General features: G+C 59.0%; 56 protein-coding genes (2 of these 56 only partly in view). 21 read left to right on the top strand and 35 right to left on the bottom strand.

All coding sequences use genetic code 11. The features are described from left to right. The 3 genes in view from grxC to Q1A20_RS04665 are tightly spaced (each overlapping or abutting the next) and all read left to right on the top strand, a layout consistent with a single transcriptional unit that may run on beyond the window. On the top strand, positions 1–170 hold the 3' portion of the coding sequence (gene grxC, locus Q1A20_RS04675) for a glutaredoxin 3 (protein ID WP_298968881.1). It extends 88 nt beyond the left edge of the window; the window shows 170 of its 258 coding nt (coding positions 89–258); the start codon falls outside the window, past its left edge; the stop codon is at positions 168–170. After that, the gene (locus Q1A20_RS04670) at positions 170–1,003 is read left to right on the top strand and encodes a carbon-nitrogen hydrolase family protein (protein WP_298968883.1); all 834 of its coding nucleotides are present in this window, start codon (positions 170–172) and stop codon (positions 1,001–1,003) included. The genes grxC and Q1A20_RS04670 overlap by 1 nt, the downstream gene beginning before the upstream one ends. Continuing rightward, complete coding sequence (locus Q1A20_RS04665; RefSeq protein ID WP_298968885.1) at positions 1,000–1,443, top strand: MarR family winged helix-turn-helix transcriptional regulator; 444 nt, start codon at positions 1,000–1,002, stop codon at positions 1,441–1,443. The genes Q1A20_RS04670 and Q1A20_RS04665 overlap by 4 nt, the downstream gene beginning before the upstream one ends. Here Q1A20_RS04665 and ubiG read toward each other — a convergent pair. After that, the gene (gene ubiG, locus Q1A20_RS04660) at positions 1,440–2,186 is read right to left on the bottom strand and encodes a bifunctional 2-polyprenyl-6-hydroxyphenol methylase/3-demethylubiquinol 3-O-methyltransferase UbiG (protein ID WP_299401556.1); all 747 of its coding nucleotides are present in this window, start codon (positions 2,184–2,186) and stop codon (positions 1,440–1,442) included. The two genes, Q1A20_RS04665 and ubiG, sit on opposite strands and share 4 nt — an antisense overlap. A gap of 48 nt (positions 2,187–2,234) precedes the next feature. Between ubiG and pip the strand changes: the two genes are divergently transcribed. The 6 genes from pip to infB all read left to right on the top strand — a co-directional run bounded on the left by pip (position 2,235) and on the right by infB (position 9,574). Next, the gene (pip, locus tag Q1A20_RS04655; protein ID WP_299401559.1) at positions 2,235–3,206 is read left to right on the top strand and encodes a prolyl aminopeptidase; all 972 of its coding nucleotides are present in this window, start codon (positions 2,235–2,237) and stop codon (positions 3,204–3,206) included. Next, positions 3,203–4,099 (top strand): ABC transporter substrate-binding protein, encoded by an 897-nt coding sequence (locus Q1A20_RS04650; protein ID WP_299401561.1) that lies wholly within the window; start codon positions 3,203–3,205, stop codon positions 4,097–4,099. The genes pip and Q1A20_RS04650 overlap by 4 nt, the downstream gene beginning before the upstream one ends. Before the next feature lie 134 nt (positions 4,100–4,233). Continuing rightward, positions 4,234–4,824 (top strand): ribosome maturation factor RimP, encoded by a 591-nt coding sequence (rimP, locus tag Q1A20_RS04645; RefSeq protein ID WP_298968892.1) that lies wholly within the window; start codon positions 4,234–4,236, stop codon positions 4,822–4,824. After that, complete coding sequence (gene nusA / locus Q1A20_RS04640) at positions 4,825–6,444, top strand: transcription termination factor NusA (protein ID WP_298968894.1); 1,620 nt, start codon at positions 4,825–4,827, stop codon at positions 6,442–6,444. A 22-nt stretch (positions 6,445–6,466) separates the two neighbouring features. Beyond that, the gene (locus tag Q1A20_RS04635; RefSeq protein ID WP_299403167.1) at positions 6,467–7,087 is read left to right on the top strand and encodes an RNA-binding protein; all 621 of its coding nucleotides are present in this window, start codon (positions 6,467–6,469) and stop codon (positions 7,085–7,087) included. A 9-nt stretch (positions 7,088–7,096) separates the two neighbouring features. Further along, positions 7,097–9,574: a translation initiation factor IF-2 gene (infB, locus tag Q1A20_RS04630; RefSeq protein WP_298968896.1), complete on the top strand. Its 2,478-nt coding sequence runs from the start codon at positions 7,097–7,099 to the stop codon at positions 9,572–9,574. A gap of 332 nt (positions 9,575–9,906) precedes the next feature. Here infB and Q1A20_RS04625 read toward each other — a convergent pair whose 3' ends face one another. Genes Q1A20_RS04625 through Q1A20_RS04615 form a run of 3 tightly spaced genes read right to left on the bottom strand, consistent with a single transcriptional unit; the run spans position 9,907 to position 12,406 of the window. Next, positions 9,907–10,305 (bottom strand): (deoxy)nucleoside triphosphate pyrophosphohydrolase, encoded by a 399-nt coding sequence (locus Q1A20_RS04625; protein ID WP_298968897.1) that lies wholly within the window; start codon positions 10,303–10,305, stop codon positions 9,907–9,909. A 5-nt stretch (positions 10,306–10,310) separates the two neighbouring features. Then, positions 10,311–11,537, bottom strand: coding sequence for a bifunctional glutamate N-acetyltransferase/amino-acid acetyltransferase ArgJ (gene argJ / locus Q1A20_RS04620; RefSeq protein ID WP_299401567.1), 1,227 nt, complete (start codon positions 11,535–11,537; stop codon positions 10,311–10,313). Positions 11,538–11,542: 5 nt separating this feature from the next. Beyond that, the gene (locus Q1A20_RS04615) at positions 11,543–12,406 is read right to left on the bottom strand and encodes a peptidylprolyl isomerase (protein ID WP_299401570.1); all 864 of its coding nucleotides are present in this window, start codon (positions 12,404–12,406) and stop codon (positions 11,543–11,545) included. A 173-nt stretch (positions 12,407–12,579) separates the two neighbouring features. Here Q1A20_RS04615 and secA point away from each other — a divergent pair, with 173 nt between their 5' ends. The 3 genes from secA (at position 12,580) to Q1A20_RS04600 (ending at position 18,004) form a co-directional block, all read left to right on the top strand. After that, positions 12,580–15,285 (top strand): preprotein translocase subunit SecA, encoded by a 2,706-nt coding sequence (gene secA / locus Q1A20_RS04610; RefSeq protein WP_299401573.1) that lies wholly within the window; start codon positions 12,580–12,582, stop codon positions 15,283–15,285. A gap of 108 nt (positions 15,286–15,393) precedes the next feature. Continuing rightward, complete coding sequence (locus Q1A20_RS04605) at positions 15,394–16,422, top strand: hypothetical protein (protein ID WP_299501583.1); 1,029 nt, start codon at positions 15,394–15,396, stop codon at positions 16,420–16,422. Positions 16,423–16,444: 22 nt separating this feature from the next. Then, a complete protein-coding gene (locus Q1A20_RS04600) occupies positions 16,445–18,004 on the top strand; it encodes a phosphate ABC transporter substrate-binding/OmpA family protein (RefSeq protein ID WP_299401577.1) in 1,560 nt (519 codons plus the stop codon). 89 nt (positions 18,005–18,093) lie between these two features. On the opposite strand, the gene radC is transcribed toward Q1A20_RS04600, so the two are convergent. From radC to dnaK, 3 genes are all read right to left on the bottom strand, one after another. Continuing rightward, complete coding sequence (gene radC, locus Q1A20_RS04595) at positions 18,094–18,855, bottom strand: DNA repair protein RadC (RefSeq protein WP_299916144.1); 762 nt, start codon at positions 18,853–18,855, stop codon at positions 18,094–18,096. A gap of 180 nt (positions 18,856–19,035) precedes the next feature. Next, positions 19,036–20,190, bottom strand: a complete 1,155-nt coding sequence (dnaJ, locus tag Q1A20_RS04590; RefSeq protein WP_298968912.1) for a molecular chaperone DnaJ — start codon at positions 20,188–20,190, stop codon at positions 19,036–19,038. Between the two features lie 77 nt (positions 20,191–20,267). Then, positions 20,268–22,178 (bottom strand): molecular chaperone DnaK, encoded by a 1,911-nt coding sequence (gene dnaK / locus Q1A20_RS04585; protein ID WP_299916141.1) that lies wholly within the window; start codon positions 22,176–22,178, stop codon positions 20,268–20,270. 211 nt (positions 22,179–22,389) lie between these two features. On the opposite strand from dnaK, the gene Q1A20_RS04580 reads away from it, so the two are divergent. Both Q1A20_RS04580 and Q1A20_RS04575 read left to right on the top strand, forming a co-directional pair. Further along, on the top strand, positions 22,390–22,992 hold the full coding sequence (locus Q1A20_RS04580; RefSeq protein WP_299401581.1) for an alpha-ketoglutarate-dependent dioxygenase AlkB: 603 nt from the start codon (positions 22,390–22,392) through the stop codon (positions 22,990–22,992). A 366-nt stretch (positions 22,993–23,358) separates the two neighbouring features. Then, positions 23,359–24,189, top strand: coding sequence for a VPLPA-CTERM sorting domain-containing protein (locus Q1A20_RS04575; protein WP_299401584.1), 831 nt, complete (start codon positions 23,359–23,361; stop codon positions 24,187–24,189). A gap of 141 nt (positions 24,190–24,330) precedes the next feature. Here Q1A20_RS04575 and Q1A20_RS04570 read toward each other — a convergent pair whose 3' ends face one another. Next, positions 24,331–25,155: an ABC transporter permease gene (locus Q1A20_RS04570; RefSeq protein WP_299401585.1), complete on the bottom strand. Its 825-nt coding sequence runs from the start codon at positions 25,153–25,155 to the stop codon at positions 24,331–24,333. 118 nt (positions 25,156–25,273) lie between these two features. On the opposite strand from Q1A20_RS04570, the gene cysQ reads away from it, so the two are divergent. The 7 genes from cysQ to Q1A20_RS04535 all read left to right on the top strand — a co-directional run bounded on the left by cysQ (position 25,274) and on the right by Q1A20_RS04535 (position 32,970). Beyond that, on the top strand, positions 25,274–26,071 hold the full coding sequence (gene cysQ / locus Q1A20_RS04565; protein WP_299401588.1) for a 3'(2'),5'-bisphosphate nucleotidase CysQ: 798 nt from the start codon (positions 25,274–25,276) through the stop codon (positions 26,069–26,071). After that, positions 26,071–26,871: a 3-deoxy-manno-octulosonate cytidylyltransferase gene (locus Q1A20_RS04560; protein ID WP_299401591.1), complete on the top strand. Its 801-nt coding sequence runs from the start codon at positions 26,071–26,073 to the stop codon at positions 26,869–26,871. The genes cysQ and Q1A20_RS04560 overlap by 1 nt, the downstream gene beginning before the upstream one ends. A 247-nt stretch (positions 26,872–27,118) precedes the next feature. Further along, positions 27,119–28,012, top strand: a complete 894-nt coding sequence (galU, locus tag Q1A20_RS04555; protein ID WP_298968926.1) for a UTP--glucose-1-phosphate uridylyltransferase GalU — start codon at positions 27,119–27,121, stop codon at positions 28,010–28,012. A gap of 19 nt (positions 28,013–28,031) precedes the next feature. Further along, positions 28,032–29,015, top strand: coding sequence for a UDP-glucose 4-epimerase GalE (gene galE / locus Q1A20_RS04550; protein ID WP_298968927.1), 984 nt, complete (start codon positions 28,032–28,034; stop codon positions 29,013–29,015). 50 nt (positions 29,016–29,065) lie between these two features. Beyond that, the gene (locus Q1A20_RS04545; RefSeq protein ID WP_299916136.1) at positions 29,066–30,082 is read left to right on the top strand and encodes a glycosyltransferase family 2 protein; all 1,017 of its coding nucleotides are present in this window, start codon (positions 29,066–29,068) and stop codon (positions 30,080–30,082) included. Between the two features lie 204 nt (positions 30,083–30,286). Continuing rightward, positions 30,287–31,273 (top strand): glycosyltransferase family 2 protein, encoded by a 987-nt coding sequence (locus Q1A20_RS04540; protein WP_298968930.1) that lies wholly within the window; start codon positions 30,287–30,289, stop codon positions 31,271–31,273. Next, on the top strand, positions 31,270–32,970 hold the full coding sequence (locus Q1A20_RS04535) for a beta-1,6-N-acetylglucosaminyltransferase (RefSeq protein WP_299916134.1): 1,701 nt from the start codon (positions 31,270–31,272) through the stop codon (positions 32,968–32,970). The genes Q1A20_RS04540 and Q1A20_RS04535 overlap by 4 nt, the downstream gene beginning before the upstream one ends. Positions 32,971–33,009: 39 nt before the next feature. Here Q1A20_RS04535 and Q1A20_RS04530 read toward each other — a convergent pair whose 3' ends face one another. The 27 genes from Q1A20_RS04530 to Q1A20_RS04400 all read right to left on the bottom strand — a co-directional run. Continuing rightward, positions 33,010–33,474, bottom strand: a complete 465-nt coding sequence (locus tag Q1A20_RS04530) for a PTS sugar transporter subunit IIA (protein ID WP_298968934.1) — start codon at positions 33,472–33,474, stop codon at positions 33,010–33,012. A 43-nt stretch (positions 33,475–33,517) separates the two neighbouring features. Continuing rightward, positions 33,518–34,084: a ribosome-associated translation inhibitor RaiA gene (gene raiA, locus Q1A20_RS04525; protein ID WP_298968935.1), complete on the bottom strand. Its 567-nt coding sequence runs from the start codon at positions 34,082–34,084 to the stop codon at positions 33,518–33,520. A gap of 251 nt (positions 34,085–34,335) precedes the next feature. Further along, a complete protein-coding gene (lptB, locus tag Q1A20_RS04520; protein ID WP_298968938.1) occupies positions 34,336–35,094 on the bottom strand; it encodes an LPS export ABC transporter ATP-binding protein in 759 nt (252 codons plus the stop codon). After that, positions 35,094–35,564, bottom strand: a complete 471-nt coding sequence (locus Q1A20_RS04515; protein ID WP_299854042.1) for an LptA/OstA family protein — start codon at positions 35,562–35,564, stop codon at positions 35,094–35,096. Before Q1A20_RS04515 ends, lptB begins: the two co-directional genes overlap by 1 nt. A gap of 24 nt (positions 35,565–35,588) precedes the next feature. Beyond that, entirely contained in the window at positions 35,589–36,197 is a 609-nt protein-coding gene (locus Q1A20_RS04510) for a hypothetical protein (protein ID WP_298968942.1), read from the bottom strand. Positions 36,198–36,203: 6 nt separating this feature from the next. Beyond that, the gene (locus tag Q1A20_RS04505) at positions 36,204–37,166 is read right to left on the bottom strand and encodes a KpsF/GutQ family sugar-phosphate isomerase (protein ID WP_299401606.1); all 963 of its coding nucleotides are present in this window, start codon (positions 37,164–37,166) and stop codon (positions 36,204–36,206) included. After that, entirely contained in the window at positions 37,163–37,777 is a 615-nt protein-coding gene (locus tag Q1A20_RS04500; protein ID WP_299401609.1) for a ribonuclease D, read from the bottom strand. The genes Q1A20_RS04505 and Q1A20_RS04500 overlap by 4 nt, the downstream gene beginning before the upstream one ends. Before the next feature lie 7 nt (positions 37,778–37,784). Further along, complete coding sequence (locus tag Q1A20_RS04495) at positions 37,785–38,597, bottom strand: PaaX family transcriptional regulator C-terminal domain-containing protein (RefSeq protein ID WP_299916131.1); 813 nt, start codon at positions 38,595–38,597, stop codon at positions 37,785–37,787. Beyond that, on the bottom strand, positions 38,587–40,629 hold the full coding sequence (gene paaZ / locus Q1A20_RS04490) for a phenylacetic acid degradation bifunctional protein PaaZ (RefSeq protein ID WP_299916129.1): 2,043 nt from the start codon (positions 40,627–40,629) through the stop codon (positions 38,587–38,589). The genes Q1A20_RS04495 and paaZ overlap by 11 nt, the downstream gene beginning before the upstream one ends. 9 nt (positions 40,630–40,638) lie before the next feature. Further along, on the bottom strand, positions 40,639–41,703 hold the full coding sequence (locus Q1A20_RS04485; protein ID WP_299401617.1) for a ferredoxin--NADP reductase: 1,065 nt from the start codon (positions 41,701–41,703) through the stop codon (positions 40,639–40,641). A 3-nt stretch (positions 41,704–41,706) separates the two neighbouring features. Then, on the bottom strand, positions 41,707–42,174 hold the full coding sequence (gene paaD / locus Q1A20_RS04480) for a 1,2-phenylacetyl-CoA epoxidase subunit PaaD (RefSeq protein WP_299916127.1): 468 nt from the start codon (positions 42,172–42,174) through the stop codon (positions 41,707–41,709). Beyond that, a complete protein-coding gene (paaC, locus tag Q1A20_RS04475; RefSeq protein ID WP_299916501.1) occupies positions 42,168–42,890 on the bottom strand; it encodes a 1,2-phenylacetyl-CoA epoxidase subunit PaaC in 723 nt (240 codons plus the stop codon). Before paaC ends, paaD begins: the two co-directional genes overlap by 7 nt. Before the next feature lie 29 nt (positions 42,891–42,919). Beyond that, positions 42,920–43,264, bottom strand: coding sequence for a 1,2-phenylacetyl-CoA epoxidase subunit PaaB (gene paaB / locus Q1A20_RS04470; protein WP_298968957.1), 345 nt, complete (start codon positions 43,262–43,264; stop codon positions 42,920–42,922). Positions 43,265–43,269: 5 nt separating this feature from the next. Further along, on the bottom strand, positions 43,270–44,262 hold the full coding sequence (paaA, locus tag Q1A20_RS04465) for a 1,2-phenylacetyl-CoA epoxidase subunit PaaA (protein ID WP_299916124.1): 993 nt from the start codon (positions 44,260–44,262) through the stop codon (positions 43,270–43,272). 30 nt (positions 44,263–44,292) lie between these two features. Continuing rightward, the gene (pcaF, locus tag Q1A20_RS04460) at positions 44,293–45,498 is read right to left on the bottom strand and encodes a 3-oxoadipyl-CoA thiolase (protein ID WP_299916122.1); all 1,206 of its coding nucleotides are present in this window, start codon (positions 45,496–45,498) and stop codon (positions 44,293–44,295) included. Positions 45,499–45,594: 96 nt separating this feature from the next. Further along, a complete protein-coding gene (locus Q1A20_RS04455) occupies positions 45,595–46,326 on the bottom strand; it encodes a hypothetical protein (RefSeq protein ID WP_299401628.1) in 732 nt (243 codons plus the stop codon). A 230-nt stretch (positions 46,327–46,556) separates the two neighbouring features. Continuing rightward, positions 46,557–47,696: a Gfo/Idh/MocA family oxidoreductase gene (locus Q1A20_RS04450; protein WP_299916120.1), complete on the bottom strand. Its 1,140-nt coding sequence runs from the start codon at positions 47,694–47,696 to the stop codon at positions 46,557–46,559. A 2-nt stretch (positions 47,697–47,698) separates the two neighbouring features. Then, entirely contained in the window at positions 47,699–48,751 is a 1,053-nt protein-coding gene (locus Q1A20_RS04445; protein ID WP_299916118.1) for a sugar phosphate isomerase/epimerase, read from the bottom strand. Position 48,752: 1 nt separating this feature from the next. Then, entirely contained in the window at positions 48,753–49,829 is a 1,077-nt protein-coding gene (locus tag Q1A20_RS04440) for a LacI family DNA-binding transcriptional regulator (RefSeq protein WP_299916116.1), read from the bottom strand. An 11-nt stretch (positions 49,830–49,840) separates the two neighbouring features. Beyond that, positions 49,841–51,472 carry a dihydroxyacetone kinase subunit DhaK gene (locus Q1A20_RS04435; RefSeq protein ID WP_299916114.1) on the bottom strand — a complete coding sequence of 544 codons (1,632 nt, stop codon included), beginning with the start codon at positions 51,470–51,472 and terminating at the stop codon, positions 49,841–49,843. A 13-nt stretch (positions 51,473–51,485) separates the two neighbouring features. After that, positions 51,486–52,481: an ABC transporter ATP-binding protein gene (locus tag Q1A20_RS04430; protein ID WP_299916112.1), complete on the bottom strand. Its 996-nt coding sequence runs from the start codon at positions 52,479–52,481 to the stop codon at positions 51,486–51,488. After that, positions 52,474–53,571, bottom strand: a complete 1,098-nt coding sequence (locus Q1A20_RS04425; protein ID WP_299916110.1) for an ABC transporter ATP-binding protein — start codon at positions 53,569–53,571, stop codon at positions 52,474–52,476. The genes Q1A20_RS04430 and Q1A20_RS04425 overlap by 8 nt, the downstream gene beginning before the upstream one ends. Positions 53,572–53,577: 6 nt before the next feature. After that, on the bottom strand, positions 53,578–53,766 hold the full coding sequence (locus tag Q1A20_RS04420) for a hypothetical protein (RefSeq protein ID WP_298968976.1): 189 nt from the start codon (positions 53,764–53,766) through the stop codon (positions 53,578–53,580). After that, positions 53,763–54,701 carry a carbohydrate ABC transporter permease gene (locus tag Q1A20_RS04415; protein WP_299916108.1) on the bottom strand — a complete coding sequence of 313 codons (939 nt, stop codon included), beginning with the start codon at positions 54,699–54,701 and terminating at the stop codon, positions 53,763–53,765. Before Q1A20_RS04415 ends, Q1A20_RS04420 begins: the two co-directional genes overlap by 4 nt. Beyond that, entirely contained in the window at positions 54,698–54,883 is a 186-nt protein-coding gene (locus Q1A20_RS04410) for a hypothetical protein (RefSeq protein WP_299735977.1), read from the bottom strand. Before Q1A20_RS04410 ends, Q1A20_RS04415 begins: the two co-directional genes overlap by 4 nt. Continuing rightward, the gene (locus Q1A20_RS04405) at positions 54,883–55,830 is read right to left on the bottom strand and encodes a carbohydrate ABC transporter permease (protein ID WP_299401650.1); all 948 of its coding nucleotides are present in this window, start codon (positions 55,828–55,830) and stop codon (positions 54,883–54,885) included. Before Q1A20_RS04405 ends, Q1A20_RS04410 begins: the two co-directional genes overlap by 1 nt. Before the next feature lie 94 nt (positions 55,831–55,924). Then, positions 55,925–56,001 carry the 3' end of an extracellular solute-binding protein gene (locus Q1A20_RS04400; protein ID WP_298968984.1) on the bottom strand. 1,243 nt of this gene lie beyond the right edge of the window, so the window shows 77 of its 1,320 coding nt (coding positions 1,244–1,320); the start codon falls outside the window, past its right edge; it ends in the stop codon at positions 55,925–55,927.

Genomic DNA, 56,001 nt, shown 5'->3' with positions numbered 1-56,001 from the left:
CTGAAGTGGACGTCTGGGCGAACCCGGATCGCAAGCCCGAGATGATCCAACGCGCCAGTGGTGGCCGCACGGTGCCACAAATTTTTGTGGGTGAGACCCATGTCGGTGGCTGTGACGATCTATATGCGCTGGAGCGCGCTGGCAAACTTGACGCCCTTCTGGCGGCCTGATGAAAACGGCGCTGCTGCAGCTGAACGTATCAGATGACCCGGTGGCCAACCTTGAGGTGACGCTGGGCTATTTTCGTCAGGCAGTGGCTGAGGGGGCTGAATTCATTCTGACGCCGGAGGTCACCAATTGCGTGTCCACCAGCCGCAAACATCAGAATGAGGTCCTGCAGCACGAAGCGGATGACATCACGCTGGCCGCTTTGCGTGCGGAAGCGCAGGCGCAGGGTGTCTGGCTGCTGATCGGGTCGTTGGGATTGAAAACTGGCGATGCGGACGCTCGTTTTGCCAACCGCTCCTTCATGATCTCGCCGCAGGGGGAGATCACGGGAAGATACGATAAAATCCACATGTTCGATGTCTCCGTGACGCCGGAGGAGACCTGGCGCGAATCCGAAGGATACCGCCCCGGAACGCAGGCAGTGGTGGCGCAGACCTCTTTTGCGCCCGTGGGCATGACCGTTTGCTATGATGTGCGGTTTCCGAAACTGCACGCAGCGCTCGCCAATGCCGACGCGCAGATCCTGACCGTGCCTGCGGCGTTTTCGCCGGTTACGGGGGCTGCGCATTGGCACACCTTGCTGCGGGCGCGTGCCATTGAAACGGGCTGTTACGTGCTCGCGCCCGCACAGACCGGCACGCATGCTAGTGCTGCGCATAAAACGCGGCGGACTTACGGGCATTCGCTGGTGGTGACCCCCTGGGGAGAGGTCCAAATGGACGCAGGTGTGGTGCCTGGCGTTTACACGACAGACCTCGATATGGGAGAAGTGGCCAAGGCGCGAAGCCGTGTGCCCAGCTTAGAGAATGCGCGCCCCTTTGATGGACCGGGATGAACGAAGACAGAAATGCTCTGGCAATTGCGCTTTTCAGCGAAGTGCTCGCCGCCGATCAAATGGTGCGCGCGCGCCTGAGTAGTGTCCTGCCCAAAGGCATGGAAATCTCGCATTTTTCGGTTCTGAATCACCTGGCGCGCAACATGGTGGAACGCACGCCCGCGCAATTGGCAGAGACGTTTCACGTCACGCGCGGGGCGATGACCAACACGCTGAGCAAGCTTGAATGGGCCGGATACGTACACATTCGCCCCGATTGGGATGACGCACGGCGCAAGATGGTCGCGATCAGCCCGGCGGGTCGGCAGGCACGGGATCAGGCCGTGGGCTCAATCACGCCGGTGATCAATCAGGTGGTGGAAAAGCTGGGCGATGAAAAGGTGCGGGAGGCGCTGCCAATACTCCGGGAGCTGCGTTTGCGCTTGAGCGAAAAGCCCTAAGCAGGCTTCAGGCTCGCGGTGACGTAGTTCACGCTCAGATCCCGATCCGACAAACGCCAGGACCAGGTCAGCGGGTTGAAAACAAACCCTTTGCGATCCACCGGATCGAGCCCCGCATCCTGCATCAGATCGTAAAGCTCATCGGGGGTGATGAATTTCGACCATTCATGCGTGCCTTTGGGCAGCCAGCGCATCACATGTTCCGCGCCGATGATCGCCATCATGTAGGATTTCGGGTTCCGGTTGAGCGTCGAGCAAATGTGCAGCCCGCCGGGTTTCAGCAGTTTGCGGCAGGCGATCAGGTAGTCGATGGGCGACGCCACATGTTCAACCACTTCCATATTCAGTACGACATCGAATTGTTCGCCCGCCTCGGCCATATCCTCCGCCGTGGTATGGCGGTAATCGATGTCCAGTCCGGATTGCTCTGCATGGATGCGCGCGACCGGAATATTGCGCTCGGCGGCATCGGCCCCCACCACTTCTGCACCAAGCCGCGCCATGGGTTCCGCCAACAGCCCGCCGCCGCAGCCGATGTCGAGAATGCGCAGGCCCGCAAACGGGTTGGCGGTTTTCAGGTCGCGGTCGAATTCTCCGGCGATCTGGGTGGTGATATAGTCCAACCGACAGGGGTTGAGCATGTGCAACGGCTTGAATTTACCGTTCTCGTCCCACCATTCCGCGGCCATCGCCTCGAATTTCGCGATTTCCGAGGGGTCAACAGTGGTTTGAGGCGCTTGCATTCTCATCTCCATATGCTCAAGTGCGTATTCGTATGATATAGGCCTGTAATGGACAAATTCTCGGACCAAAAGCGCGCAGTACAATATCTGTACCCGCCGATCGATCCTTTCGATCAGCGAATGCTCGACGTGGGCCAGGGTCACAAGGTCTATGTGGAGCAATGCGGTAACCCAAACGGCATTCCGGTGATCGTGCTGCACGGGGGCCCGGGCGGGGGGTGCAGCCCGGCGATGCGGCGGTATTTCGATCCCGAAGTCTACCGGGTGATTCTTTTTGATCAGCGCGGCTGCGGCAGGTCCCGGCCCCATGCCAGCGTGATGCACAACACGACATGGCATCTTGTAGCGGATATCGAAACAATCCGCCGCGAAATGGACATCGAGCATTGGATCGTCTTTGGCGGCAGCTGGGGGGCGACGCTGGCGTTGATTTATGCGCAATCGCACCCGGATCATGTGCGTCACATTGTGCTGCGCGGTGTGTTCCTGATGACCCAGCGCGAGCTTGACTGGTTTTACGGTGGCGGCGCGGGCCGGTTCTGGCCCGAGGTCTGGGCGCGGTTTACGGCGCTGATCCCCGAAGACGAACAGGGTGATCTGATCGAAGCCTATCGGCGTCGGTTGTTCTCGGGTGACATTGCGCTGGAGACGCGGTTTGCCAAGGCGTGGTCAGCCTGGGAAAACGCGCTGGCCTCGATTCATTCTTCCGGTTCAACCGGTGAAAGCCCCGGAGAATATGCGCGAGCCTTCGCGCGGCTGGAAAACCATTATTTTTCGAACGCAGGATTCCTGGATTTTGATGGTCAAATTCTCGCGCATGTGGGGCGGATCGCCCATATCCCCGGCGTGATTGTGCAGGGTCGCTATGATATGATCTGCCCGCCAGACAGCGCCTATGCGCTGGCGGAGGCCTGGGATCATTGTGAGCTGAAGATGGTGCGCAATGCTGGGCACGCCCTGTCGGAGCCGGGCATCAGCGCGGAATTGGTGCGCACCATGGATCGGATCGGCGGGCGATGAGCGCCCGGCGGCCTCATATCGACAGACGGGCGCTTTTTGCCTCCGGTGCTGCCGCCGCCTTGCTGGCCGCCACCGGGCTTTCTGCGCAGACCGCACCCCAACAAGGTGGCAGGTTGCGCATGGCCTTGTCCGGCGCGTTGCGGTCTGACCGTTTTGATACCCGTGATCAACAGGGCCTGTTTATGCAGGTCGCAACAGTGGGCGCGGCCTTTGAGACCCTCACTGAGGTTGCCGCAGATGGCACGCTGCGCGGCGAGCTTGCGACGCAGTGGCAAGGCAGTGCGGATGCGCGCGTCTGGGAGTTTCGCTTGCGCAAGGATGTGATTTTTCACAACGGTAAAACCTTCATCGCCGACGATGTGGTGGCCTCCTTCGCGCTACACGCCGAAACCATCCTGTCGGACATTGACCGCATCGAGACACCGGGCACCCACCAGCTGAAAATCACCCTCTCCGATGCCGATGCGGATTTCCCCTATCGGCTCAGCGGGCCGCAGATGGTCATCTACCCCTGCGACAACATCCAGGACGCCATGGCACATGGCATCGGGACCGGCCTCTACCGGATGCATCGGTTTCTGCCCGGTCGGCAATTTGTCGGCCACCGCGTCGATGGGCATTACAAGGATGGTCACGCGGGCTGGTTCGACAGTGTCGAGCTGGTGTCGCTGCCCGCGGACACCGTTCGCGCCGAGGCGTTGAGGGATCATTTTGTCGATGCGGTCGATCTGACTCATTCGGCGGACCTGGGAGTGTTGAAAGAGATCACCCTGCTGCCCGAAGAGCACTTCATGACCTGTGCCGTCCGCAACGAAATCGCCCTGCCGCAGAGCATTGGCACGCGCTGGCCGCTGGACAATCTGCGGGCTGCGGAACGGTGGTGGATCACGTAACGCGATCGGGGGTTGCAGACTCAGCCCGCCATGCGTATATCCTGCGATAACAGCGGCGCGTTCGGGTCCACACCAAACGCACCACCGAAACACGATACGGGCCGCGCGCCCGTTTTTTTGTGCCTGAAAGCCTGATGACCAACGATCTGATTGCAAAAGCTGCCATTGACCGCCGCATGGCCGAGATCATCACTCCGGTGATCGAGGATATGGGGTTTGAACTGGTTCGTGTGCGCCTGATGTCCGGCAAATCGACAATCCTGCAGATCATGGCGGACAAGCCCGAAGGCGGCATTGAGGTCGATGATTGTGCCGAGATTAGCCAGGCGGTAAGTGCTATCCTGGATGTCGAAGACCCCATTCTGGACGAATACACGCTGGAGGTTTCCAGCCCCGGGATCGACCGTCCCCTGACGCGGCTCAAGGATTTCGAGATGTTCGAGGGCTATGAGGCCAAGATCGAAACCGGCGAGATGATTGATGGCCGCCGCCGGTTCAAAGGGGAACTGGCAGGGATTGAGGATGACGAAGTTCTGATCAATGTCGCGGAAGGCACGATTGGCCTGAAGTTCGACTGGCTCAGCGACGCCAAGCTGGTGCTGACGGATGATCTGATCAAAGAAATGCTGCGCCAGCGCAAGGCGAGCGGTGCAATTGACGAAACGAAGTTTGACGAAATTTCCGATGAGGTAGACACGGATATTTCCGCTGAGGGAGACCCATAAATGGCAATTACATCTGCAAACCAGCTTGAGCTGTTGCAAACCGCTGAGGCTGTGGCCCGCGAAAAGATGATCGACCCCAATCTGGTGGTTGAGGCGATGGAAGAATCGCTCGCCCGAGCGGCGAAGTCACGCTACGGCGCGGAGATGGACATTCGCGTGGCAATCGACCGCAAGACGGGCCGCGCCACGTTTACCCGCGTGCGCACCGTGGTCGAAGATGAAGAGCTGGAAAACTACCAGGCCGAGTTCACCGTGGAACAGGCCAAGCAATATCTGGATGACCCCAAGATCGGTGACACCTTTGTCGAGGAAGTCCCGCCTGTGGAAATGGGCCGGATCGCCGCGCAATCGGCCAAGCAGGTCATTCTGCAAAAGGTTCGCGAAGCTGAGCGGGATCGCCAGTTCGAAGAGTTCAAGGACCGCGCCGGCACGATCATCAATGGTCTGGTCAAGCGCGAAGAATATGGCAACGTCATCGTCGATGTGGGTGCCGGTGAGGCGATCCTGCGCCGCAATGAGAAAATCGGCCGCGAAAGCTACCGGCCCAACGACCGGATCCGCGTCTACATCAAGGACGTGCGTCGCGAACAGCGTGGCCCGCAGATTTTCCTCAGCCGCACGGCACCTGAATTCATGGCCGAGCTCTTCAAGATGGAAGTGCCCGAGATTTATGACGGCATCATCGAGATCAAGGCGGTTGCCCGCGATCCCGGAAGCCGCGCGAAGATTGCCGTGATTTCCTATGACAACTCGATTGACCCTGTGGGGGCTTGCGTCGGGATGCGTGGCTCTCGTGTGCAGGCGGTTGTGAACGAGCTGCAAGGTGAAAAAATCGACATCATCCCGTGGAACGAAGATCAGCCCACATTCCTTGTGAACGCTTTGCAGCCTGCAGAGGTTTCCAAGGTGGTTCTGGACGAAGAAGCCGGAAAGATCGAAGTTGTCGTGCCCGAAGAGCAGCTGAGTCTCGCCATTGGCCGTCGTGGTCAGAACGTGCGTCTGGCGTCGCAGCTGACGGGCCTCGACATCGACATCATGACCGAAGAGCAGGAAAGCGCGCGCCGTCAGGCCGAGTTCGAACTGCGCACCAAGCTCTTTGTCGACAACCTCGATCTCGATGAATTCTTTGCCCAGCTGCTGGTGTCCGAAGGATTCTCCAACCTCGAAGAGGTTGCCTATGTCGAGATTGACGAGCTGTTGGTCATCGACGGCGTGGACGAAGACACCGCCAACGAATTGCAGGCCCGTGCCCGCGATGTGATTGAGGCGCAGAACAAAGCGGCCCTTGAAAATGCCCGCGCGCTGGGTGTTGAGGACAGCCTGGTTGAATTTGAGGGTCTGACACCCCAAATGATTGAGGCGCTGGCCAAGGATGATGTGAAGACATTGGAAGACTTCGCAACCTGCGCGGATTGGGAACTGGCCGGTGGCTGGACCACAACCGATGGCGAGCGCACCAAGGACGATGGCGTTCTGGAACCCTTCGACGTGTCACTGGAAGAAGCGCAGACCATGATCATGACCGCGCGGGTGATGCTGGGCTGGGTCGATCCAGCGGATCTTGAGGCGGATGCCGAAGAAGAGCTGGACGCTGAAGAAACGGAGGAAGCCGAGGTCTGATCTCAGGCCTCGGGGTCTCCTGATGGGTCGCGGTGGCGCTCCCAAAGACCGCGCAGACGGTCCTGAACGCAAGTGCATTGCCACGGGCGAGGTGCAGCCAAAATTTGGGCTGATCCGTTTTGTTGCTGGCCCGGAGGGGCAGATTGTCCCGGATGTTCTGGGAAAACTGCCGGGACGCGGAATTTATGTGGCAGCAGACCGCGCTGCATTGGAAACGGCCTTTAAAAAGCGCCTGTTTGCCCGCGGCGCAAAACAGCCGGTCACGGTGCCGGATGATTTGGTGGCAGAGGTTGAGCGGCAACTGGTGCGGCGCGTGGTGGAGCTGATTTCGCTTCAGCGCAAGGCAGGTAAGGCGGTTGCCGGATATGAAAAGGTAAAAAACTGGCTTCAGATTGAAGAAGCCGAGGTCCTGATTCAGGCACTAGACGGGTCAGGCCGGGGAAAATCAAAACTGAGTACGCCCCACTATGGGTCGTACATTGGCTGTTTGACAGCGGATGAATTGGGTTTGGCATTTGGGCGTCAAACTGTGATACATGGGGCGCTCGCCTCTGGTGGACTCACGCAACGTGTTGTAGAGGAAGCCAACCGACTTAAAGGCGTGCGCGTAAAGGAGGGTGGCAGCGGCCACTCGAAAGGATAGACGAGCTTCATGAGCGATACTGACGGCAAGAAAACATTGGGTCTGCGTGGCGGTGGCGCGCGTCCGGGCAACGTAAAGCAAAGCTTTAGCCACGGACGGACCAAAAACGTCGTGGTGGAGACCAAACGCAAGCGCGTTGTGGTGCCAAAACCGGGTGCGGGCAAGTCCGGATCAGGTGTGGCCACGGCAGGTGATCCTTCGAGACGTCCCGCGGGCATTTCCGATGCGGAGATGGAACGGCGGCTGAAAGCGGTTCAGGCTGCGAAAGCACGTGAGGTCGAAGAAGCGGCCGCCCGCGAAGCCGAAGAGAAGGCGCGCGCCGAAGAGCGGGAGCGCCGCCGGGCCGAGATTGAAGAGAAAGAGCGCGTCGAGCGCGAGCGCGAGGAAAGTCTGAAGGCGAAAGCCGAAGAGGACGCGCGTCGCAAGGAAGAAGCGGAGGCCGCAGCAAAAGCTGCAGCCGCCCCGGCGGAAGAACCCGTTGTTGCCCGCCCGACGAGCACCAAGGCGCCAGAAGCCGCGCCCCGCAAACAGCAGGATCGCGACCGCGACAACAACAAGCGTGGCGGCAAGGGCGGCGAAGACAACCGTCGTTCCGGCAAGCTGACCCTGAACCAGGCGCTTTCGGGCGGCGAAGGCGGGCGTCAGCGGTCCATGGCTGCGATGAAGCGCAAGCAGGAGCGGGCGCGTCAGAAAGCAATGGGCGGTTCGGTCGAGCGCGAAAAGGTTGTGCGTGATGTGCAGTTGCCAGAAGCGATTGTCGTTTCTGAGCTGGCGAACCGGATGGCGGAGCGTGTGGGCGAGGTCGTCAAGGCGCTGATGAACAACGGCATGATGGTCACGCAGAACCAGACCATTGACGCGGACACCGCCGAGCTGATCATCGAAGAATTCGGCCACAAGGTGGTGCGTGTTTCCGATGCTGACGTTGAGGATGTGATCAAAGAGGTTGAGGACGACGACAAAGACCTCAAATCGCGCCCACCGGTCATTACCATCATGGGCCACGTCGACCACGGTAAAACATCGCTGCTGGATGCAATCCGCAATGCGAAGGTTGTCGCAGGCGAGGCTGGCGGCATCACGCAGCACATCGGTGCCTATCAGGTGAAAACCGATGGCGGTCAGGTGCTAAGCTTCCTCGACACCCCTGGCCACGCGGCGTTTACCTCGATGCGGTCCCGCGGTGCGCAGGTCACGGATATCGTGGTTCTGGTTGTGGCGGCGGATGACGCGGTGATGCCGCAGACCATCGAGGCGATCAACCACGCGAAAGCAGCCGAAGTGCCGATGATTGTGGCGATCAACAAGATCGACCGCCCGGCGGCTGATCCGGACAAGGTTCGGACCGATCTGTTGCAGCACGAAGTGATCGTGGAGAAGATGTCCGGCGATGTGCAGGACGTCGAAGTGTCTGCCATCACCGGTCAAGGTCTGGATGAACTGCTGGAAGCCATCGCGCTGCAGGCGGAAATCCTTGAACTCAAGGCAAACCCCGATCGTGCAGCGCAGGGTGCCGTGATTGAAGCGCAGCTTGACGTGGGTCGTGGACCCGTTGCAACCGTTCTCATTCAGAACGGCACGTTGCACCAGGGCGATATCTTCGTTGTGGGTGAGCAATACGGTAAGGTCCGAGCGCTGATCGACGATCAGGGCAATCGTGTGAAGGAAGCGGGCCCCTCGGTGCCGGTTGAGGTTCTGGGTCTGAACGGCACGCCCGAAGCCGGTGACGTTCTGAACGTAACATCGACCGAAGCGCAGGCACGCGAGATTGCCGCCTATCGTGAGAATGCAGCGAAAGACAAACGCGCAGCCGCGGGTGCCGCAACGACGCTTGAACAGCTAATGGCCAATGCCAAGGCAGATGAGAACGTGAGCGAACTGCCGATCCTTGTGAAAGCGGACGTTCAAGGCTCTGCCGAAGCCATCGTTCAGGCGATGGAGAAGATCGGCAACGATGAAGTGCGCGTGCGTGTGCTGCATTCGGGCGTGGGTGCGATCACCGAAACAGACGTGGGTCTGGCCGAAGCCTCCGGGGCGCCGATCATGGGCTTTAACGTGCGGGCGAATGCCTCCGCGCGGAATACGGCCAATCAGAAGAGCGTCGAGATCCGCTATTATTCGGTGATCTACGATCTTGTGGATGACGTGAAAGCGGCGGCCTCCGGGCTGCTCAGCGCGGAAATTCGCGAGAACTTCATCGGCTATGCGACCATCAAGGAAGTCTTCAAGGTCACAGGCGTCGGCAAGGTTGCCGGTTGTCTGGTCACCGAAGGCGTCGCCAGAAGATCCGCTGGCGTACGGCTGCTGCGTGACAACGTGGTGATCCACGAAGGGACGCTGAAAACGCTGAAGCGCTTCAAGGATGAAGTGGCGGAAGTTCAGTCCGGTCAGGAATGCGGCATGGCGTTTGAGAACTATGACGACATCCGCGCCGATGACGTGATCGAAATCTTCGAGCGTGAAGAGATTACGCGGACGCTCAGCTAAGCGGATGCACCTCTGAAACAGAAAAAGGGACAGCCCTCAGCTGTCCCTTTTTTTCGGGTCGCGCGTATTCAGGCGGCCTTGGTGACCGGTGCGCCCACATAGCTCGTATCGTCAACTTTCACAACAATGCGTCCGTCTGGTAATGCTCGAACGTAAATGCCTTGTATCGAAACGGCGCTTCCCAAAGTGATTGTCCGTAACATGCCCTTTCCTCCCCAGGATCATGACTAACAAATCGTTACCTTAGAATGGTTAAATTACCATAAACAAAATTTGCCTATTCGCCTGATAGGCGAATTTCCGCAGATGGCCTCGCCTTTACCATGAGTCGGTCACAACCAATCCCGTAAAACTGGAATTAATGGGATATCTGCAGCAGGCATGGGGTAGTCTTTCAAGGCCTGCGGGCGCACCCATTTCAGCGTTTGATTTTCACGAGAGACCGGCGTGCCCTCCCATTTTCGACAGGCAAAGAGCGGCATGAGCAAATGGAAATCGTCGTAACTGTGGCTCGCAAAAGTCAGCGGTGCCAGACAGGATTCCCAGGTATTGATGCCAAGTTCTTCTTCCAGTTCGCGGATCAGCGCGACCTCGGGTGTTTCGCCCGGCTCAACCTTGCCGCCCGGAAATTCCCAGAGACCGGCCATTGATTTGCCCGCCGGTCTTTGCGCCAACAATACGCGACCGTCTACATCGATCAATGCAACGGCGGATACAAGAATGACTTTCATGAGGCTCAGGACCGGTAATCAGCGTTGATGCTGATGTAGCCGTGGGTGAGATCACAGGTCCAGACGGTGGCGTGGCCCGCGCCCAACCCGATGTCGACCCCGATGAAGAGGTCCTGGCCTTTCATGTGTGCGGCCGCTTTCGCTTCATCGTATCCAGCAGCGACCCAGCCTTTTTCGGCGACGGTCACATCGCCAAACCGGATGGAAAGCTGATCGCGGTCCGCGGCAGCGCCGGATTTCCCCACGGCCATGACGACACGGCCCCAATTTGGATCCTCGCCCGCAATGGCCGTTTTCACCAGGGGGGAGTTCGCAATCGACAGGCCATGTGTCCTTGCATCTGCATTACTGGCGGCGCCGGTGACCTCGATCTCCACAAATTTGGTCGCGCCTTCGCCATCGCGTACCACCTGATGGGCCAGGTCCAGCATTACGCGGTAGAGTGCATCCGCGAATGTCTGATCGCCGCTGACGTCCACGCCGGACGCGCCGGTTGCCGCGACCAGAAGCGTATCTGACGTAGATGTGTCACTGTCGACCGTGATGCAGTTGAAGGACGTCGCATTGTGGCTCGATACCAGCGCCTGCAGGTCGGCCTGCGAGATCACCGCGTCGGTGAAGATATAGACCAGCATCGTCGCCATGTCCGGCGCAATCATACCCGACCCCTTGGCGATGCCGGCGATTGTGACCGTACGGCCCCCGATGGTAAGCGTCTCACCAGCGCCTTTGGCGAAGGTATCCGTTGTCATGATCGCTTGTGCGGCAGGTTCAATGGAATCTGCGTCGAGCGTCCCGGCCAGGGATTGAAGATGCGCGGTGATTTTCTCAAACGGCAGCGGTTCGCCGATCACCCCGGTAGAGGCGGTGAACACCCGGTCCACGGGCAGATCGCAGGCCGCTGCCGTGGCGGCGGTGATCGCTTCAACGGCTGCGGTGCCGTTGCGCCCGGTGAAGGCATTCGAATTGCCGGAATTCACCAGGATGGCCGCACCCGCATCGGACGGACCCCCCAGTTTCGCCTGACAATCCAACACCGGTGCAGACCTTGTGGCCGAGGTGGTGAAAACCCCGGCGATGGTCGTGCCGGGAATGAGCTTTGCCAGCATGACGTCGGCGCGGCCCTGGTATTTCACACCCGCGGCGATGGTCGCGAAACTTACGCCCGACACAACCGGCAGCGCCGGGAACGCGTCGGGCGCCAGCGGCGACACAGCAGTGATATCGGCCATTGGGATTATTCCAGAAGTTCGGTCTGCTTCAGGATCGCGGGATCAAGGTCGAGCTCCGCCGGAACCTTTACCTCGGCCTTGTCGGTGGCATCCTCGATTGCGGCCTGTGCGGCCCCCTGACGAATTTCATTGGACAGTTCTTCGCGCACATCGTCCAGGGTCGGAATTTCCGCGCTGCGGGTCTCGTTCAGCTTGATCACGTGCCAGCCGAACTGAGTTTGGACCGGGGAGGATACCTCGCCCACGGCCAATGCAATGGTCGCAGCCTCAAAACTGGGCACCATCATGCCCGCGCCGAACCATCCCAGATCACCGCCATTGGGACCGGAGGGGCCGGTCGATTTCTCACGTGCGGTGGTACCAAAATCGGCACCGCCATCGATCTCTTCCTTGATCGCCTGCGCCTCTTCCTCGGTCTCAACCAGAATGTGGGAGGCGTTATATTCTTCGGCGGGATCAATATCGCCATACTGCCGGTCATAAAGCGCCTGCAGCTCATCATCGGTCACGGCATCCGCCAGAACGCTTTCGATGACCTCTGCTGCGGTCAAGGAGCGGCGTTCGTTCTCCAGCGATTTGGTGACACGTGCGGGCAAATCTCCTTCAAACATCTGCGCCAGAGCGCTCTGCTGCACCAGCTGTTCCAGAATACCGTCATAGAGCACACTGTCCTCCAATTGCTGGTATTGTTGCGGCAGCGTTGCGCGGGCAGCGATCATATGGCCCAGTGTGATCTCAACGCCGTTCACCGTCGCAACCACCGTATCAACAGTTGGCGCTTCGGCTTCGGTCTGGTCCTGTGCCCAGCCTTGAGCGGCGATGCTCACCACAAACGCAGCGCTGGCCATAATTCTGAGATGTTTTTGCATGGATCGGTCCTATGGATGCGTCACGGCGGGGCGCGACATTGACACGGTTTGGCGTGACCCTTACATCGCCGTATGGACGTGGCAAGGGTGCTGCGTTCACATCCTATCTATGGGCTGCACCGCGGACGAGCAAGCAGATCGGCACCATTGACTAAACTTCGGCTGGAGAACGCATGCTGGGCATCGGAACAATCGCAAAAAAGGTCTTCGGCACGCCAAACGACCGCAAAGTCAAAGCGACCCGCCCGCTGATCGAAAAGATCAACGCGCTTGAGACGGAATTCGAAAAGCTCTCCGACGACGGCATCAAGGAAAAAACCGAAGCGTTCCGCAAACGCGCGCTGGAGGGTGAGGCGCTTGATGACCTGCTGCCCGAAGCCTTTGCCAATTGTCGCGAAGCTGCGCGCCGCGCTTTGGGCTTGCGTGCCTTCGATACACAGCTGATCGGCGCGCTTTTCCTGCATCAGGGCAATATTGCGGAGCAAAAGACCGGCGAAGGTAAAACACTGACCGCGACCTTTGCGGCCTACCTAAACGCGCTGACCGGCAAGGGCGTGCACATCGTCACCGTGAACGAATACCTCGCCAAACGGGATGCGGGCTGGATGGGTCAGGTCTTTGGCGCGCTGGGGTTGACCACCGGCGTGGCCCATGCCGACATGACCGAAGAGGCCAAGCGCGACGCCTATGCCAGTGACATCACCTATGCGACGAACAACGAGCTCGGCTTTGATTATCTGCGCGACAACATGAAGTCCGAACTTAGCCAGATTTTCCAGAAACAGCACAATTTTGCGATTGTGGATGAGGTCGATTCGATCCTGATCGACGAGGCGCGCACGCCGCTGATCATTTCGGGCCCGTCACAGGACCGCTCCGAGATGTACAAGGTCATCGATGTTGTGATCCCCGAGTTGCAGGATGACCACTACGAATTGGACGAAAAGACCCGCAACGTGACCTTCACCGACGAGGGCAACGAATTCCTGGAGGAGCTGTTGCGGTCGCGTGAACTGCTGGAAGAAGGGCAATCGCTTTACGATCCGGAAAGCACCACGGTTGTGCACCACGTGAACCAGGGCCTGCGCGCGCATAAGCTGTTCCAGCGCGACAAGGATTACATCGTGCGCGACGATGACGTCGTGCTGATCGATGAATTCACTGGCCGCATGATGGCCGGGCGGCGCCTGTCAGACGGTCTGCATCAGGCGATTGAAGCCAAGGAGAATGTCTCCATCAAGCCGGAAAACGTCACGCTGGCCTCCGTAACCTTCCAGAACTATTTCCGCCTCTACGATAAACTGGCCGGGATGACCGGGACCGCGCTGACCGAGGCAGAGGAATTCCAGGAAATCTATGGCCTTGGGGTCGTGGAAATCCCGACCAACAAACCCATCGCCCGTGTGGATGAGGATGATCAGGTCTATCGCACCGTGCGCGAGAAATACGGGGCGATGCTGGAACAGATCAAGGCGAGCCATGAGAAGGGCCAGCCCGCTCTGGTCGGCACCACGTCGATTGAAAAATCCGAAGCGCTGAGCCAGATGCTGACGGACGCCGGGATCAAACACAATGTTTTGAACGCTCGCCAGCACGAGCAGGAAGCGCAGATTGTTGCGGATGCCGGGAAATTCGGTGCTGTGACCATCGCGACCAACATGGCGGGTCGCGGGACGGATATTCAGCTTGGCGGCAACGTCGACATGCAGGTGATGAACGCCATCGCCGAAGATCCCGAAGCGGATCCCGAAGCGCTGCGCGCGAAGGTCGAGGCGGAACACGCAGGTGAGAAGCAAAAGGTGCTGGAGGCGGGCGGGCTCTATGTTCTGGCGTCCGAACGCCACGAAAGCCGCCGGATTGATAACCAGCTGCGCGGGCGTTCCGGTCGTCAGGGTGACCCGGGTCGATCCTCGTTTTATCTGAGCCTTGAAGACGATTTGATGCGTATTTTTGGGTCGGAACGTCTCGAAAAAGTACTCACAACGCTGGGTTTGAAAGAAGGCGAAGCCATCGTTCACCCCTGGGTCAACAAGTCGCTGGAGCGGGCGCAGGCCAAGGTCGAAGGCCGCAACTTCGACATCCGCAAGCAGCTTTTGAAGTTTGACGACGTGATGAACGAGCAGCGTAAAGTAATCTTTACCCAGCGCCGTGACATCATGGAAGCCGCCGATCTCAGCGAGATCACGCAGGACATGCGCCATCAGGTCATTGACGATTTCATCGACCAGTTCCTGCCGCCCAACACCTATGCGGATCAATGGGATGCGGAAGGTCTCTATGAGGCCGCAAAAGAACATCTCGGCGTTGATGTGCCGGTGACGGATTGGGTCGAGGAAGAGGGTGTTGACGACGACGCGATTCGTGACCGTCTGATCGAAGCCACTGACACCTATATGAAGGATAAGGCGGCGCAGTTCGGCTCGGAAAACATGCGCAACATTGAAAAACAACTGTTGTTGCAGGCCATCGATACGAAGTGGCGCGAACACCTGCTGACGCTGGAACATTTGCGATCTGTTGTTGGTTTCCGCGGATATGCGCAGCGCGACCCGCTGAATGAATACAAGAACGAATCCTTTCAGCTGTTTGAGCGCATGCTCGATAGCCTGCGAGAAGATGTGACGCAGAAGCTTTCCCAGATCCGCCCGCTGACCGAAGAAGAGCAGCAAGCGATGCTTGACCAGATGCGAGCCCAGCAAGCCGCAGCACAGGCAGCTGCAGCAGGGGCTACGGCGGGCGCAGCGGTTGTAGCAGGTGCCGGCGCGGCAGAGGGTTTTGTCGAGGATGACCCCTCCACATGGGGAAATCCGGGCAGAAACGAGGAGTGCCCCTGCGGTTCCGGTAAGAAATTCAAGCACTGCCACGGGCGCCTTATCTAGGGTATTTGCCTTCTTCTTGCCCGAATGACTCCCCGGCACGGTCACAACTCAGCCGTGTTTACACATCATTAACCTTTGTATTCCGACTGGCGGAGAGGGATCAAAGGTATGTCGCATAAAAAAGAAGTAGCTACGGCCGTTGGCACGCTTGCGTGCGCCGTTGGCATAGGCTTCGTGATGCAGAATGGGGAAGTTGCCGAATTACGATACGGATCGGCACCTGTCATTGTCGAAGAGTTGAAGGTGCAAAGCACGCTGTCGGTGGACGCGTTGAAGCTGGCCGATCCATTGCTTCACGATGATGACCAGACCCTGGATGTGCGCTCGATTACCCTGACTTCTGCTGAAGTAGAAGCGCCACACGTCATTCCGGTTTTTGCAGAACCGACACTCACACGGGTGGGTCCGGTCAGCAGTCTGATCGCGCCCACCGCTCCGGAAGTGCAGCCCGTCGACGTCTGCCCGATTATGCTTTCGACAATGCCTCATGCGGCTGCGATGGTGAAACTGAGCCTGACGGCACCCTGTTTGCAAAACGAGCGTGTCACGGTACGTCACAACGGGCTTGAATTTACCGAAACGACCTCAGCCAGCGGTGGTCTGGATATCGCCGTGCCCGCCCTGGAAGATCACGCCAAGTTTGCCCTGACCTTCCTCAACGGCAATACGGTGACCGCCCATGCGGAGGTGCCCAGTATCGCGCTTTATGAGCGTATCGTTGTGCAATGGCAGGGCCGGGACAGGGTTCAGCTGCATGCGCGGGAATTCGGCGCCAGCTACGGTGACAGTGGGCACGTTTGGGCTGGTGCGGCACGCGATGTTACCGCCGTTATGGATGGCAACGGCGGCTTTTTGAGCCGACACGGCGACAGCGCTGCGCCGCTTGCCAAAATGGCCGAGGTCTACACCTACCCCTCAGCGATGACGGAAACCACTGGCGCGGTGGAGATCAGTATCGAAGCCGAGGTTACCCCCGCCAACTGCGGTCGGGAAGTGAAGGCACAAGCGCTTGGCGTTGTCGGCGGCAGGACCACGCAGGCACAGTCGGTATCCCTCGCGATACCTGGCTGTCATGCGGTGGGGAACTTTCTGGTGTTGAATAATCCGCTCCCAGACCTGAAAGTCGCAGCCAACTAAATCTGCGATGAGGCCACAAAAAATGAACATGAGACGTGCAGCGACCTACGCTGCACTTTTCCTTTTTATCTCATGGCAGCCGGCATGGGCTCAGGATGTGACCCTGACGTCCCGCGACGGTCGTGTGGAGTTGACGGGTACGCTGCTCGGCTTTGATGGTGAATTCTACCGGATCGAGACGATCTATGGCGAATTGACGGTTGATGGGTCGGGTGTGCTGTGTGATGGCCCGGGATGTCCCAATTTGGCAGATTATGTTGCGGAGCTCTATATTTCCGGATCGGCCACGATGGGGGCGGTCCTGATGCCCGCCCTGATCGAGGGGTTTGCGCTGCGCAACGACTACACCGCCACACGGCAGGTCGAAGATAAAACCCACTTCAACTACACGTTAACGGACGATCAAACGGGCAAGCGCGCCGCTGTCTTTTACTTCCGGGTGACCAACACGAACGAAGGGTTCGCCGACCTGCTGGCGAATGAGGCGGACATGGTGATGGCGCTGCGCGAAATCCGACCTGACGAACAATTGCGCGCGGAAGAAGCGGGCATGGGTGACATGACGGGGGACAATCGCAGCCGCGTTTTGGCACTTGATGCGGTTGTGCCGGTTGTGGCGCCGAACAATCCCGTGCGGGATATTTCGCCAGTGGACCTTGCGCGGGTCTATGCCGGTCTCATCACCAATTGGTCCGATCTCGGCGGTCCGAATGCGCCGATTACCTTGCATGCGCCGCAACCGGAAACGGGTCTCGGGCAGGCCATTGTGGATGAGATCATTGCCCCTGCGGGTCTGCAAATGTCGCCCAACATCAAACGACACGACCGGGGCGCCGAGCTTGCACAGGCGGTGGCGGCGGATGCCTTTGCACTGGGCGTGGCGAGTTTTGCCGAGGTTGGCAATGCCGAAGCTCTGACGCTGACCGGGCAATGTGGGCGGTCCCTGCGGGCCAACCGTCGATCCATCAAGACAGAAGATTACCCGCTCACGGCACCGATGTTTGTCTATTTGCCCGCGCGACGGCTGCCAAAGGTTGCGCGGGAATTCTTGGCGTTCACCCGTGGTCCGACCGCTCAGATCGTGATCCGGCGGGCCGGATTTGTTGATCAGGCGCCTGAGGAAGTGCCGGTGGATGAGCAGGGCAATCGGCTGGCAAATGCCATTGCGGCAGCAGGGCCAGAGGTTGGTCTGCGCGAATTGCAACGGATGACCTCCACCTTGGTGCCCATGAAACGGCTGACAACCTCGTTCCGTTTCGAGACAGGCTCCATCCGTCTGGATGCGCAATCGCGCTCAAACATTCAACAGCTGGCGCGCGCATTGGAGCAGGGGCGTTATGACGCGCGACGGCTCTTGTTTGTGGGGTTTAGTGACGGCGACGGACCTGCAGAGACCAACAAGGGCATCGCATTAAGACGCGCAGATGCGGTACGTCGTGCGGTCATGGAAGCGGCCGAAACCGCAGATCTGGAGCGTGTCGCGCTAGAGATTGATGCATTTGGCGAGGCGATGCCAATGGCCTGTGACAACAGCGCTTGGGGCCGACAGGCGAACCGCCGTGTCGAAGTATGGGTGCGATAGCGTCATTATTTTCAACGTGGCGCGAAACGGATCTCGCTTTGCTGAATGCGAAAAATGGGTCTCTTAGGCCCTCATTCATTCCAATGGCGCTAAAGAAATCCTTCGCTGCGAAAGCTGATTTCGCGTGATTTGCCGATGATCAGGTGATCGTGCAGCGTCAATCCCAAGGCCTGGCAGGCGTTGTTGATCTGGTCCGTCATGGCGATATCAGCCTGGGACGGCGTGGGGTCACCAGAGGGATGATTATGCACAAGTATCAGCGCACTTGCGTTAAGCTCAAGCGCCCGTTTGGCAATTTCGCGCGGATAGACCGGCACATGATCCACCGTGCCCTTGGCTTGCTCTTCGTCCACAATCACCACGTTTTTCCGGTCGAGAAACAGCACGCGGAATTGCTCGGTTTCGCGATGCGCCATGGTGGTGTGGCAGTAATCCAGCAAAGCATCCCAACTGCTGAGCACGTTCTGTTCGATCACCCGCGCCCGGGCCATACGCTGCGCCGCGGCCTCGACGATCTTTAGCTCCGTGACGACAGCATCACCCACGCCTGATACATCGCGCAGACGTTCCGGTGGTGCGGTGATGACCCGATTGAAATCACCAAACCGCTTCATCAGATCATATGCCAGAGGTTTGACATCGCGGCGCGGGATGGCGCGAAAGAGAACCAGCTCCAGCATTTCATAATCCGGCAGGGCAGCGGCCCCGCCTTGCATGAACCGGCTGCGCAATCGCTGCCTGTGATCGCTGATGTAAGAGGGCGTTTTGCCGCTGGCCAGGGGCCGGGGTTCAGCCTCGTCCAACAGGAAGGGCAGCGGTGATTCCGCAAAGGTGCTGGAGTCTCTCGTCATGCTCCAAAGGTGTCGGATCATAGTTTCTGAACGGTTAATCGAAGCGCTAAAAGCCAATTTTTTCGAATGGCCTCGTTGATGGGTCGCTACCGTGCCCAGCAAATAGAAAAGACCGGGTGAAACACCCGGTCTTTGTGGTTTGATAGACTGAACCGGTGCGACGCCGCCATCCTAGTGCGCTTATCCCTTCATCGAATCCCAGAAGTTTTTCACCGAGGAAAAGAAACTGGAGGTTTCAGGGTTGTTGTTCTCCGACAGGTCCTCGAATTCGGCCAGCAATTCCTTCTGCCGAGAGGTCAGGTTTACCGGTGTCTCAACCGCCAACTCGATGAACATGTCACCCGCGCCAGCACCACGCAGAGCGGGCATGCCTTTGCCGCGCAACCGCATTTGGCGGCCAGATTGGCTGCCCGCGGGGATCTGCACGCGCCCGCGGCCACCGTCGATGGTGGGCACTTCGATGGAGCCCCCCAGCGCCGCCTTGGCCATGGAAACCGGCACGCGGCAGAAAAGGCTGCCACCATCACGCTGGAACAAATCGTGCTCTGCCACATCGATGAAGATGTAGAGATCGCCGGAGGGTCCACCGCGCATGCCCGCTTCGCCTTCGCCGGCGAGCCTGATCCGTGTTCCGGTTTCAACACCTGCGGGGATGTTCACGCTCAGTGCGCGATCTTTCTCGACCCGGCCAGCGCCCTGACAGGATTTACAGGGGTTTTTGATGATCTGACCCAGACCCGAACAGGTTGGGCAGGTGCGTTCGACCGTGAAAAAACCCTGCTGTGCGCGGACTTTACCCATGCCGGAACAGGTCGGACAGGAGGTGGGTTCCGCACCGCCCTCGGCACCGGAGCCATTGCAGGCGTCGCATCCGATGGAGGTCGGCACATTGATGGTTTTTTGCAGGCCGGAGAAGGCTTCTTCGAGGGTGACGCGCAGGTTGTAGCGCAGATCGGAACCGCGCGCGGCACGGCGTCCGCCGCCTCCGCCGCGTTGGCCACCCATGAAGTCACCGAAGAGGTCGTCAAAGACATCCGAAAAGGCGGACGAAAAATCACCCTGACCGCCGCCAAAACCGCCGCCCGGACGTCCACCGCCGCCCATACCGCCTTCGAAGGCCGCGTGGCCATAGCGGTCATAGGCTGCCTTCTTGTCCGCGTCTTTCAGAACTTCGTAGGCTTCATTGGCTTCCTTGAACTGGGCCTCTGCCTGTGGGTTGTCCTTGTTGCGGTCCGGATGCAGTTCTTTCGCCTTGGTGCGATAGCCCTTTTTGATTTCATCCGCGGACGCGCCTTTGGCGACCCCAAGCACGTCGTAGTAGTCACGTTTTGCCATTCGAGTAGTCCCCTTACTGGAACGTGAGAGGCCGACCCGGGGGTCGGCCTATGCAGTGGTTCCGGGTATCGCGCAACTTACGCGCGCTTGTCGTCGTCGAGGTCTTCGAACTCGGCATCGACGATGTCATCATCGTCACCGCGGGGCTCATCGGCAGCTTCGGGCGTTTCTTCACCCTCTTCCTGCGCCGCCTTGTAGATGGCTTCGCCCAGTTTCATGGCGGCTTCTGTCACGTTCTGGATGCCGGATTTGATCTTGTCGGCATTTTCAGTTTCCAGCTCATCCTTGAGCGCTGCGATCGCAAGCTCAATGGCTTCAACCGTGGTTGGGTCAACCTTGTCGGAATGCTCCTCAACCGACTTCTCGGTCGAGTGGATGAGGCTCTCCGCCTGGTTTTTCGCCTCGATCAGCTCGCGGCGCTCCTTATCGGCCTCGGCATTTTCTTCGGCGTCCTTGACCATTTTTTCGATGTCCTCGTCAGAGAGGCCACCAGAGGCTTGGATCGTGATTTTCTGTTCCTTGCCAGTGCCTTTGTCCATGGCGCCGACGGACACGATGCCGTTGGCGTCAATGTCGAAAGTCACTTCGATCTGCGGCATGCCGCGCGGGGCGGGCGGAATGTTTTCGAGGTTGAAGGCGCCGAGGATCTTGTTGTCCGACGCCATCTCGCGCTCGCCCTGGAACACGCGGATCGTCACAGCATTCTGGTTGTCTTCAGCCGTAGAGAAGATTTGCGACTTTTTCGTTGGGATCGTGGTGTTGCGGTCGATCAGACGGGTGAAGACACCGCCTAATGTTTCAATGCCCAGCGAGAGTGGGGTCACATCGAGCAGGACCACATCCTTGACGTCGCCTTGCAGAACACCGGCCTGGATCGCGGCACCCATGGCCACAACCTCATCGGGGTTCACCCCTTTATGCGGCTCCTTGCCGAAGAACTTGGTCACTTCCTCGACCACTTTCGGCATGCGGGTCATACCACCAACAAGCACAACCTCGTCGATGTCGGAGGGCGACAGACCTGCGTCCTTCAGTGCGGCCTGGCAGGGTTTGATCGAGTTTTTGATCAGGTCGTTCACCAAGCTTTCCAGCTTGGAGCGGGTCAGCTTCATGACCATGTGCAACGGCTGGCCGGTGGCACCCATGGAGATGAAGGGCTGGTTGATCTCTGTCTGGCTGGCGCTCGATAGTTCGATCTTGGCCTTCTCGGCCGCTTCTTTCAGACGCTGCAGGGCCATCTTGTCCTGGGTCAGGTCAACCTGATGCTCTTTTTTGAACTCATCCGCGAGGTAGTTCACGATGCGCATGTCGAAATCTTCACCGCCGAGGAATGTGTCGCCGTTGGTGGATTTCACTTCAAAGAGGCCATCGTCGATTTCCAGAATGGTCACGTCGAAGGTACCGCCGCCAAGGTCATAGACCGCGATGGTCTGGGTATTTTCCTTGTCGAGACCGTAGGCAAGTGCTGCAGCTGTCGGCTCGTTGATGATGCGCAGCACTTCCAGACCGGCGATTTTACCGGCGTCTTTGGTGGCCTGACGCTGAGCGTCGTTGAAATAGGCAGGCACGGTGATGACCGCCTGGGTCACGTCTTCGCCGAGATAGGACTCAGCGGTCTCTTTCATCTTGCCGAGGATGAAAGCGGAGATCTGGCTGGGCGAATACTTCTCATCCTTGGCTTCGACCCAGGCGTCGCCGTTGCCGCCGTCGATGACGTTGAACGGCATGTTCTTCTTGTCCTTGGCCAGATCCGCGTCGTCAAACCGACGGCCGATCAGGCGCTTGACGCCGAAGATGGTGTTTTCGGGGTTGGTGACGGCTTGCCGTTTCGCGGGCTGACCCACGAGGCGCTCATCATCCGTGAAGGCGACGATGGACGGTGTCGTCCGCGCGCCTTCGGCGTTTTCAATTACACGGGGTTGGCTGCCGTCCATGATGGAAATGCAGCTGTTGGTGGTTCCCAGGTCGATACCAATGACTTTGGCCATGTTTAGATCCCTCATTTACTCAAGGCGATGACACGGAGCGATTGGCCCGTTATGGCGCCGCTGCCCCGATCTCAATACACATGAAGCGGGTCGCTCCATGCGGTTCGGAGGGTATATAAGGAGGGGCTTGGGGCGCTGCAACCTTTACGGACCCCGCTGCAGAGGATTCTTGTGGCAATTTCTGCGCAATTTTGACCATCCCGGAGGGTTAATGGCACATTTGAGGGTTTCTGAGTTTGACATCCATAAATCCTACCTTTCGGGAGCGGCGCAAAAGCACCTGCTGGCAGAGCTGCGTGAGATTGTGCGTGCGGCCCCTTTTGTCTCGCCGGTCACGCCCCGTGGCAAGCCGATGTCCGTGCGGATGACGGCGGCGGGGGACTATGGCTGGATCACCGACCGCAAGGGATATCGTTATGCGCCGTTGCACCCGCAAGGCACGCCCTGGCCTGCGATTCCCGAGGTGGTTTTGGACATCTGGCGCGATCTGACCGGGCTGTCGCGCATGCCGGAGTGTTGTCTGATCAACTACTACGGCGAAGGTGCGCGCATGGGGCTGCATCAGGACAAAGATGAAGCCAGCTTTGACTGGCCCGTCGTCTCGGTCTCTTTGGGGGATGACGGGCTGTTTCGCATGGGCGGGCCGGCACGGGGCGGCAAGACGCAATCGATCTGGCTGCAATCGGGTGATGTGGTGGTGATGAGCGGCACCGCGCGGCTGTCGCATCACGGCGTGGATCGGATCAGGTTCAGGTCCAGCACTTTGCTGTCCAAGGGCGGGCGGATCAACTTGACACTGCGGGTGGTGACATAGTGCATTCATCTCAGACAGGAATTTGTCGCAAGGGCTGGTCACCTAGCTTGGATACGATAGATGCCGTGCGCCGGACTGCCCTGCCAAAATCCTGCGCTGAAAGCCACTCAGCCATATCCCGGCGATGACAGCACCATCGTTGCAAGTGCGACAAAAAAAGCCTGTGGCTCTCCGGTCGCAAGAAACCGCCACCGCGGCAAATACCACGGTATTACAACGCTGATTACAACGCTGGCTACAACGGTAGGGGTGGAAACTTGCGCGGGTGACGGGCAACCGATTCAGCTGCGCAAAAAAAGCTTTTGACGTGCATCTGCTTCGTTTGTCCGGACCACAATGTTCATTTTGACAAGAGGTAGAATTAGCATGCGTTCACTTTCACCCCTTCTTTTGGTGCTGGCTTTGGCCGGCGGCCCCGGATTTGCGGCCCCGATCGTTTTTTCGGATGCGGGTCCCGGCGCGGAAGACATTCAAGACAGCGTCGATGGCTTCCGGGATCAGTTTTCGACACTGAATTCGTTTACGCCGACCAATGAGGACCCGGAAGGTCGGCGCGAGATCAATTGGGACGGTGTCCCGGACAGTCTTGCCGATCCCAATGATTTCCCCGGTGACTTCTTCAACGGCGATGTGCCGGGCCGCGCCCGGGGGATTGAGTTCAAAGAGACCGGCGATACGGAAGGGTTCGAGGTGTCGGCATCGTCGGCATCGGGCGTGCCGACGCTCTTTGATGAACCTGATGAATACAGCTTCTTCAGCCCGGAACGTATTTTCCGGCCGAAAGATGGCTCGACCTTTGACATCCTGTTCTTTGATCCGCTGGACCAGACGACGCAAGCCTTGACGCGCGGGTTCGGCGCCGTGTTCACCGGCCTTGAGGAAGTCGACCAGGTCATTCTGTCCTATTACGGCATTGATGGCGAATTGCTTGCCGAGGAAAGCGCCCCGCCGAGCGGTTTGACCAACCTCTCCTTTCTGGGTGTTGTGTTCGATGAAGCGGTGGTCGCGCGGGTTTCGGTTGGAACGGGCCTGATCGATTTCGACGATGAGCCAGTGATGGACGACTTTCTTTATGGCGAGCCGATCCCGGTTGATCTGGCACCGGTGCCGCTTCCTGCGGGTCTGCTATTTGGTCTGACATCGATTGCAGGTCTCGCCGCCTTCCGTCGGCGGCGTCCGGCCAGCGTCTCCTCCTAAGTCAAAAAGCGGATGCCCGGCGAAAGGCCGGACATCCTCGCCCATGGCTGGGATGCAGCAATGGTGGGTCAAATTGGTATCGGAACCAAACCCTGAAGATGCTCTGCGCGATAATTTTATCCTGGAAAGAGGGTGTCGTCCCTACCGGCGCGCGCTCCAGCTGAGCGAGGCGTGGCGGCGGGTGTAGAATTCGCCCATCAGACCGATCATCACCAGCACCAGCCCAACCCAGAGTGCGTAATGCCAATCGGTGTAACGCGGATTGTAGTTGATGAATATAAAGCCACGGGCCTGATCAATTGCATGAAAGAGCGGGTTCCAGTCGAACATCGCCAGCATGAAGCCCGGCAGGCTGTTGGCCACAAACATCTTGCCCGATGCGATCATGTTGGCGCGTTGGTAGATCGTGCTGAAGATCGACACGAATTGTGGAAACCAGGGTTTCAGCGCCAGCAGTACCAGCCCGAGCGCAGCCCCTGTGTACCATGCCAGGAGCAACATCCCAAAGGCCGCGACAGGTTCCTCGATGACGATCGGGGTAAAGGCCACGTGATAGGCAAAGAGCACCAGCGACAGAGACAACACCTGAATGTAAAGCGCGCCCAAAGCCGCCGAGGCAATGGCGATGATGGTGTTCATCGGGGCGTGCTGCATCATCGGGCTTGCCGGGCCCTCAGAGCCGACAACAGCGCTCAACGTCTTGGTGTGCGTCATGAACAGAAAAATGCCCGACATGATGTAGAGCAGGAAATCCCCGCGAATGGCGGAACCGCGCAACCCGAGCAGGGAGAACATGACATAGAATGCCATGACAAAGATCACCGTTTGCAAGACGTTGATCCCAATCGCAACAAAGGCGTTGCCGTGACCCTTGCGCACAGAACGTACAATGGAGTGATAAATCAGCTCAAACAGAGTGAGAGCGGATGAAATACTATTGTCGTTTCGTCGTTCTGCTTGAAACATGCCTGCTGCGCCTTGCGATATTCGCCATACTCGCACGGAAATCTTGCTGTTCCGTTAGAGCGGTAGCATAAGGGGCATCGATTTGAACATCAATGATCGCAGAATTGGGAAATCAGGTATGGATTACGCGAAGTTGACCGAGGTGATGCGCAAGCTGTCGCTGGAAGCGGGCGCACGGATCATGGAGATCTACGAGGCCGACGATTTTGATGTGAAGATCAAATCGGATGAGAGCCCGGTCACGGAGGCGGATGAAGCGGCGGATGCCCTGATTTCCGCGGGGCTGCGGGCGGCCTTTCCGGATGTGATGTTGGTGACCGAAGAGCAATCCGCCACGCATAGCACCCGCGGAGATACGTTTCTGATCGTGGATCCATTGGACGGCACCAAGGAATTCATTCACCGGCGCGGCGATTTCACTGTGAACATTGCGCTGGTGGAGGCGGGCGCGCCAACGCGCGGGGTGGTCTATGCCCCTGCGAAAGGTCGGATGTTCTACACTGACGCTTCAGGCCAATCGGTGGAAGAAACCGGGGATCTGGCGCTGGACACGGTGGGGCCGTTGACGCCAATAAAGGTTTCGGCGGCAGATAACGCGGCGTTGATGGTCGTCGCGTCGAAATCCCACCGGGATCAGGCGACCGATGACTACATCTCCAAATATGATGTGAAAGACATGAAGAGCGCCGGGTCTTCTTTGAAATTTTGTCTCGTGGCAACGGGTGAGGCTGACCTTTATCCGCGATTGGGGCGGACGATGGAATGGGACACGGCGGCGGGCCACGCGGTGCTCTCCGGAGCGGGTGGCGCTGTGGTGCGCTTCGACGATCTGACGCCGCTTGGCTACGGCAAGGATGATTATGCGAACCCCTTCTTCATCGCTTACGCGCCGACTGTCGATTTGAAAGAAGCCTGATGTCTGTTCTGATCGCGATTCCGGCGCGCTATGCCTCCGGCCGTTATCCCGGTAAGCCGCTTGCCGAGCTGCGCGGGGCAAACGGCGTCTCGCGCAGCCTTATCGAACGCAGTTGGCTGGCGGCCAAGGCGGTGGGCGGTGTGGACCGGGTGGTGATTGCGACCGACGACAGTCGTATCAAGGAAGCCTCCGAAGCCTTTGGCGCCGAGGTTGTGATGACCTCATCCGATTGCGTCAATGGCACCGAACGCTGCGCGGAAGCACATGACGCGCTGGGCGGTGGTTATGAGATCATCGTGAACCTGCAGGGGGACGCGCCCCTGACCCCGCATTGGTTCATCGAGGATTTGGTGTCCGGTCTGCGGGGTGCGCCTGAGGCGGAGATTGCGACGCCGGTGCTGCGTTGCGACGGCCTGACCCTGAACGGTTTTCTGAACGATCGCAAAGCCGGGCGCGTCGGGGGCACAACGGCGGTCTTTGCGCAAAATCAGCAGGCGCTCTATTTTTCCAAAGAAGTGATCCCCTTCACCGCGCAAACATATGCCGACCATGAAGACACCCCGGTGTTTCACCATGTGGGCGTCTATGCTTACCGTCCCGAGGCGTTGGCGGCCTATGCCTCCTGGCCGGTTGGCCCGCTGGAACGGCTGGAGGGTCTTGAGCAATTGCGGTTCATGGAAAACGGTCGTGCCGTACTCTGCGTCGAGGTTGCTGCAAACGGCCGACAGTTTTGGGAGCTGAACAATCCTGAAGACGCGCCGAAGATCGAAAAAATGATGGCGGACATGGGATTGGACTGAAGTGATCCGGCCCAGAATGGAATCGTAAACGACTACGAAACAACCACCGTTTCGCGATAGGGTTGTTGCTGCTGGTTTTTTATACACGCATTGCGGGAATATGCGGCAGTATCAAGCTGGATTTCGCCAAAATGACTGACTCGTGCTGGAAAATTGCTTTAATTGAGTCTGAAGTCGTGTTTTTGACGCATTGCAGCGTTACGGTTACGTTAGCTGAGTGCGATTATTTTAGTTTGAGGATCAGAGTATGAAACGCAAAGTGACGAAGGCAATTTTTCCCGTGGCGGGCATGGGAACGCGGTTCTTGCCAGCAACCAAATCTGTTCCCAAAGAAATCATGACCCTGGTGGACCGCCCGCTGATCCAATATGCGATTGATGAAGCGCGCGCCGCTGGCATCAAGGAATTCATCTTTGTGACCTCGCGCGGCAAGGGCGCGCTGGAGGATTACTTTGACCACGCCCCACAGCTCGAACAGGAGCTGGAGAAGAAGGGTAAGACCGACCTTCTCGAAACCCTGAAAAGCACCAATATGGAAAGCGGCGCGATTGCCTACATTCGCCAGCACCGGGCACTTGGTCTTGGCCATGCGGTCTGGTGCGCGCGCCGTCTGATCGCGGATGAACCCTTTGCCGTGATCCTGCCGGACGATGTGATTGCAGCGGAAAAACCCTGCCTGCAGCAGATGGTCGAAGCCTACGCCGAAACCGGCGGCAATATGGTCGCCGCGATGGAAGTCGCCCCCGATAAAGCGTCTTCATATGGCGTGCTGGATGTGTCCGAGGACATGGGCGCGATGGTCAAGGTGAAGGGCATGGTTGAAAAACCAAAAGCCGAAGAAGCGCCTTCCAACCTGGCGGTGATTGGGCGCTACATCCTATCGCCGAGCGTTTTGACCAATCTGAACAAGATGAAATCCGGTGCTGGTGGCGAGATTCAACTGACGGATGCAATTGCCACCGAGATCGAAAAGCAGCATGGCGTCTATGGCTACCGCTTCCGCGGACAGCGGTTCGACTGCGGCTCCAAATCCGGCTTCCTGCAAGCGACCGTGGCCTTTGGCCTCGACCGTGAAGAACTGCGCGAAGACCTGTCGGCCTATCTTCATGATGTGGTCAATATGGGAAAGGCTGCCGAATAATACCGGACAGGAATAATCGGTGAGTAACGTATTGGTCACGGGCGGCGCGGGCTACATCGGGTCGCACGCCTGCAAGGCGCTGAAAGCAGCAGGCTTCACGCCGGTCACCTTCGACAATCTGGTCACGGGCTGGGAAGAGGCGGTCAAGTTCGGCCCATTCGAGCGGGGTGACCTGCTGGATAGGGCTCGGTTGGATCAGGTTTTCGCGCAATACGCGCCCGTGGCGGTGATGCATTTCGCGGCGCTCAGCCAGGTTGGCGAAAGCATGCAGGACCCGGGCATCTACTGGCGCAACAACGTCAGCGGATCATTGACTCTGATCGAGGCGGCGGTGGCTGCGGGGTGTCTGAACTTTGTCTTTTCCTCCACCTGCGCCACCTATGGCGATCAGGACAATGTGGTGCTGAATGAAGACAGTGCGCAGCATCCGATCAATGCCTATGGCGCCTCGAAACGGGCCATCGAAGACATTCTGAAGGATTTCGAGCCTGCCCACGGGCTGCGCCATGTGATCTTCCGCTACTTCAACGTCGCCGGGGCTGACCCGGAGGGTGAGGTTGGTGAATTCCACCAGCCGGAGACGCATTTGATTCCGGTGCTTCTGGATGCCATCGACGGTAAACGCGATGCGCTGACCATCCACGGCACCGACTACGCCACCCCGGACGGCACCTGTATCCGCGACTATGTGCATGTCTGCGATCTGGTTGACGCTCATGTGTTGGGGTTGAAATGGCTGCAGGATGGCAAGGGCAGCCGGGTGTTCAATCTGGGCACGGGCAGCGGCTTTTCCGTGCGTGAGGTGATGGACCATTCGCGCGAAGTCACCAACCGCGAGGTGCCGTTTACCGAAGGGCCGCGGCGACCAGGCGACTGCACCAAACTTGTATCAGGCTCTACCCGGGCGGAAACGGAACTTGGCTGGCGGCCCACGCGATCATCGCTGAAATATATGATCACAGATGCTTGGCGTTGGCACCAAAACGGGCATTATGACAAATAGGCGATTTCCGCCTGGTCAACGACGTTTCTTCGCGCCCGAAAGCACATCTGATGGCACAGCCCGGTCTCTGGACGAGATACAAATTGCGGTGGCGGCGCAGACGTCTGCTGTGGCGCGGATTTCGTAGTCGGCACCGACTGACGGTCATTCAGAATAGAACGGAAAAGATCGCGGCGGATGACATCCTGCTGTTTGCGACCGTTCGCAACGAAGCGCAGCGACTGCCGTATTTTCTGGAGCACTACCGCGCATTGGGGGTGCGGCATTTTCTGATCGTGGATAATGGCAGTGAGGATGGGACGCTGGAATTGCTTGCGACCGCATCGGATGTGTCGCTCTGGTCGACGCAAGCCAGCTATAAAGCGGCGCGGTTCGGGATGGATTGGCTGACCTGGCTGATGATACGCTACGGGCATGGGCACTGGACCGTCACCGTCGATGCCGATGAGTTGCTGATTTACCCCGAGCACGACACGCGGCCCTTGCCGGAGCTGACGAAATGGCTGGATCAGCAGAATATCGCCATGATGGGCGCGATGATGCTGGATCTTTATCCCAAGGGTCCGCCTGATGCGCAGGTCTACACGCCCGGGCAAGACCCCTGCGGTATTCTGAATTGGTTTGACGCCTACGGCTATTGGGTGCAGCGCCAGTCAAAGCTGGACAATCTGTGGCTGCAGGGTGGCGCCCGCGCGCGCTGTTTCTTTGCAGAAGACCCACGGAGGGCACCAACCTTGAACAAGATACCACTGGTGAAATGGAACCGGCGCTATGTCTATGTAAATTCAACACATAATGCGCTGCCGCGGCGATTGAACCGAACCTATGACAGTGCCGGGGCGGAGCGGGTTTCGGGGGTTTTGCTGCACACGAAATTCCTGCCTGGTTCCGCTGCCCGCGCCTGTGAAGAACGCGCGCGCAAGGAGCATTTTTCAAATTCCGATCTCTATACCACCTACTATGACGCATTGGCCCAAAACCCGGACCTGTGGCACGAAGGATCCACCCGTTTTACGTCCTGGAAGCAGTTGGTCGATCTTCGCCTGATGGCGAAAGGCAAGTGGTGATGTCACACTTCCTGCGCTCCATTGAGCGAATTTCCATAAAACGTTGCGAAAATTCGATTTTTGAGCAATAAAATCTCAAGAAGTCGCGATTTAACATAAGCGGCATAGATCAACTGCGGGGAAACGCGGAGGGAACTCCCAACAAATCCTTCAGTAGAGGCGGTATAGAAGGGCGGAAGCTTGAGTGTTCTGGGATCTTACCGGATGCGTCTGGCGCGGAAGCGCTTACGTGTGCGTGCCAAACGCAAAAGCCTTGAACTGCGCCGGGTCGTCGACCGTACATCGCAGATCCGTGACGGTGACATCCTGCTTTTTTCCACCCAAAGAAACGAGAAGGTCCGCCTGCCGTATTTTCTGGACTACTACCGCGATATGGGCGTGACCCATTTTCTGATCGTGGACAACGACAGCACGGATGGCACCGCGGAATATCTGGCCGATCAGCCGGATGTGTCGCTATGGCGGAGCAAAAGCAGCTATAAAAAATCCCGCTTTGGCGCTGATTGGTTGAACTACCTGCAGGGCAAATATGCGGATGGTCATTGGTGCGTTGTCGTCGATCCCGATGAATTCCTGCTCTATCCGTTTTGCGACACAAGGCCGCTGCGCGCCTTGACCGACTGGTTGGATTCCTGCTCGATCCGCGCGTTTTCGGCGATGTTGCTGGACATGTATCCCAAAGGCCGTCTGGAAGAGCAGCCATATCTGCCGGGTCAAAACCCGATTGATATCGCGTGCTGGTTCGACAGTGGCAACTATACGATTTCGCGAAACAGCCTCTATGGCAATCTCTGGATACAGGGCGGGCCACGGGCGCGCGTCTTCTTCCCCGAGGAGCCGGAGCGTGCACCTGCGCTTAACAAGATCCCGCTGGTGAAGTGGGACAAGCGATATGCCTATGTGAATTCGACCCATATGCTGCTGCCGCGTGGGTTGAACCTCGTTTATGACGAATGGGGTGGGGAAAAGGCGTCGGGCGTTCTGCTGCACGCTAAATTCCTGGACACCTTCGCCGATAAAGCCACAGAAGAAATTGAGCGCCAGCAGCATTATGCGGAATCCTACGAATATCGTGCCTATGCGCAGGGTCTGAAGGATGATCCTCAGCTGTGGTGCAAATGGTCGGAAAAATACATCAACTGGCGGCAGCTTGAAATCCTGGGTCTGATGTCGAAAGGCAACTGGGCGTGAGCGTCGGCATTGTCATGCTGGTGCACACCGCGCTCGGTCGGGCCGAACAGGTGGCGCGCCACTGGGCGGCGGCAAACTGCCCGATCGTGATCCACGTCGACAAGAATGTGCCGCGCAAGACCTACAATGCTTTCGTCTCTCGGCTATCGGATCTGCCGGATGTGGCATTTTCCAAACGCTTCCGTTGTGAATGGGGCACCTTCGGGATTGTCGCTGCGACGCAATCGGCATCAGAACTGATGTTGTCACGCTTCGCGCAGGTGCGGCACGTGTATCTGGCCTCAGGCTCCTGTCTTCCCTTGCGCCCGGTGAGTGAGCTGATCGACTACCTGGCAGAGCGACCTCAAACGGATTTCATCGAAAGCGCGACAACGACAGATGTGCCATGGACGGTCGGCGGGCTTGAGGCTGAGAGGTTCACGTTGCGGTTTCCCTTTTCGTGGAAACGGCAGCGGCTCTTGTTTGACCGATATGTCGCCCTGCAGCGTCTGTTGCGCGTAAAGCGCCGGGTGCCGGGCGGGCTGACCCCGCATATGGGATCGCAGTGGTGGTGCCTGACACGTCAAACCCTGTCTGCCGTCCTGCAGGATCCGGCACGGGAAGAATATGACCGCTACTTCCGCCGGGTCTGGATCCCGGATGAAAGCTATTTTCAGACCCTGGCCCGGCAATACGCGATCACGATTGAAAGCCGGTCGCTGACCTTGTCGAAATTCGATTTTCAGGGCAAGCCGCATATTTTCTACGATGATCACCTGCAATTGCTGCGCAGGTCGGACTGTTTCGTTGCGCGGAAAATCTGGCCGCATGCCAACCGTCTATACGATGCGTTTCTGACGGATGCTGCGGGCGCGATGAAGAAGACCGAGCCAAACCCGGGCAAAATCGACCGCATCTTTGCCAAGGCGGTGGAGCGACGAACACGCGGGCGCGCTGGCCTCTATATGCAAAGCCGCCATCCGCGCGAGGATTGGGAAAATGGGGTGACCGCCGCGCCCTATTCAATGTTCCAGGGGTTTGCCGAGCTTTTCGAGAATTTTGAGCCTTGGCTGGCACGGACCACCGGCGCGCGCGTGCATGGACATTTGTTTGCACCGGACGGGGCGCATTTTGGCGGCGGTCAAACGGCAATGAACGGTGCGTTGAGCGACAGCGCTACATTGCGTGATTATAACCCGCACGGTTTTCTGACCAACCTGATCTGGAACACGCGTGGTGAGCGCCAATGTTTTCAGTTTGGCCCCGGCGACAATCAGGTGATCAACTGGCGCGTCGCCAAGGACCCAAATGCTCAGATTTCTGTGATCAGCGGTGCCTGGGCGGTCCCCTTGTTTCGGTCAAACGCAAACTTCATGGATTTGCGAAAACTTGCGGCACAACTGCAGAAAACTGAAAGCGAACATCTGGATGTGCTGCGCTCAACCTGGGTGAAAGCGCGGGTGCGGATCTGGACGATGGCGGAGTTCATCGAGGCCCCGATGGAGCCGCTGCAAACCATCCTTGATGAAATTGGGCCGAATACATCGCACCGGCTGGCGGAAGTGCCGCGTATGGTGGACCTGACAGGGTTCGGCCAGTTCCTGCAAAACCTCAAGAACCAGGGTATGCACCCCTATTTGATGGGCGACTTCCCGGTCGAGCAGGGCGGTATCGTCAATACCAACGAAAAACCACGCAAACCCTATCTGGTCCGCTAGCCCAGCATCCCTGCGTCCGGTCCTGTTGCGAACGCGGTATCAGGCGGCTTGCTCGGATTCGTTGGATGTCAGAATCGTATGCAACGTCGAAGGATTTGGGTTGGCCCGCAGCTTTGTGCAGATGCTGGTGTCGCGCAGCGTACGTGACACCATTGCCAGTGCCTTGAGGTGCTCAACGCCCGCATCTTCGGGGGCGAAAAGTGCAAAGGCGATATCCACCGGCTGACGGTCAACGGCGTTGAAATCGATGGGTTTATCCAGCAGCACGAAGGCGCCGACAACCTCTTCAAGGCCACTTAGCCGGGCGTGTGGCAGCGCAACGCCATGACCCACGCCGGTCGGTCCCAACGCTTCGCGCGCCAGCAGCGCATCCAGCACATCGCCGGAATTCAGGTCATAGGCGTTCTCGGCGAGATCGCCGAGATCCTGCATCAACCGTTTCTTGCTTGAAGCGGAGGTTAATACCTTCACCGCCTCAGGCTTGAGGAGTTTGTTAAAATCCATTCTGCTCGCACTGTTCTGGAGGCATGTCGGCCTCGCGGGAATCCTACTGTGGGTCTATCCAGCCAATGTTTCCGTCGTCACGACGATAAACGACATTTAAACCCTCTTTGCCTTCGTTTCTAAAGACTAGAACCGGCGCACCAGCGAGTTCCATCTGCATCACCGCCTCGCCCACGGAAAGAGACGGGATCTTGGTTTCCATCTCGGCGACGATGATTGGTTGCAGCGTCTCTGGTTCCTGCGACTCTGAGTCGGCATCTGATGCGAGGATATAGGAGGAGGCGCCGTAGATTTCAACCGGTTCCACCCGATCTTTGTGATGGTCCTTCAACCTACGCTTGTATCGTCGGAGCTGTTTCTCCATTTTCGCGGAGCAGGCGTCGAATGCCGCATAGATCTCCGTCTGATGGGCCTTGGCCTGAGCGGTCAGGCCGGTGGACAGATGTACGGTCGCTTCGCAAACAAACTCATGTGCCGACTTTGAAAACACCACAACCGCTTCGGTTGGGCGCTCGGCATATTTCTTCACTGCTTCGCCCAATTCCGCTTTGACGTGGGTCTGCAGGGCTTCGCCGATGTCGATCTGTTTGCCGCTGATTTGATACCGCATACTCTCTCCTTCAAGTGGTTGATTTCAAATGAAACCCCAGGGCGCAAAAGTGCCTTGGAAATTGCAATTGAAATCACGGAAAATGGCATTCCTCTTGCATATTGCCTGCTGGGCCCTGACTATCAGGCCAATACACGATCGGGCAGGAGCTGGTGGGTGCCATGCCCTTATTGAGCCCGATAACCAGACCGAGAGTCAAACAAAAGCGGGCGCGATCGGCGGAAAAAATGGTTAACAGAATTTCGCGGCGCTCAGGATATCTTGAAGTTTTCGCCAAGATATACGCGGCGCACATTTTCATTCTGAACAACTTCCGTCGGCGTGCCGGACATCAGAACACGCCCCTCATGCAAGATATAGGCGCGATCCACAATCTCTAGTGTTTCCCGCACGTTATGGTCGGTTATAAGCACGCCAATCCCGCGTTTCTTGAGGTCGGATACCAGATGTCGGATGTCCCCGACCGAGATTGGATCAACGCCGGCAAAAGGCTCATCCAACAACAGATACTTTGGGTTCGCTGCAAGACATCTGGCGATTTCGACACGTCTGCGTTCCCCGCCCGAAAGGGCCAGCGCCGGGGCGCGGCGCAAATGTTCGATTGAGAATTCACTGAGCAGTTCTTCAAGCCTTTCGCGGCGTTTGTGGCGGTCCGCTTCGGTGATGTCGAGAATGGCGCTGATATTGTCCTGGACCGACAGACCGCGGAAAATGCTCATTTCCTGCGGCAGGTAGCCGATGCCCAAACGGGCGCGGCGATACATCGGCAGGTTGGTTACATCCTGGCCATCAATCAGCACGGTACCACCCTCTGGCGTCACCAACCCGGCAACAGCGTAGAAAGTCGTGGTTTTGCCGGACCCGTTGGGACCCAGAAGCGCCACAACCTCGCCGCGTTGCAGATACATGGAGAAGTCGCGGATCACCGTCTTTTTCTTGTAGGACTTGCGCAGATGCTCGACGTGCAATCCGGCAGAGCCCTCTTCGACGGTAAGCGTGGGGCGGGCCATCAGTTGTCGCCGGTTTGCAGAATTGTTTTCACCGACCCGACCATCTGGGCGGTGCCATCGGTGAGCTGCACCGTCATCTGATCAGCGGTCAGGGCGGAAGGCCCCTGCGTCAGCAGAACATTGCCGCGCATCACGATGGTGCCATCGTCAATGTTGTAATCCGCGCGCTCCGATTCTGCTGCATCCGGGCCGGAGACAAGAACCACGTCACCGGTGGCTTCCATCCGTTCAATGCCTTGCGTGTCCTCGCGGTAGACCACCAGCAGCTTTTTCGTGGACAAACGCATCGCGCCCTGGGCCGCAACGACATTTCCGGTAAAAATCGCGGTCCCCGTGGCCTGATCCACCGACAGATTGTCGGCAGTCACCTCAACCGGCAAATCTGTGTCCTGTTGCAGCGCGCCAAAGGCCACTTGCGTCCCCTGTGCCGCCAACGCAGTCGCGGTCAACATCAAGAACAGGGGTAGCATCAAATTTTTAAACAATATCACGGGTCAGTCTTTCACCTGTTTGGGCAGATATAGCAGCTTCACGCCATTTGTGAAAACCAAATGGGCTGGCGCATCCGGTTCAGGCGACGATAAGTGCATCGACCCTGCCACGACCTCCCCCGCGGGTGTATCGGCAAAAACCGTATCGGGTGATCTGATGTCGAGTTCGGTCATACGTGCGGTGATGGCTTCGCTGGTGATGATGTACCCTTGGGAGGTGGTGATCACCACGTTACCCGTCAAGTCGCTGATGTCTTCGGCCACGTCCATGGATGCCGCGTGTGAGGTTACCCGGATCGTTGTGCCGTCGATCATGTCCACCTTCACAAAAACATCGCGGGCTTCGCTGGGTCCGGTCAGACCGTTTGGCGTTTTGACCGTCTCGGCGATAAAGGCGATCAGATCGCCATCCGCGGTCGTCCCGGAGTAATAGGGGCCGGACACACGCTGGTTCAGCAGCCGGTCGCGGACTTCGGTGTCGGCAAAGGGGATGGATTGGGTTGGATCAACGACCCGCGACAGCAAGAACAGCGTCGACAGGAGCCCCAGTGCGGCAAGCGGCAAAGCAACTTTGAGCCATGCCACCGTGCGCGAATACCGATCACCCTGCATGGCGGATTACCCCAGACCCACGCGCAGGCAGTCGTGAATGCGGATCAGTCCAAGCGGTTTCGGTGGGCCGCCCGCCGCCACCACAAACAGGCTGGTGATCTTGCGCGCCTGCATCATCGCGACAGCTTTTTCCGCCAGCGCGCCGGGCTCGATTGTCACCGGGGAGGCTGTCATCACGTCCTTGGCAGAAAGGGACAACAGCCCATCCATGTGACGCCTCAGGTCGCCATCGGTGATGATGCCCGCCAAGTGACCATCTGCATCCGCGACACCCACCACGCCAAAACTTTTCTGGCTGATTTCGATCAGCGCATCGGACATCGGTGTATCGGGCGTGACCAGCGGCATGTCGTCGCCACTGTGCATTAGGTCAGAGACGCGGCTGAGCTGTGCACCCAGTTTGCCGCCGGGGTGAAAATCGCGGAAATTTTCTGGCGTGAAGGCGCGGTGTTCCATCAGCGCAATTGCCAGCGCATCGCCCAACGCCAGCGTCATCGTCGTCGAGGAGGAAGGTACAACACCCGTGCCACAGGCCTCGCCAAGCCGGGGCAGCAGAAGCACGACATCGCACTCGCGGCCCAGGCTGGAGGTTTCGACGCTGGTGATGCCCAGCAGCGGGATGCTGAAACGTTTCGCGTAAATCACGAGGTTGGCGAGCTCAGGCGCCTCGCCGGAATTGGAGATCGCCAGCACCACATCCGCGCTGGTGATCATACCAAGATCCCCGTGGCTGGCCTCCGCCGGGTGCACGAATTGCGCGGGCGTGCCGGTGCTGGCCATGGTAGCGGCGATCTTGCGGGCGATATGCCCGGATTTACCGATACCGGTGACGATCACGCGGCCTTTGCTGTTGAGCAGCAGGTCAATGGCATCGCGAAACCGTGTGTCCAGCCCATCGGCCAGCGTGGTGAGCGCCTCGGCCTCCGTGCGGATCACCCGCCGGGCGGTATCAAGGAAGGGTGTGCTCATGAATGTGCAAAGATGTCCGTGTCGGGCCACCCTTCAAGGTCAAGACGCGCGCGCATGGGCAGGAAGTCAAAGCAGCTTTGCGCCATTTCCATCCGGCCCTCGCGTTCCAGCATCGTGTTCAGTGCATCGCGCAAGCGGTGCAGGTAAAGCACGTCGGAGGCTGCGTAATCCACCTGCGCTTCGGTCAGGGTTTCTGCCCCCCAGTCGCTGGATTGCTGCTGTTTCGAGATGTCGATGTTCAGCAGTTCCTGCAACAGTTTTGCCAGCCCGTGCCGGTCGGTGTAGGTGCGAACAAGCCTGCTGGCGATCTTGGTGCAATAGACGGGTGCGGCGGTGGCGCCAAAAGTGTTCAGCATCGCCGCAATATCAAACCGTCCGAAGTGAAACAGTTTCAACACTTTGGGGTCTTCCAGCAGCGCGCAGAGATTTGGCGCTTCGGTCTGGCCGATTGCGACCTGTACGAGGTGCGCGGTGCCGTCACCGCCCGAAAGCTGCACCACACAGAGGCGATCGCGGTGCGGCTGCAACCCCATGGTCTCACAGTCGATTGCTACAACAGGCCCCAAATCGAGGTCATCCGGCAGGTCATTATTGTAAACGCTATGTGTCATGCGCCCCCTATATCCTGCCTCCTTGGCTTGTGGAAGCACGAGGTTCCTCCAAAAGCGTCGCGAGGTCGGGCCTTGGAAACCGGTGCAAAAGCTTGCTGACAAGTGCGCGGCAGTCATGCGCACGCCAGGCGTCGGTGTAAAGCGCGGCGGGCAGGTCAGGGTGTTTCAGCACGAGGCGTCGCCAGTTGTGTACGATCAGGCAGCGCAATATTGCCACCTCCAGCGGGGAGAGGTCCGAACCTTCGGGCAGTTCAGCATCGATCCGGGTCAGGATCAGGTGTAGGTTTTCGTAGTCCGCTATGAGGCGCGCAGGCGTAAGCTGGGCTTTGAGCCAATGCGGTACGCGGTCGCCTTGCAATAGAAGCACATCACCCGGCACCCTGGCGTCCTGTGGACCCGCAAAAACCCGCGAGGTCAGAGCGGTGTATCCCTCCGCAACAATGCGCGCCCGTTGATCCGGGTCCGCGCCTTCCGTGAGGATGATCTGCCAGCGCGTTGGCATGTCGTCAGGATCGGCATAGATGCGTTTGGCGGCGGCAATCGTTTCTGCGCGGCCGTGTGCGGTCAGGCTGTGCCTGCTGGTGCGGCCGGATTTCTGCGACGTGATCCAGCCATCGTTGCGCAGGCGGTGCAGCGCCACGCGGATGGCTTCGGGCCGTACGTCCATGGCCGTCATGATCGCGGACAGAACCGGGCCGTCGATGGCCGATGCCTCCTCCTGCGCCAGATCGCCAAAGACGCTGACGATCAGCGACCAGACCCGTTGTCCGCCGAGGTCGGTAAGTGCGGTTGTCAGCGCGCGCAGGGGATCAGAAGGCATTCATCGTCAACAATTCGTATTCCGCCACGGCTGCCTTTTCCTGATTGGTGAGGGTCACGTGCCAGCGGACCTCGCCATAGTCTTCATTGCGCGGTGTCTTGGCCTTGACCGTGAGGCGCACATGGATGCTGTCGCCGGCCTGCACCGGTGCCATGAACCGCAAACTGTCCAGACCGGTGTTTGCCAGCACCGGGCCGGGATCGGGTTGCACAAACATGCCTGCGGCAAAGCTCAGAAGCAGATAGCCATGCGCCACACGGCCCGGAAAGAAGGGGTTGGCTGCCGCGGCGGCGTCATCCATATGCGCATAAAACGTATCGCCGGTGAAATGTGCGAAGGTTTCGATGTCCTCCAGCGTGATCTTGCGCGGTCCCGCCATGAGCGTGTCACCGATCTGCAGGTCATTGAAGGGGCGGGTAAAGGGGTGCGGTTTATCCGAGGCTTCCCGCGCACCCGGCACCCATGTGCCGCCGATGGCCGTCAAGATATCCGGACTGCCCTGAATCGCGGTGCGCTGCATATAGTGCATCACGCCCCGAATACCGCCCAGTTCTTCGCCGCCGCCCGCGCGCCCCGGTCCCCCGTGGACCATATGCGGCAGCGGCGCACCGTGCCCGGTCGCCTCTGCCATCGAGGTGCGGTTGTTGAAGTAGAGCCGCCCGTGGTAGGCCGCCGCCCCCATCGCCATGTGCCGTGCGACGTCGCTATCGTTCGTGATAACGGAGGCGACCAATGACCCGTTGCCCCGGTTCAGCAAGCCGATGGCATGGTCCAGATCGCGGTACCCCATCACGGTGGAAACAGGCCCGAAGGCTTCGGTATCATGCACGCGTTCGGCCGTATCTGGATCAGCGCAGTGAAAGAGCATCGGCGGCAAAAAGGCACCTTTGTCCGCCTCCGCGCTGTCAACCGCAAAATGACCGGGGTCGCCAAAGACGCGTTCGGCTTCCGTCGCAAGAAGTCCGGCTTTGTCCAGTACATCCTTTTTCTGCGCGCCCGAGACCAGCGCGCCCATGCGGGTTGTCTCCAGACGCGGATCCCCGATCCGGGTTTTGCCCAAACGATCCGAGAGCGCGGCGATGACGGCATCGACATGTGCTTGCGGCGCCATGATGCGGCGGATCGCGGTGCATTTCTGCCCCGCCTTTGCGGTCATTTCGCGGTGCGCTTCCTTGATGAAGAGATCAAATTCCGGCGTCCCGGGTCCTGCATCCGGCCCAAGAACCGACGCGTTTAGGCTATCCTGCTCGGCCATGAATCGGGTGGAGCGGCTCAACAGCCGCGGGTTGGCGCGCAGTTTCAATGCGGTGTCGGCGGAGCCGGTGAAGCTGACCACATCCTGACAATCCAGATGATCCAGCATGTCGCCCAGACCGCCGGTGACCAGCTGCAGCGCGCCCGCCGGTAGCAGCCCGCTGTCCAACATGATGCGCACGCAGGCCTCGGTCACATAGCAGGTGGCGGTGGCCGGTTTCACGATGGCTGGCACACCGGCCAGCAGGGTGGGGGCAAGCTTTTCCAGCATGCCCCAGACGGGGAAGTTGAAAGCGTTGATATGCACCGCGACGCCCAGCAGAGGTGTGGCGATGTGACGGCCGACGAACCGGCCTTCCCGCCCCAACTGTTCGACGGGGCCGTCGAGATAGACCTGCGCATCGGGCATCTCGCGCCGCCCTTTGGAGGCGAAGACCAGCATGGTGCCGATGCCACCATCCACATCGATCATGTGATCGGACTGCGTCGCACCCGTGTCAAAACTCAGATCGTAGAGGGCTTGGCGATGCTCCTTCAGATGCAGGGCCAGCGCCTTGAGCATGCGTGCACGATCATGAAATGTGAGGCTGCGCAAGGCAGGCCCGCCGGTGTCGCTGGCATAGGACAGCATCGACTGTACGTCGAGCGCATCGTTGCCTGCGGTGGCAATCACCTCGCCGGTGATGGCGCTGGCGATGTGGCGCGCGCCCTGCCCCGGGCTGATCCACGCACCGGCGGCAAAGCTGTGAATGTCGCGGATGCTCGAATCTTTCGGCATGATCTGTCCTTAATGGGTGTCGTATTCGACGGTGATTTTATCGCTCAGCGGGTAGCATTGGCAGGTCAGGACCATGCCCTGTTCGACCTCATAGTCTTCCAGCGCGTGGTTGCTGAGCATCTCGTACTCTCCCTCCAACACCCGCGCCTTGCAGGTCGAGCAAACCCCGGCCTTGCAGGCAAAGGGGGCATCCAGCGCATTGTCGAGCGCGGCCTCCAGAACGGATTGATCCTTGGGCATGGTAAAAGACCGCGTGACGCCTTCGACCGTGACCTGGGCTTGCGTTCCAGGTTGTTCCGCTGCGCGCGCGGCGATCTCCTGTTTGGCCAGACGCCCCTGCTGGCTTTCGGTGAAGAGTTCGAATTTGATCTGATCAGGCTCTAACCCGTGGGTTTTCAGGCTCTCGGCAATGGCCAGCATCATCGGTTCCGGCCCGCAGATAAAGGCGGTATCGATCAATGTCACATCGATCCAGTGCTTGAACAGGTTTTCGCATTTCGCTTGGTCCACACGACCGGTGAACAGCTCCATATCCTGCCCGGATTCCAGAATGTGGATGATGGTCAGTCGCCCCATGTAGCGGTTCTTCAGGTCCTCAAGCTCCTCGCGGAACATGATCGTGTTCACGGCCCGGTTGGCATAGACCAGCGTGAATGTGGCGCGAGCTTCGCGGTGCAGCACGGTTTTCAGGATCGACAGAACGGGTGTGATGCCCGACCCGCCCGCAAAGCCAAGGTAGTTTTTGGCCTTGTCAGGCTCTATCTGGGTGAAAAACGCGCCGGAAGGCGGCATCGCATGCAACGTGTCGCCGATCTTGAGGTCCGTGTTCGCAAAGGTGGAAAACGCACCCCCGTCGACCCGTTTGATCCCCACCTGCAGCACACCATCATCGAGTCCCGCACAAATCGAGTAGTTCCGCCGCAATTCCGTGCCGTCAAAATCCTGTTTGAACGTCAGATACTGGCCTTGGGTGAAGGCAAAGACACCGGGGTCCTCCGGCTTCAGGGTCAGCACCACGGCATCGCGAATGGTGTGGTGGATGTCGGTAACGGTGAGGGGATGAAACTGGGCCATATCTCAGATGCACTTGAAGTAATCGAAGGGTTCCAGGCAATCGCTGCAGCGCCACTGCGCCTTGCAGGGGGTCGAGCCAAACTGACTGATCCGCTCTACCTGATCGGATTTGCAAAGCGGGCAGTGCTGCGGACCACCGGCGGGTTGCGGTGGTGCGATGCCATAGGCCTCAAGCCGCGCCTTGCCGCGCTTGGTCAGCCAATCGGTGGTCCAGGCGGGCGATAGCTGCGTTTTCAGGGTGATGTTTTCGATCCCCTGGTCCCGCAGCGCCGTTTCGATATCCAGATTGATGATACGGGTCGCGGGGCAGCCGGAATAGGTCGGCGTCACGGTTACTTCGAGCGTGTCGCCCTGCCACTGAATGTCGCGAATGATGCCGAGATCAATCAGGCTGATCGCCGGGATCTCCGGGTCTGGCACGGCGTCGAGCCAACCCCAAACCGTCTTCAGATCAGGCTTGTCGGTTACCATGTCGCATCCGGATAGGCGCGTTGCAGCCATTGCATCTGCGCCAGCATATGGCCGAGGTGTTCGGAATGGCGTTGCCCGGACTTGCCGCCCTTATGCGCGAAATCGCTCTCGGGTCTGGTGAGCGTGGCCTCGCGGAGGACCGCGTCGAGCACCGCGTCAAAATCCGCGCGCAAGGCCGCAGGATCGGGCGCGATGCCGGCTGCGATCATCGCGTCATCCACATCGTCCCTGACAAAGAGCTCACCAACATAAGGGTAGAGCCTATCAAGGGCCTTTTGCATCCTGTTGTGGCTTTCTTCAGTGCCGTCGCCCAGGCCGATCACCGTGTCCATCGTGCGTTCAAGATGATAGGTGACCTCTTTGAGAGATTTCTCGGCGATGGCTGCGATCTGATCATGCGTGCTGTCTTGCAGCGCGGTCAGATAACCCTTGTGCCAGGCATCGAACAGAAACTGCCGCATTATGGTCTGGCCGAAATCACCATTGGGCTGCTCGACCAGCAAAACGTTTCGGAAATCCCAGACATCCCGGCGAAAGGCGAGCGCATCAGCGTCACGCCCCTTACCCTCGACCTCGCCCGCCAGGTTCAGCCAAAGCGTCGTCTGACCAATCAGATCCAGCGCGGTATTGGCCAGCGCGATGTCTTCTTCCAGCACCGGGGCGACACCACACCACTCTGACACGCGATGCCCCAGCACCAGCGTGTTGTCCCCCATGCGGCACAGGAATTCGAACAGCGGGTCGCTCACATCGCACCTACTTCGTCGGGGATGTCGAAGAACGTCGGGTGGCGGTAGACCTTGTCGTTGGACGGCTCGTAGAGCGGCCCTTTTTCCTCCGGGCTGGAGGCGGCAATGGCGCTGGCTTCGACCACCCAGATGCTGACGCCTTCGTTGCGGCGGGTGTAGACGTCGCGGGCGTTTTTGATGGCGCTTTCGGCGTCGGCGGCATGCAGCGAACCCACATGACGGTGGCTCAGCCCGTGCTGGCCGCGAATGAAGACCTCCCACAGCGGCCATTCGGTGGCGCGGGGTTTGCCATGCGGCGCGGCCTCGGTGGCGTCGTAGGATCCGGATTCAGGGCTGCTCATATCTTTTACTCCGCTGCCATTTTGCGTGCGCGTTTCTTCTCCGCATGGGCCAGCAATCCTTCGCGGACCCAACGGCCCTCATCCCAGGCTTTGTTACGCGCCTCCATCCGGTCCACCGAACACGGTCCATTGCCTTGCAACACGTCAAAGAACTCGTCCCAGTCCGGTTCCGAGAAGTCGTATGACCTGCGGTCTTCGTTCCATTTCAGGTGTTCATCCGGGACGGTCAGGCCAAGGTATTCCGCCTGCGGCACGGTCTGATCGACGAATTTCTGACGCAGCTCGTCATTGGAATTCATCTTGATCTTCCAGGCCATGGATTGCGCCGAATGTACTGAGTGTTCATCGGAGGGGCCGAACATCATCAGCGACGGGTACCAGAAGCGGTCGAGCGCATCCTGCGCCATTTTGCGCTGCGCCTCTGTGCCGTTCGCCATCTTCATCATGATGTCGAACCCCTGCCGTTGGTGGAAGGATTCCTCTTTGCAGATGCGCACCATGGCGCGGGCATAGGGCCCGTAGGAAGTGCGCTGCAGCGGCACCTGGTTCATGATCGCGGCCCCATCGACCAGCCAGCCAACAGCCCCCATATCCGCCCAGGTCAGGGTCGGATAGTTGAAGATCGAAGAGTATTTCATCTTTCCCGACAGCAGGTCTCGCGTTAGCTGATCGCGGCTGACACCCAGTGTTTCCGCCGCGCAATAAAGATAGAGCCCATGCCCGGCCTCATCCTGCACCTTGGCCAGCAGGATCGCCTTGCGCTCCAGCGTCGGCGCACGGGTGATCCAGTTGCCTTCGGGCAGCTGGCCGACGATTTCGGAATGCGCGTGCTGACCGATCTGGCGGATCAGCGTCTTGCGGTATCCGTCCGGCATCCAGTCCTTGGGCTCGATCTTGCCACCGGCGTTGATGCGTTCCTGAAAGGCGCGCTCATCGGGCTCCATCTCGTCCAAAGACTTCACCCCCTTGCCGGTTGATTTGATCATCTGTGCATACATGGTTCAGGTCCTTTCAAGGATCAGCGCGCGTCACGTTGCACGTTCCAGAATAAGAGCAACGCCCTGACCAACGCCCACGCACATGGTGCAAAGCGCATAGCGCCCGCCGGTGCGTTTGAGCTGATAGGCCGCAGTCATCACCAGCCGCGCGCCGGACATGCCGAGCGGATGGCCGATGGCGATCGCACCACCGTTGGCATTTACATGGGGCGCATCATCCGGCACGCCAAGTGCGCGCAATGTCGCCAACCCCTGCGAAGCAAAGGCTTCGTTCAATTCTATCACATCCATCTGATCAATTCTCAGGCCTGCGCGCGCCAGCACTTTTTTGCAAGCGGGGACCGGGCCAATGCCCATGATCCGGGGTGCGACACCCGCCGCAGACATCGCCACGACCCGCGCCATGGGCGTCAGCCCGTGATCTTTCGCGGCGTCCTCGGAGGCAATGAGCAGGGCGGCGGCACCGTCGTTCACGCCAGAGGCATTGCCTGCCGTGACGGATTTTTCAGCGCCGTTGATGCCGCGCAGTTTTGCCAGCGTCTCCGCGCTGGTGCGGGGTCTGGGGTGTTCATCTTTGTCAACGATGATGTCATCGCCGCGTCGCTGCGGTATTGTGATGGGCGTGATTTCTTCGGCAAAGACCCCTGACATATCCGCATCGTGCCATCTGGCCTGACTGCGCGCGGCAAAGGCGTCCTGATCTTCACGGCTGATCTGATAATCTTCGGCCACGTTATCCGCGGTCTCCGGCATCGAGTCCGTGCCGTAGGACTCCTTCATCTTGCGGTTCACGAATCGCCAGCCGATGGTCGTATCAAAGACCTGATTGGCGCGGGAGAAAGCAGCCTCGGCCTTGGGCATCACAAAGGGCGCGCGGCTCATGCTCTCCACCCCGCCCGCGATGGCAAGGTCGATATCCCCTGCCCTGATTGCGCGCGCAGCGGCCCCCACGGCATCCATGCCGGAGGCGCAGAGGCGATTGATCGTTGATCCGGGGACGTCAATCGGCAGACCTGCCAAAAGCGCCGCCATACGGGCCACGTTCCGGTTGTCTTCGCCCGCTTGATTGGCACAGCCCAAGATAACATCATCCACACGTGCCCAATCCACAGATGGGTTGCGGGCCATCAGCGCCGCAATTGGCGTGGCCGCCAGATCATCTGCGCGCACAGAAGACAGATGGCCGCCATACCGACCAATCGGCGTGCGCTGCGCGTCACAAATATATGCCTGCATAGAGTCCTCCGAATTAGTCGGAGTTTAGGTCAGGCTGGGATTCGGTTCAATCATAATGTTACGATTTATCTGCATGCATATAAATTTGGTAACACTTTAGTCAGCTGCCAGGACAACTTCCCGTGCGGAATCGTAGATCGCCCGTGTGGTTTGCTGGCCGATGCCTTGGGTGCAATTGAAATCTGTCGGGTCTTGCGGGACCTCTAGCGCTGGCGTGCTCATGGTCGATGGAGGACGGGTATGGCGCACAGCATCCCTGATGTCCGCGACGGAGCGCTGAACCGTGCGGCAAATACCGCAGAGCCGGGTGACACGGTTGAGACTGTCATGGCTGAACAGGCCCTGATCACGCGTGGCTTCAAACAGGGAGACCAGATTTTGCAATTGCATTTCGGCCAGCGAGGAATAGAACCGAATATTGTCAAAGGTGGCCCTTTCGCTGTCCGGGCTGCGGTCTTGTGTGACCTGAAACGCGGTGCCGATCACGCGGTCTGCACCCGACGGCAGTTGCACATGCTGAAGGGTCGTGTCCCACTCCTGCCAACCAAGCGGTGTCTCCCAGGTTTCGTGACAGCGAAAGCCTTGCTGCATGTCGGCGCATCTTGTCAGGTTTCCCGCCATGGCTTTTGCCATCGTCTCCGGGAGAAAATCATGCAGATCACACCCGCAGATGGTGTCAGGCTGAAATCCGGTGGCGCTGGACAGCGTGTGGTTGATGCAAATGTACCGAAAGCCATGCTTCCCTGTCGGGCGTTCGGCGGCGAACATCGGAACTGAGAATTGATTGAGCAGTCCCGCAAGCTGATCTGCGGAGTGTGTGTCTAACATTGTGCCCCTCTGACGAATGTGGAACCCATCGTGTCAAATTCATTCGACCAGCGCCTGCCGGAAAACAGAACAGTTTTAAGCGAATTGCATGGGTTAGCGCCGAAAGGAATGTGATGCACCACCGCCGCCACAAGTTTCGCCATTGACGTCAGATGGATACCCGCCTGCTGAGGTCAGCGGCGGGTATTCAATACTGGCGCGTAAACAGTCTGTTTACGGAATGTGGATACCTAATCCAGCAAATTCACCCATGCGGAATTACGGGCAGAGGAGCGCACACAGGCATCCACGAAATGCATACCACGCAGGCCATCGTGAATGGTCGGATAGGTCACCTCCGCATCCGGTTCTTGCCCGGACCGATGGGCGACAATGGCCTCTGCCGCCTCGCTGTAGATGTTGGCGAACCCCTCCAGATAGCCTTCGGGATGGCCCGGCGGGACACGGCTCATCCTGGCCGCAGCTTCACCTGCGCCCGCCCCGTTGCGGGTGATCAGCCGTTTTGGTTCGCCAAAGGGCGTATGCCACAGATGGTTGGGATGTTCCTGTTCCCACTCCAGCCCGCCTTTCTCTCCGTAGACTCGCAGCCGCAGTGCGTTTTCATTGCCGGGTGCGACCTGGCTGGACCACAGCATACCACGGGCGCCACCCGCAAAGCGCAGCATCACATGCGCATTGTCATCGAGCTGTCGCCCGGACACAAAGGCCTGCAGATCAGCGGCGAGGCTTTCTACGCGGAGGCCGGTGACAAAACAGGCCAGATTATGCGCGTGGGTGCCGATGTCGCCCGTTGATCCGCCAGCACCGGATTGCGCGGGATCGGTGCGCCAGGCGGCTTGCTTGAAATCCTCGTGTTTGGTCAGCCAGTCCTGTGGGTATTCCACCTGAACCACCCGGATCTCGCCCAGATCACCTTGCGCCACCATCGCGCGCGCCTGTCGGACCATGGGGTATCCGGTGTAATTGTGCGTCAGGATGAACAGCGCGTCCGAGTCCTCAACCGCTTTGGCCATTTTGCGGGCATCCGCCATGGTGGAGGTCAGCGGCTTGTCACAGATCACGTGGATGCCGCGTTTCAGAAACTCGCGCGCCGCAGCATAGTGGACGTGATTTGGGGTCACGATGGCCACCGCCTCGATCCCGTTCTTCAGCCGCGCCTCACGGATCGCCATCTGCTTGAAGTCATCGTAGGTGCGCGACGGGTCGAGCCCCAGCGCCGCGCCCGAAGCCTGCGCTTTTTCTGCTGTGGAAGAGAGCGCCCCGGCGACCAGTTCATAGCGGTCGTCGAGCCGTGCCGCGATGCGGTGCACCGCGCCGATGAAGGCGTCATTGCCGCCACCAACCATACCTAGGCGTATGTGATTTGTCATGATCAGATCCCCAGCATCTTACGGTTTGCAGCATCATCCGTGCCGCCATCGGCGAAGTCGTCAAAGGCGCGTTCGGTCACACGAATGATATGGTCCTTGACGAATTGCGCGCCTTCGCGCGCGCCATCCTCTGGGTGTTTCAGACAACACTCCCATTCCACAACGGCCCATCCGTCGAAATCAATTGCGGCGAGTTTGGAGAAGATACCTGCGAAATCCACCTGCCCGTCGCCCAAGCTGCGGAAACGCCCGGCGCGGTCGACCCAGGACTGATAGCCGCCATAGACACCTTGCCGCCCGGTCGGATTGAACTCCGCGTCCTTGACGTGAAACATCTTGATCCGCTCGGCGTAGATGTCGATGTGATCGAGGTAGTCGAGACACTGCAGCACGAAATGCGATGGATCGTAGAGCATGTTGCAGCGGGCGTGGTTGTCGACCCGTTCGAGAAACATCTCGAAGGTCACGCCGTCGTGCAGATCCTCGCCTGGGTGGATCTCGTAGCAGATGTTCACATCGTTATCCTCGGCATGGTCAAGGATTGGACGCCAGCGCTTGGCAAGCTCGTCAAATGCGGTCTCGATCAATCCGGCAGGGCGTTGCGGCCAAGGATAGATATAGGGCCAGGCCAGCGCGCCGGAGAATGACACGTGGTTCTTGATGCCCATATTGGCCGAGGCGCTGATGGCCTTCATGACCTGATCCACCGCCCACTCCTGCCGGACCTTGGGATTGCCGTGCACGGAAGGATCGGCGAAGCCGTCGAAAGCAGTGTCATAGGCGGGATGCACCGCAACCAGCTGACCCTGCAGGTGGGTCGAGAGTTCGGTTACCTCGACGCCATTCTCCGCCGCCTGCCCTTTGAAGGTGTCGCAGTAATCCTTGCTGGCCGCGGCCTGTTCCAGATCAAAAAGGCGTGCGTCCCAGCTTGGTACCTGCACCCCCTTGTAGCCGCAATCAGCTGCCCATTTGGTGATCGCATCCCAAGAATCAAACGGCGCATCGTCGCCCGCAAACTGCGCTAGAAACAGCGCCGGTCCCTTGATGGTTTTCATCCTATCCTCCCAATATGCCACCGGCGTCCGGCGGCAGGTTTTCCTTTAGATATATGTCGATGCGAATGCGCTCCTGCGCGGGGTTGATCGGCGCGCTATCGCTGTGGGCGCGCATGATGCGGACCGCGCTGCGCACAAGATGGCCGGAATCCTGACTGATGACCGCATCAAAAAGACCAGCCCCCAAAGCCGCGCGCGACAGGGGCGTCAATTCATGGGCAATGATCTTCGGACGCTTCACATCGGGGTGTTTGTCGAAATGTCGGATCAGACCGGCGTTGCCCGCAGCCGAAGAATAGATGCCCAGAATATCCCGCGCTCCGGTCATTGCTTGTGGCAGGAGCTTTTCAATCAGATCGGGATCGTCCCGCCCTTCCAGCGAGGCAAGTATGTTCAGGTTCGGGAAGTCCCGCGACATGACCTCGTCAAACCCCAGGCGGCGCTCCAGATGATCACGCGCCAGCATCGAGCCTGTGACCACGAGGATGTTGCCCGACACCGGCCCGAGAAAACGACCCATGAGCTGGGCAGCGGTACGCCCGGCTGCGATGTTGTCGATGCCGACATAGGTGTTGCGTTCCGAGCTGGGAATATCAGCCACCAGCGAGACAACCGAGACGCCGTGCTGACGCAGGTGCGAAATACTGTCGCGTACGGAAGGTGTTTCGGGCCCGAAGATCGCCACGCCATCCACCTGTGTCGGATCAAGCGCATTGATGGCATCCGCCAGTGCCATGGGATCAAAGGCAGGGACGCGGGTGCAGGACAGCCGGGTGCGTTCACGTTTCAGACCGACAGATAGATCAGCCACCTGATTTTCGATGAGGTCGACAAATTCATTGTTGGTCGCCGGCAGAATGAACAGGAACCGGTAGACCCGTCCACGCGCCAGATTGGCCGCTGCGGTATCGCGCACATAGCCCAGATCGGCAATCGCGCGGTTGACTTTTTCGACGGTGACTTTCCGCACGCCCGGGCGTTCGTTCAGCACGCGATCAACGGTCGCAAGGCTGACCTGCGCGACACGGGCAATGTCGTTCACGGTTGGGTTCAAGGGGGTGTCGCGGCCGATTTTCATGCTGTCTTTGGCTATCCTTTCAGCGCTTCCGCCAATCCTTCAAAGAGCCGTGCTACGGCCTCGGCACCGGGGTCGTTATGTCCGATCAGGTTTTCTTCGGGCACGTAGGAGGCGCGACCCGCTTTCGCCTTGCCCATCGCAGCGGTTGCATTCGCTCCCGTACGGGCAGCGAGGGCTGCGGCGTCAACCCCATGCGGCAATGCTTCGAGAGCTGGCTGCAACGCGTCGATCATGGTGCGGTCGCCGATGCTCGCACCGCCTACCTGGCTGATCCGCTCCAAGCCCATCAGCAATGCTTCGGGCGTTGGGTGGCCATTTGCGCAGGCGTCTCCTGTGGCGCCGAAGAAAATCGCAAGGATCACCCCGGATGACCCGCCCATGGTCTGGCTCAGCTCATTGCCGATGGCGCGGAAGAGCTGCGTGAAGTCCGCCAGCGGCATCCTGTCCAGCGATCCTTTCAAGGCCCGAGATGCTGTTGCCAAAGTGCTGCCCGTGTCGCCGTCCCCGGATTTGGCATCAAGCGTGTTGAGATCGGCTTCCGCTGCTATCAGCAGATCGCAGCAGGTTTCGATCAAGGCGCGCGTCTTGGCGTTCTGCGAGGGGATCGGCTGGATCGGGCTTAACCCATCAGGGAGCGGTTTGACCGCCACCGGCGCCAACATCGCCATGCCCGGCCAATCGGCAAGTGGTACGGGCCGGTTGAGCGCAGCCTGTCTATCGGGCGTCATCGGCAAGACGGATACCGAAAACCCATGCATGTCCAATGACGTCATCATCGGGGCCGGGCCGATGATCGCTTTGATGCCTTGCGCCTTTTCCGAATGGGCCAGCGCGTGTGTCAACACCGCCATTTCCAGAGGCGTGGTCGAGCCGAGATTGTTCAGCAGAGCCACACACTCCTTGCCTGCGACATGGGGCATCAGCTTGTCGAGCACCATCTCCATCGCAGAAATGGCCCCTTCAAAAGCGACCTGCTCAACACCGGCCTCGCCGTGAATGCCCAGTCCCAGTTCGGCCATACCGGTTGCGATGCGATCCTCTTTGATCGATCCGGGCACGGTGCAGGTGTCCAGTGATTTGCCGATAGAGGCCATGTCGTTCACCGCCGCTTCGGCGGCTTGGGTGACGGTCTCCAGATCGGCGCCATCTTCGGCCAGGCTGCCGGCGATCTTGTGGACAAAAAGTGTGCCCGCCACACCGCGCGCCTGTGGCAGATCAGGGAGTGCTATGTCATCGTCGACAATGGCCATCGAAACCTTCAAACCATACGCACGCGCACGTTCCGCCGCGAGGCCGAAATTGAGACGGTCGCCCGTGTAGTTTTTCACGATCAGCAAACAGCCCGCTTCGCCTGTGACCGCAAGGATACCTGCGAGCACAGCGTCGACCGAAGGCGAGGCAAAGACCTCTCCGCAGACTGCGGCGGTGAGCATGCCTTCGCCGACAAATCCGGCGTGGGCGGGCTCATGGCCGGAACCCCCGCCCGAGATCAGCGCAACGCGGGATTTATCCCAATCGCTGCGGCACACAACCTTGATGTGCGGATATCCATCGAGCCGGTAAAGAGCGCCATCCGAGGCGGCCAACAACCCATCGATTGCATCCGTGACAAGCGTTTCCTTGTCGTTGATGAATTGTGCCATGTCTTTCCCCTTCTCAGTAAATTCTGTCGCCGGATGCATCAAAGCAAAGCGGATCGCGCGGTGCGATTTTGATCTTGGTACCGGGCGCATAATCTGCATGCGGATCGGCCAGCGTGGTGATGTCATGCCCTTCAAGGCGCAGGTGCAACCGCGTGTGATCGCCAAGATGCTCGACGCGTCCAACCTCGGCCGCCCGACCTTCGCCTTGCTGAACGTGCTCCGGGCGCAATCCGATGTGATGGGCGCCCTTCGGCGCTGCGCCAAAAAGATCGGCGGGCAGGATATTAATACGCGGCTGGCCCAGACGGGAGGCGACGTAAACCGAATTCGGGTTTTCATAGATTTCGCGCGGCGTGCCGTATTGCACCAGTTTGCCTTCGTTCAGGACGCCGACATGGGTTGCCATGGTCATCGCCTCGATCTGGTCGTGCGTCACATAAAGGATCGTGGCCCCAAGGCTGGCTTGAATGCGTTTGAGTTCGATCCGGAGATCCGTGCGCAGTTTTGCATCCAGCGAGCTGAGCGGTTCGTCCATCAGGTAGACCTGCGGATCACGCACCAACGCGCGCCCGATGGAGACGCGCTGCATCTCGCCGCCCGAAAGCGCGGTTGCCTTGTTGTCGAGTTTGTGGGTGATCTGCAGCACCGATGCGACCTCATCAACCTTGCGTTTGATTTCGTCCTTCGGCGTGTTCAGGATTGGCGATTTCAGCGGGAATTCCAGATTTTCGCGCACCGTCAGATGCGGATAAAGCGAGTATTGCTGGAAAACCATCGCCACGTCGCGCTGGGCCGGTGTTTCGTCCATGACGTTGCGCCCGCCGATGCTGATCTCGCCCGCGTCAAGCTTTTCCAGACCTGAGATCAAACGCAGGGTCGTGGTTTTCCCGGCGCCGGTTGGGCCGAGTAACACCACGAAGGCGCCATCGGGGATGGTCATGTCGATGCCTGCAACACCGATCGTATCGCCAAATGATTTCGAGACGCCTTTGAGAATGACCTCAGCCATGGGACAGCACCTCATTGTTGAGTTCGGAGCGCAGGGCGCGGCCAGAGGTTTCATCAAACAGCGTCACCGCCTCCGGCTTGAACCCCAGCCCAACCTTCTCACCCACCGTTGCGACCTGCCCCGCAGGCACCCGCGCTTTCAGCTCACCATTGGGTGTGTCCAGCGTGATGATCTGTGTGGTGCCGAGGTATTCGGTTGCCAACACCTCGCCGCGGTAGCTGCCGCCGTCACTGAGCGCGACATGTTCCGGCCGGACGCCGAACACCAGCTTGCCGCTGGTGCCTTCCATCTGACGTGGCACGCCCATCGTCTGGCCATGCATGTCCACTGTTTGCGCACCCTCTGCAACGGTGCCGTCAAATCGCAGGAAATTCATCGATGGGGAGCCGATGAAATCCGCCACGAACATGGTGGCGGGCTTGTCGTAGATCTCCTGCGGGGTGCCGAACTGTTCGACAACCGCGTTGTTCATGACCACGATCTTGTCGCCCATCTGCATGGCTTCGAGCTGATCATGGGTCACATAAACCGTTGTGGCCCCCATGCGGTCGTGTAAGGCGCGCAACTCTTCGGACATGTGCTCGCGGAATTCCGCGTCGAGCGCGCCCAAAGGTTCATCCATCATGAAAGCCTTGGGATCGCGGACAATGGCACGGCCAAGGGCCACGCGCTGACGGTCACCGCCCGAGAGGCCCCCCACCGGCTTGTTGAGAATGCTCTCAATCCCCAGAATGCCCGCAACTTCCGCGACCTTCGCTTTGACGTCCCGTCGGGCCATGCCCTGTGACACCAGCGGGTAACTGAGGTTTTTGCGCACATTCATATGCGGATAGAGCGCAAACATCTGGAAGACAAAGGCGATGTCGCGCTGGCCCGGCGGCTTTTGACTGATCTCTTCGCCATCGAGATAGATCTCGCCCGAGGTCGGTAATTCCAAGCCCGCAATCATGCGCAGCGTCGTCGTTTTACCGCAGCCCGAAGGGCCCAGCAGCATGAAGAATTCCCCGTCCTCGATGGTAAAACTGGAGTCCTTCACTGCGGTGAAATCGCCGAATTCCTTGCGGACGTTCTTGATGATGATTTGCGCCACGCGAGGTTACTCCGGAAAATGGCTGACGATGATGAACATCACCGTGCCGATCAATGTTGTGATGAAGGAGTAGGTGTAGGCCCACATCACGAAGGGTTGCATCAGCATGAAGACACCAAGGGCGATGAGAAGGGTTGCGACCATCTCCCAAGGGCCGCGTTTGAGGCGCAGCAGGCCGGTGATGAAGTTGCTCATTTGCGCACGGCTCCAAATGTGATCCCGCGCAGCAGGTGTTTGCGCAGGGCTACGGTGAAGATCATCACAGGTAGCAGGAAGATCGTGGCACCTGCGGCCACGGCGGGCCAGTCGAGGCCGCCGACACCGATGATCGTCGGGATAAAGGGCGGGGCGGTTTGCGCGGTGCCGGAGGTCAGCAGGACCGCAAAGGCGTATTCATTCCAGGCAAAGATCAGGCAGAAGATCGCGGTGGAAGCGATGCCCGTGGCGGCCTGCGGCAGGACGACTTTGTAAAAGGCCTGAAATCGGGTGTAGCCATCGATGAGGGCGGCCTCTTCGTATTCGCGCGGGATTTCATCGATGAAGCCCTTGAGCAACCAGACCGCCAGCGAGATATTCACCGCCGTGTAGAGCAGGATCATGCCAAGGTGCGTGTCCGACAGGCCAAGCTGACGGTACATCAGGAAAATCGGGATCGCGACGGCGATGGGCGGCATCATCCGGGTGGAGAGGATAAAGAACAGCAGATCGTCGGCCAGAGGAATTTTGAACCGGCTGAAGGCGTAGGCCGCGAGGGTGCCGAGGAAAATGCTGAGGAAAGTGGAGCCGAAGCCGATGATCACCGAATTCAGGAACCGCTCGCCGAATTTTGACGGGCCCGCGATGACCATATCGTATTGACGCACGATCTCTTCGTACCAGGTTTCGGGCGGGTTGGCGGCGAGGAAGTCGTCCGTTTGCCGGGTCCGCGTGGTGAAAAGGTTCACGTAGCCTTCGAGCGTGGGTTCAAAGAACACCTTGGGGGGATAGCTGATCGCGTCAGCGGGTGATTTGAACCCCGTGAGCATGATCCACGCCAGCGGGATCATCGTGATCAGCGCGTAGAGAATGACGAGGCTACCGGCAAACCACTTCGAACGCTTGCTGGGCTCGGTAACGGAGAAGCTGCTCATGACGGGCTCTCCGAAGGGTCGGGGTCTGGGTCGGCGATGCGCATGCTTTCGATCCGTGCCGGTGCCGTATCAGTGTTGGCGTGGTCGGCCAGCGCGGCAAAGGCCAGGGCCAAGGGGGTCAGTGGCGCGGCCCAACGGCAGAGGCCTGCGTCTTTGGGCAGCCGGATTTCACAAAAAGACATCACCGTTCCTTCACCTTGTTGAGCGCTTTGACGTAGATGCTGGCGAGGCCAAACACGGTGACAAAGAGGATGATGGCATAGGCAGAGGCGTAGCCCGTGCGCCATTTTTCAAATGCCTCGCGTTTGAGATTGATCGAGGTGAGCTCGGTCGTGGACCCGGGCCCTCCGCCGGTGAGCTGTACCACCAGATCGAACATCTTGAAGTTTTCGATCCCGCGGAAGAGCACGGCCAGCATCAGGAAGGGCAGGATCATCGGGATGGTGATGGTGAAGAACTGGCGCAGTTTGGAGGCGCGATCCACCTCTGCGGCCTCGTAGATGTAATCGGGGATGGATCGTAGCCCGGCGAGACAGATCAGCATCACGAAGGGGGTCCACATCCAGGTGTCCACGATCACGATGGACCAGGGGGCGAGATCGACAGATCCGAGCATCTCGAAACTGGACGGATCCTTGCCGGTGAAGAAAGCGACGATGTAGTTGAATAGGCCGATTTGCGGCTGGTAGAGGAATTTCCAGAAATTGCCGACCACCGCCGGGCTGAGCATCATGGGCAGCACGATGATCGTGGTCCAGAGATCATTGCCCTTGAATTTCTTGTTGATCAGATAGGCGAGGGTGAAGCCGATCAGCACCTGCAAGACAATGGTCCAGAACAGGAAATGCGCGGTGGCCTGCATGTTCAGCCAGATGTCGCTGTCGGTCAGGATGCGTTCGTAGTTGCGAAATCCGACGTATTCGACGTCACGGTTCAGACGGTTGGCGCGAAAATTGGTGAAGCTGAGATTGATCGTCCAGATCAGTGGAAAGATGTTGATCGCGAGCAGCAGAAAGATCGTTGGCCCGACAAAGATCCAGGCGATGGCGCGGTCGCTGAGGCCCTTGATCTTGCGAGCGACGGTGGGCGGTGTCGCCGCTGCAGCGCGGGTGATTGGGGTCTCGGTCATCAGGCACAGCTTTCCCGTGGCAAGATGACCCACAGGCCCACCTCACCGGCTAAAAGAGGGGGTCAGGCGGGCCGAAGCCCACCTGACATTTTGTTCAGAGTTTGCCTTCGTCTTCGAAGGTTTCCGTCCAGTCTTCGATCAGCTTGTCCAGTGCTTCCTTGGCGGTACCCT

Origin of the sequence: uncultured Roseobacter sp., from assembly GCF_947501835.1 — a bacterium.
In the GTDB taxonomy this organism is placed as follows: Bacteria; Pseudomonadota; Alphaproteobacteria; order Rhodobacterales; family Rhodobacteraceae; genus Roseobacter.
This window is presented reverse-complemented; position numbering and strand designations above follow the sequence as displayed.

Coding starts and splice junctions, on each gene's coding strand:
- Q1A20_RS04670 (WP_298968883.1), top strand. CDS start 170: ATGAAAACGGCGCTGCTGCAGCTGAACGTATCAGATGACCCGGTGGCC.
- Q1A20_RS04665 (WP_298968885.1), top strand. CDS start 1,000: ATGAACGAAGACAGAAATGCTCTGGCAATTGCGCTTTTCAGCGAAGTG.
- ubiG (WP_299401556.1), bottom strand. CDS start 2,186: ATGCAAGCGCCTCAAACCACTGTTGACCCCTCGGAAATCGCGAAATTC.
- pip (WP_299401559.1), top strand. CDS start 2,235: ATGGACAAATTCTCGGACCAAAAGCGCGCAGTACAATATCTGTACCCG.
- Q1A20_RS04650 (WP_299401561.1), top strand. CDS start 3,203: ATGAGCGCCCGGCGGCCTCATATCGACAGACGGGCGCTTTTTGCCTCC.
- rimP (WP_298968892.1), top strand. CDS start 4,234: ATGACCAACGATCTGATTGCAAAAGCTGCCATTGACCGCCGCATGGCC.
- nusA (WP_298968894.1), top strand. CDS start 4,825: ATGGCAATTACATCTGCAAACCAGCTTGAGCTGTTGCAAACCGCTGAG.
- Q1A20_RS04635 (WP_299403167.1), top strand. CDS start 6,467: ATGGGTCGCGGTGGCGCTCCCAAAGACCGCGCAGACGGTCCTGAACGC.
- infB (WP_298968896.1), top strand. CDS start 7,097: ATGAGCGATACTGACGGCAAGAAAACATTGGGTCTGCGTGGCGGTGGC.
- Q1A20_RS04625 (WP_298968897.1), bottom strand. CDS start 10,305: ATGAAAGTCATTCTTGTATCCGCCGTTGCATTGATCGATGTAGACGGT.
- argJ (WP_299401567.1), bottom strand. CDS start 11,537: ATGGCCGATATCACTGCTGTGTCGCCGCTGGCGCCCGACGCGTTCCCG.
- Q1A20_RS04615 (WP_299401570.1), bottom strand. CDS start 12,406: ATGCAAAAACATCTCAGAATTATGGCCAGCGCTGCGTTTGTGGTGAGC.
- secA (WP_299401573.1), top strand. CDS start 12,580: ATGCTGGGCATCGGAACAATCGCAAAAAAGGTCTTCGGCACGCCAAAC.
- Q1A20_RS04605 (WP_299501583.1), top strand. CDS start 15,394: ATGTCGCATAAAAAAGAAGTAGCTACGGCCGTTGGCACGCTTGCGTGC.
- Q1A20_RS04600 (WP_299401577.1), top strand. CDS start 16,445: ATGAACATGAGACGTGCAGCGACCTACGCTGCACTTTTCCTTTTTATC.
- radC (WP_299916144.1), bottom strand. CDS start 18,855: ATGACGAGAGACTCCAGCACCTTTGCGGAATCACCGCTGCCCTTCCTG.
- dnaJ (WP_298968912.1), bottom strand. CDS start 20,190: ATGGCAAAACGTGACTACTACGACGTGCTTGGGGTCGCCAAAGGCGCG.
- dnaK (WP_299916141.1), bottom strand. CDS start 22,178: ATGGCCAAAGTCATTGGTATCGACCTGGGAACCACCAACAGCTGCATT.
- Q1A20_RS04580 (WP_299401581.1), top strand. CDS start 22,390: ATGGCACATTTGAGGGTTTCTGAGTTTGACATCCATAAATCCTACCTT.
- Q1A20_RS04575 (WP_299401584.1), top strand. CDS start 23,359: ATGCGTTCACTTTCACCCCTTCTTTTGGTGCTGGCTTTGGCCGGCGGC.
- Q1A20_RS04570 (WP_299401585.1), bottom strand. CDS start 25,155: ATGTTTCAAGCAGAACGACGAAACGACAATAGTATTTCATCCGCTCTC.
- cysQ (WP_299401588.1), top strand. CDS start 25,274: ATGGATTACGCGAAGTTGACCGAGGTGATGCGCAAGCTGTCGCTGGAA.
- Q1A20_RS04560 (WP_299401591.1), top strand. CDS start 26,071: ATGTCTGTTCTGATCGCGATTCCGGCGCGCTATGCCTCCGGCCGTTAT.
- galU (WP_298968926.1), top strand. CDS start 27,119: ATGAAACGCAAAGTGACGAAGGCAATTTTTCCCGTGGCGGGCATGGGA.
- Q1A20_RS04545 (WP_299916136.1), top strand. CDS start 29,066: ATGGCACAGCCCGGTCTCTGGACGAGATACAAATTGCGGTGGCGGCGC.
- Q1A20_RS04540 (WP_298968930.1), top strand. CDS start 30,287: ATGCGTCTGGCGCGGAAGCGCTTACGTGTGCGTGCCAAACGCAAAAGC.
- Q1A20_RS04530 (WP_298968934.1), bottom strand. CDS start 33,474: ATGGATTTTAACAAACTCCTCAAGCCTGAGGCGGTGAAGGTATTAACC.
- raiA (WP_298968935.1), bottom strand. CDS start 34,084: ATGCGGTATCAAATCAGCGGCAAACAGATCGACATCGGCGAAGCCCTG.
- lptB (WP_298968938.1), bottom strand. CDS start 35,094: ATGGCCCGCCCCACGCTTACCGTCGAAGAGGGCTCTGCCGGATTGCAC.
- Q1A20_RS04515 (WP_299854042.1), bottom strand. CDS start 35,564: ATGCTACCCCTGTTCTTGATGTTGACCGCGACTGCGTTGGCGGCACAG.
- Q1A20_RS04510 (WP_298968942.1), bottom strand. CDS start 36,197: ATGCAGGGTGATCGGTATTCGCGCACGGTGGCATGGCTCAAAGTTGCT.
- Q1A20_RS04505 (WP_299401606.1), bottom strand. CDS start 37,166: ATGAGCACACCCTTCCTTGATACCGCCCGGCGGGTGATCCGCACGGAG.
- Q1A20_RS04500 (WP_299401609.1), bottom strand. CDS start 37,777: ATGACACATAGCGTTTACAATAATGACCTGCCGGATGACCTCGATTTG.
- Q1A20_RS04495 (WP_299916131.1), bottom strand. CDS start 38,597: ATGCCTTCTGATCCCCTGCGCGCGCTGACAACCGCACTTACCGACCTC.
- paaZ (WP_299916129.1), bottom strand. CDS start 40,629: ATGCCGAAAGATTCGAGCATCCGCGACATTCACAGCTTTGCCGCCGGT.
- Q1A20_RS04485 (WP_299401617.1), bottom strand. CDS start 41,703: ATGGCCCAGTTTCATCCCCTCACCGTTACCGACATCCACCACACCATT.
- paaD (WP_299916127.1), bottom strand. CDS start 42,174: ATGGTAACCGACAAGCCTGATCTGAAGACGGTTTGGGGTTGGCTCGAC.
- paaC (WP_299916501.1), bottom strand. CDS start 42,890: ATGGGGGACAACACGCTGGTGCTGGGGCATCGCGTGTCAGAGTGGTGT.
- paaB (WP_298968957.1), bottom strand. CDS start 43,264: ATGAGCAGCCCTGAATCCGGATCCTACGACGCCACCGAGGCCGCGCCG.
- paaA (WP_299916124.1), bottom strand. CDS start 44,262: ATGTATGCACAGATGATCAAATCAACCGGCAAGGGGGTGAAGTCTTTG.
- pcaF (WP_299916122.1), bottom strand. CDS start 45,498: ATGCAGGCATATATTTGTGACGCGCAGCGCACGCCGATTGGTCGGTAT.
- Q1A20_RS04455 (WP_299401628.1), bottom strand. CDS start 46,326: ATGTTAGACACACACTCCGCAGATCAGCTTGCGGGACTGCTCAATCAA.
- Q1A20_RS04450 (WP_299916120.1), bottom strand. CDS start 47,696: ATGACAAATCACATACGCCTAGGTATGGTTGGTGGCGGCAATGACGCC.
- Q1A20_RS04445 (WP_299916118.1), bottom strand. CDS start 48,751: ATGAAAACCATCAAGGGACCGGCGCTGTTTCTAGCGCAGTTTGCGGGC.
- Q1A20_RS04440 (WP_299916116.1), bottom strand. CDS start 49,829: ATGAAAATCGGCCGCGACACCCCCTTGAACCCAACCGTGAACGACATT.
- Q1A20_RS04435 (WP_299916114.1), bottom strand. CDS start 51,472: ATGGCACAATTCATCAACGACAAGGAAACGCTTGTCACGGATGCAATC.
- Q1A20_RS04430 (WP_299916112.1), bottom strand. CDS start 52,481: ATGGCTGAGGTCATTCTCAAAGGCGTCTCGAAATCATTTGGCGATACG.
- Q1A20_RS04420 (WP_298968976.1), bottom strand. CDS start 53,766: ATGAGCAACTTCATCACCGGCCTGCTGCGCCTCAAACGCGGCCCTTGG.
- Q1A20_RS04415 (WP_299916108.1), bottom strand. CDS start 54,701: ATGAGCAGCTTCTCCGTTACCGAGCCCAGCAAGCGTTCGAAGTGGTTT.
- Q1A20_RS04410 (WP_299735977.1), bottom strand. CDS start 54,883: ATGTCTTTTTGTGAAATCCGGCTGCCCAAAGACGCAGGCCTCTGCCGT.
- Q1A20_RS04405 (WP_299401650.1), bottom strand. CDS start 55,830: ATGACCGAGACCCCAATCACCCGCGCTGCAGCGGCGACACCGCCCACC.